The following is a 57374-nucleotide window of genomic DNA, read 5'->3' as shown; positions in this document are numbered from 1 at the left end:
ATCTCGGCCTGTTCCAGGATCAGCTGGGCGTACGGGATCACCGTGAAGAGCTCGCCGAGTCCGAACAGGAAGTCCACGTCGGCCTGCTGCGCGGCGGTCGGGGTGGCCACCGCGAGCAGGGTCTGCAGCGCCTGCGCCTGCTCCAGGAACACCGCGACGTTGGGGATGTGGGCGAAGCGGCGGAAGATCGGCCGCCAGTCCGCGAAGCGGATCCGGCCCAGCCCGCTGCTCGGGCCCTGCCGGAACAGGAACTCGTCGTCCGCGGCGTCGCGGCGGGTCGGCACGGGAGCGTATGCGGCGCTGTCGAATTCGGACTTCAGCTTCGGAACGGCCTTGCTCGCGGGCCCGGTCGCGCGGCGGCTGGTCCAGCTCAGCGCGTCGGATACGCCGCGCACCAGTCCCTTCGGCGCGGCGCCGGCGCCGGGCAGGTAGCGCAGCGCCGCCAGCCCGGCATCGGCGGGGTGGAACATGTAGTTGGGCATGAACTTCAGCGACAGCGCCATGTTCACGTGCACCGTGCCCTCGAGGCGGGGCAGCCCGAACATGGGCGGCAGGGCCATGGAGAAGTAGGTGTCGTTCTCGAACCCGCGCGCGGCGATGACGTCGGCCAGGTCCTCGAAGAGCTGCTGCCCGTTGCGGGTGACCGACATCTTCTCGATGGCGTTGAACAGCAGGTAGCGGCGGTCGCCGGGCCCGGCCGAGCGCATGTAGTCGATGGCCCGCTCGCTGTAGAGCTTCATCCCGATCAGCCGGGCGTAGTTGTCCGCCAGCAGCGCCTTCACCTGCGGGAACTCGGTCACGTTGTGGCCGAACAGCATTCGGTTCTCGGCGTGCGTGACGCCCTCGTACATGGCGTGCTCGCAGGCCCCGACCGCGCCGAAGCCGAGGTTGAACTTGCCGACGTTGACCGTGTTCATCGCGGCGTCGAAGGCCGCGCGGCCGGTGTGCAGGATGTCGGACTCGGCGACCGGGTACTTCTCGAGATCGAAAGCGGCCACGTACATCTGGGAGTCGACGACGTTCTTGCGGAGCTTGTAGTTCTTGTGCCGGGAGTCCGCGGCGAAGAACAGGTAGCCCGAGTACTCCTCGTCGGTCATCTTCCGCAGGAAGTCCGAGCTGTCGATGATGGGCTTATCGGCGCGGCGGCCGAAGACCGAGACCATGCTCGCCTGGTTGCCGTTGCCGATGTAGTACTTGCCGCCGGTGGCGGTGTAGCCGCCGCGGGCCTTGGGCTCGAGCACCATGTCCGTGGAGTACACGTCCGCGCCGTGGTCCTGTTCGGACAGCCCGAACGCGAAGATCTCACCGGAATCCAGATCGGCGGCGGCGCGCGCCTTGGCCTGCGCGTTCGAGCTCTGCCAGATCGGCCCGAGGCCGAGGATCGTGACCTGCCAGACGTACCAGTACTGCATGCCGTAGAAGCCGAGGATCTTGCTCATCATGGCGATGCGCGCGGTGTCCCAGCGCTTGTTCGGGTCGCCGTTCGCCTCGGCCGCCGGGGTCAGGAACGTGGCGAAAACGCGCTCGCGCTTGATGAAGTCGAGGAACTCCGCGTACCAGACGCGGTCGCGCGCGTCCGCGAGCAGACGAGCCTTGCCCCGGTCCTCGAACCACGCGATGGTGGCGCGCAGCAGCCGCCGGGTCTCGGCGTCGAATTCCGCGAACTCGTAGGTCGTGGGATCGAACAAGGTCTGCGTCATATTCCGTCTTTCCTCGGGCCCGGTCGTCCGGTGCGCCACCTCTTTCCTTCGTGAATGTAGCATTTTTATTCGTCACTGTAGGAAATGATCTCGCAACGCGGCGGGCACACGAAGGCCACATACCGGGCGGCCTGCTCGGGACCGCCCCCGACCTGCCGATCCGTCCTCCGGATTCGCTGCTATGGTCGGTGCTCATGGGCACCGAATCGGCTGTACGACCCCGCCAGCGTGCACGGCATCTGGGGCCCGAACGCCGTCGTCCGCAGGTGCTCGACACCGCGCTCGAGATCGCGGCCGGGGACGGCATCGCGGCGGTCACCATCGCCGCCGTCGCCGATCGGATGAAGGTCACCCGGCCGGTCGTGTACGCGTGCTTCGCCGATCGGGTCGAGCTCATCGAGGCGCTCATCCAGCGCGAGGAATCGCTCATGCTCGCCGGGGTGCTCGAAGCGCTGCCGCGCCGCCGGGTCGAAGCCGACGAGGCGGTGTTCGTGGAGGGTTTCCGGGCGCTGCTGCACGTGGCCACCGCGCGCCCCGACGGCTGGCGGCTGCTCTACGGCAATCCCGATCCCGCGGTGGTCAAATCCTTCGGCCGCGGGCGCGATCTGGCGGTGGAACGCTGCACCCGGCGACTGCGCCCGACCCTGCGCGCCTGGGGCACCGCCGACGCCGAGCAGAAGCTGCCCGCCCTGGTGGAGCTGTGGGTCTCGGCCGGTGAGGGCGCGGTGCGCACCATGCTCGGCGATCCCGGCGAGTGGACGCCGGACACCCTGGGCGAGTTCGTGGGCGCGGCGGTGTACCGGGCCCTGCGGCACGCCTGAAACCCGGCCCGCCCGGCAATCCGGTGGCTACGATGGGGACCGACGACCATCGGTGCGCGGGAGACGGTGATGACGTTCTATCGGCAGGTGGGGGTGGTGCCGCCCAAGCGGCATACCCAGCATCGTGATGAGCAGGGCAGGCTCTATTACGAGGAGCTGATGGGCGAGGAGGGTTTCTCCGGCGACTCCTCGCTGCTCTATCACCGCGGATTGCCGCCCGCCATCGTCGATTCCACCGTCTGGGACCTGCCCGATCAGCGCACCTTTCCCAATCATCCACTGCGGCACCGGCATCTGAAGCTGCACGAGCTGTTCCCGGAGTCCGTGCTCGCCGCGACCGACGTGGTCACCGGCCGGCGCCTGATTCTCGGCAACGCCGACGTGCGGATCTCCTACGTGGCCGCGCTCGCCGAATCACCGCTGTACCGCAATGCCATCGGCGACGAACTGGTCTACATCGAGTCCGGGACCGGCGTGGTGGAGACGGTCTTCGGCGCGCTCCGGGTGCATCCCGGACATCAGGTGCTGCTCCCGCGCGCCACCACCCATCGCTGGCTGCCCGACGGCCCGGAACCCTTGCGCGCCTACCTGATCGAGGGCTCCGGCCACATCACCCCGCCGCAGCGCTATCTCTCGAAGTACGGGCAGCTGCTCGAGCACGCGCCCTACTGCGAACGGGATCTGCACGGCCCGGCCGAACCGCTGCTGCGCACCGGCGCCGACGTCGAGGTCCTCGTCAAACACCGCCCGGCGGGCGAGATCGCCGGTACCCGAATGGTGTACGCCGAGCACCCCTTCGATGTCACGGGCTGGGACGGCTGTCTGTATCCGTTCGCCTTCGACATCGCCGACTTCGAGCCGATCACCGGCCGCGTGCATCAGCCGCCGCCCGCGCACCAGGCGTTCGCCGGCCAGAACTTCGTGGTCTGCGACTTCGTGCCGCGCAAGGTGGACTACCACCCGCTCTCGATACCGGTGCCGTACTACCACTCCAACGTGGACTCCGACGAGATCATGTTCTACTGCGGCGGAAACTACGAGGCGCGCAAGGGATCCGGGATCGGCCAGGGCTCGGTGTCGGTGCATCCCGGCGGCTACGCGCACGGCCCGCAGCCCGGCGCCTACGAACGCAGCATCGGCCTGGAGTTCTTCGACGAGCTGGCGGTCATGGTGGACACCTTTCATCCGCTGCAGTTGGGTGCGGCGGCCCTGGCCTGCGAGGACCCGGGATACGCGTGGACCTGGTCGGGGCGCGGCCCCGACCGGGAGTGGATCTGACAGCGACACAATCGGTGGATCGACAGCGGCGAGTGGGTGGGAAGGTGCAGGGGTCATGAGCAGTCGCGTACGTATCGAGGTGCCCGAGGACTCGGGTTTCGGCCTCGCCCATCTGCCCTACTGCGTCTTCCGGCCGCTGGGCGGCGAGCCGCGGGTGGGTGCGCGGCTCAGCGATTCGGTCATCGATCTGGCGGTGGCGCTGGACGATCCGATGTTCGCGCGGTCCAGCTTGAACGCCTTCATGACCCAGGGGCCGCAGTGCTGGACCGAGGTGCGCGAACGGGTGCGCACGGCCGCGGAGGGCGAATTGCCCGCGGCAGCCGTGCATTCGGTGGCCGCGGTGCGCCTGGAGCTACCCGTGGAGATCGGCGACTACGTCGACTTCTACGCCAGCCTCGACCACGCCACCACCATGGGAGAACTGCTGCGCCCCAACGGTGAAGCGCTGCTGCCGAATTGGCGGCACCTGCCGGTGGGGTACCACGGCCGGGCGGGGACCGTGGTGGTGTCCGGCACCGAGATCCGGCGCCCGCACGGGCAGTACCGGACCGACTCCGGCGCACCGGATTTCGGGCCGAGCCGACGCCTGGACATCGAGGCGGAGCTGGGTTTCCTGGTGGGAGCGGGCTCGCCGCTGGGCAGCCCGGTGCGCACGGCCGATTTCGACGCCCACGTCTTCGGGGTCGCGCTGGTCAACGACTGGTCGGCGCGCGACATCCAGGGCTGGGAGGGTCAGCCGCTCGGCCCGTTCCTGGGCAAGTCGTTCGCAACCACGCTCTCGGCCTGGGTGACCCCGCTGGACGCGCTGGACGCGGCGCGGATTCCGCTGCCCGCGCAGGAACCGCGCCCGCTGCCCTATCTCGGCGACAGCGCACCCTGGGGGCTGGATATCGAGGTGCGCGTGGACTGGAACGGGCAGCGCGTGTCCGCTCCCCCGTTCGACCGCATGTACTGGTCCCCCGCGCAACTGCTCGCGCACATGACGGTGAACGGGGCCTCCACCCGCACCGGCGATCTGTTCGCCTCCGGCACCATCTCCGGGCCCGCGCGCGATCAGCGCGGCTCGCTGATGGAGATGAGCCGGAACGGCCGCGAGCCCATCGATCTGAACGGGGTGCGGCGCACGTTCCTGGAGGACGGCGACGAGGTGAGCATCACCGCCGTCGCGCCCGCGGTGGGTGGCGGCACGCTCGGGCTCGGCGAGGTGCGCGGCCGTATCGCCGGCTGATAGCGGCCGGGCATGGGCATGACCATGGTCACTGGGCATCGCTAGAGCCAGAAGTTGAACGCTACCGTTCCGAAGTCAGAAGACCTCGGAGGGTGCGCGTCAATGTTGACCAGTCTTGCCCGGACCGCCACGGCTCGGCCGCGCGCCGTCCTGGTGGCCGCGTTGTTGCTGATGATTATGTGCGGCGGCTTCGGTGCCACCGCGAAGTCACACATGGTCGGCGGCGGCTATCTCACCGGTGAACTGGAGTCGGTGCAGGCCAACCAGTTCATGGCCGACAGCTTCCCCGACGGCAATCCCAACATCATCGTCATGATCACCTCCGAGGGCGGGGTGAACAGCCCGGAATCGCGCGCCGAGGCCCAGCGCATCACCGATCTGCTCACCGCGGACCCCGAAGTGACCGGCGTGCAGTCCTATTGGACGAGCACCACCGCGCGGCCCGATCTGGCCACCGGCCTGCGCAGCAAGGACAGCAAGCGCGGCCTGATCATGGCCACTCTGCAGGGCACCGACAACGAGGTGCAGATCGCCGCGAACGCGCTGAGCGCCGAACTCAACGGCGACCGCGACGGCGTGCAGGTCCGGACCGGCGGCATGGCGGGCACCTTCGCCGACATCAACCGGCAGGTCGAGAAGGATCTGCTGGTGTCCGAGGCGATCGCCATCCCGATCACGGCCGTGCTGCTGGTGCTGGTGTTCGGCAGCGTGGTCGCGGCCATGCTGCCGCTGGCGGTGGGCCTGTTCGCGATCGCGGCCACGCTCGGCATCCTGCGCCTGCTCACCATGGTCATGGACGTCTCGCTCTTCGCACTGAACATGACCAGCGCGCTGGGCTTCGCGCTCGCCATCGACTACAGCCTGTTCATCGTGAGCCGGTACCGCGAGGAGGTCGCCGCGGGCCGAGATCCCAAGGCTGCCATCGCGCGCGCCGTGCAGACCGCCGGGCGCACCGTCGTCTTCTCCGGGCTCACCGTGGCCCTGGCGCTGGCCGCGCTGGCGGTCTTCCCGCAGCCGTTCTTCAAGTCCTTCGCCTACGCCGGCGTGGCCGTCGTGCTCGCGGCGGTCGCGGCCTCGGTGGTGCTGCTGCCCGCCGCGCTCGTGCTGCTCGGCGATCGGATCAACGCCTGGGATCTGCGAAAGCCGGTGCGCCGCCTGCTCGGTCGCGGTGAGAGCGCGCCGAAGCCGCCCGCGGAGAGCTTCTGGTACCGCCTGGTGACCGGGGTCATGCGGCGCGCGCTGCCGGTCTCGCTGGTCACCGGCGCCCTGCTGCTGTTCGTCGGATCCCCGTTCCTGTCGGTGCATTTCGGCACGCCCGACGACCGGATGATCGGCACCTTCGCCTCCAGCCGCCAGGTCGGCGACGCCCTGCGCTCGGACTTCAACGCCGACATGGCCTCCAGCGCGGTCGTGGTGCTGCCGGAGTTCCGCGGTTCGGCCGAGCAGATCGGCGCGTACGCCAAGGCGCTGTCGGCGGTGCCGGGCGTGCCGGCCGTGCTCTCCAGCGATGGCGTGTACATGAATTCGGCCAAGATGGCCCCCGGCATCGCGACCATGTCCGGACCGCACGGGGCCTACCTCTCGGTGGGCACCACGGTCGCGCCGTATTCGCAGGAGGGCGAGGATCAGCTCGCGGCGCTGCGCGCGGTGCAGGCCCCGGGCCCGGTGCTGTTCGGCGGCGCGGCCGCGCTGAACGAGGACACCATGGATTCGGTGATCGACCGGCTGCCGCTGGCGGGCGCGATCATCGCGATCATCACCCTGATCCTGCTGTTCCTGTTCACCGGCAGCGTGGTGCTCCCGTTCAAGGCGCTGATCCTGAACGCGCTCTCGCTCACGGCCACGTTCGGCGCCATGATCTGGATCTTCGAGGACGGGCACCTGTCCGGGGTCCTCGGCTTCACCCCGACCGGCAGCACGGATCTGTTCATGCCGGTGCTCATGTTCTGCATCGCCTTCGGCATGTCCATGGACTACGAGGTCTTCCTGCTCTCCCGCATTCGCGAGGAGTGGCTGGCCTCGGACCGGACCAGCGCCGCCAACACCCATTCGGTGGCGATGGGCGTGGCCCGCACCGGCCGGATCTTCACCGCCGCGGCCGGTTTGATGGCGGTGGTCCTGCTCGCGGTGGCCACCTCCGAGGTGACCGCGATGAAGCTCTTCGGCATCGGCCTGGCCCTGGCGGTCATCGCGGACGCCACGGTGATTCGCGGCCTGCTGGTCCCGGCCCTGATGCGCCTGATGAGCACCGGCAACTGGTGGGCGCCCAAACCCCTTGCCGCGCTGCACAAGCGGATCGGCCTGGAAGAGGAAGTGCCGGAAGCCGCTGCCGCGCAGCCTGTTCCGGAGCCCGCGCTCGCCAAATAGGCTTCCGGTCAGCACATGTACCGACCTCAGCCGGATCGCGGGCCGCGGCGGTGCACCCCGATGACCCGATAAGCGGGGGCAGCGCGGCGAGGGTTCGAAACGATAACTTCATCTCGGCTCCCTTGAACCGAATACACCGAGGTATCGAATGAACAAGCGCATTGCCGGCATCGCCCTCGCGGGCGCCCTGCTCGTTCCCGCCCAGCTGGCCGCGTCCGCGATGGCCACCGCCGCCGCGCCGCAGGCCGCGAGCCCGATCGGCTCGTCGGATTACGGCTGCACCTCGTCGCAGCCGCCCACGTGCAACCCGGCGTTCCTGCAGTTCCTGCTGCCCCTGCTGACCGGATCCGCGTCCGGATCCGCCAACGGCGGGAAGTAGCGCCACGCGCATCCCGGCCGCCGGGAACCGATATGCGGGCCGATCCGAAAGGATCGGCCCGCGTTGCGTTTCCAGCGCTAGCGCGCGGCCTGCCGGCCGACGTCCACCACGATGACGAAGCGGTTCAGATCCTCGGCGAGGGTCTCCACGCTGTCCGGATCGCCGCCGTCGTCGTGATGATTCAGCCAATCGGTGACGAGTTCGAACATGCCGCCGACGGTGGCCAGGCTCAGGGCCAGATCCTGGCGCTCGTCGAGCGCGGCCCGATCCGGCCACTGTTGCGCCAGGAAGGCCGCGGCCCAGCGGCGGTTGGTGCGGCGCTGGGCCTCGACCGCGGGCGAAATGCCGCCCGCCTCACCGAAGGTGACCTTGGCCAGCCGGGAGTCGTCGGCGATGGCGTGCACGAACGCGCCGATCACCAGCGGTAGCCGGTCGTGCCAGTCCAGCGTGGCCGCCTCGGCCGCCACCTGCGCCACGCGCTCCTGAATATCGTGCGTGATCTGCAGCAGCAGCGCGGTGTAGCACGATTCCTTGCTGTCGAAGTGATCGTAGAAGCCCTTGGTGCCGACGAAGGCCGCCTGGCAGATCTGTTCGATCGAGGTACCCGAATAGCCCTGCCTCGCAAAGAGTTCGGTGGCGGCGGTGAGCAGTTGACGACGGCGCTGCGCACTGCGCTCATCGGCGTCGAGGCCGCGAATACGGCGCCGCACGGGGGTCCGATCCGGTGCCGCGGCTGGGTTGCTGCGGGTCATGCCCACAGATTAGCGGCCGCCTTTTCAGAAAGACATCTTGTTGGCAACCGGTCACCGTGCTGTAATCGCTGTCACGTCGAGGAGAGGGAACAGACGTGGCAATCATCGGGGATCGCCGGCGTCGGGGGCGGCGCCGGCTGACCGCGCTCGCGCTGGTCGCGGCGGTATCGGCATCGGCGGCGGTACTGCTCGGGGGAACGGCGACCGCGCCGCGGGCCGCCGCGCAACCGCTGCCGCCGAACGTGGATCCGTTCTACAGCGCACCGGAGGGCTTCGAATCCCTTGCGCCGGGCGCGATTCTGCGCTCGCGCGAGGTGCAGCTCGCGGTGCTGACCGTCCTGCCGGTGCGGGTGCGCGCCTGGCAGCTGCTGTTTCGCACCACCGACCTGTTCGATCGGCCGACGGTGGCGGCGACCACGGTCGCGATTCCACAGGGGGCGAACACTTCTCGCGGCCGACCACTGGTCTCGCACCAGTTCTTCTACGACAGCACCGCGCCGCACTGCGCGCCCTCGTACGTCCTGCGGCAGGGCGGCGGGCTGCCCGCGCTGGAGGGCATCCACTCCACCGTCGAGTATCTGGAGCTGGCGGCCTCGATCAGTCAGGGTTACGCCGTCAACGTGCCCGATTACGAGGGCCTGAACGGAAATCTGGCCGTGGCCAAGGAGCCCGGCTACATGATCCTGGACAGCATCCGCGCGGCCGAGGCGTTCGAACCGCTCGGGCTGGACGGCGCGAATACCCCGGTGGCCCTGTGGGGTTACTCCGGCGGTGGGATGGGCAGCGGCTGGGCCGCGGAGATGCAACCCACCTACGCGCCGGAGCTGAACATCGCGGGCATCGCGCTGGGCGCGCCGGTGTCGGACGTGGAATCGCTGCTGCACGTGAACGGTTCGATGTTCGCGAGCCTGATCGGCGTCGGGATCGCCGCGCTGCGCAACGCCTACCCGACGTTCGCCGAGACCACCGACCGGCACCTGACCGCCGAGGGCCGGGCGATCATGGACCGCACCGCGAACCAGTGCCTGGTGCGCAACGTGCTCAACCTGATGTTCACCGATTATCAACGGCTGCTGGACATTCCGATCGCGGACTTCCTGGCGCTGCCCGAGATCGCCGAGGTCTTCGATCAAACGGTGCTCGGCGGTACCGCACCGACCGCGCCGATGTTCGTGTACCAGGGCGTCTTCGACGAGGCGGTGCCGTGGTTCACCAACGACCGCATGGTCGGCCGCTGGTGCGCGGCGGGATCGTCGGTGCTCTACAAGCGCGATCACCTCAGCGAGCACCTGACCCTGACCACCCTCGGCATGGCCGACGCCTTCAACTGGATCAAGGCCCGGCTCGCTCCGGGCGCGGCCGATCCGGTGGGATGCCGGACCGAGAACGTGGTCACGATGCTGGCGAACGTGGACGCCCTCGTCACCCAGACCGAGATCGGCCTGAACGCCACCTTCGGCGCGCTGGGCTGGCCGATCGGCCCGCGCGAGAACTGACCCCGCCGCCCCGCGGGGGATGATGGGAGCCGATGAATCCGGCGCGGTCGCGCCGTCTGTACGGGTAACGGCTACAACCCCGCTCAGGAGGACCGTCATGCAGAAGATCGTCACCAACCTGTGGTTCGACACCGAGGCCGAGCAGGCCGCGGAGTTCTACTGTTCGCTCTTCGCGGACTCCAAGATCATCGACGTGCAGCCCTACGGCGAGGCGGGCATGCGCGAGAGCGACCTGACCATGCTGGTGGAGTTCGAGCTGAACGGCCAGCACTTCACCGCCATCAACGGCGGCGGCGAGTTCGCCTACACGCACGCGATGTCCCTGCTGATCAACTGCGACGATCAGGCCGAGGTCGATCGGCTTTGGGCGGCCCTGCTCGCCGACGGCGGCAAGGAGATCGAATGCGGCTGGCTCAACGACAAATACGGCGTCCCGTGGCAGGTCTGGCCGGCCGAGGCGAACGAGCTGGTCGGCGGTCCGGACCCCGAGGGCCGCAACCGTGCCATGCGGGCGATGTACGGCATGAAGAAGATCGATCTCGCCGCCCTGCGCGCGGCCTACGAGGGCACGGCCTAGCGCGGAATCCGCGAAACCCCACGTCGACGGCCGTGCCCGGCTGCTTCCCGGGCACGGCCGTCCGGTTTGCGCGGGTATCGGCCGGTCCGCGCGGGTAGGTCTCGCGGGTTCCGGACGCCCGGTAAGGTCGGCTGCGGTAATCACTGCCAACGGGGGCTCGCACCAGCGGGCTGAGAGGACGGCTAGCCGCAAGGCGTCAGGGCCGTCGACCGTATGAACCTGACCGGGTAATGCCGGCGTAGGGAGGATTCTTTTCCATGTCGAATCGTGCCACCGGGACGTCCGCGCCCGTAGACACCGTGACCACCGGCCCCATCGAGGGCAGCGTCAAGCACTACGAACTCGTCGAATCCGACGGGGTCACGCTGCGCATTCCGGTGCGCCGGGTCAATCTCACCAACGGCGAGCATTTCGACCTGTACGACACCTCGGGCCCGTACACCGACGACACCGCGGTGATCGATCTCGAGGCCGGGCTGCCGCGCACCCGCGACTCCTGGGCCAAGCCCGATGTTCCGGGTCCGCGCACCCAGCTGGCCTGGGCGCGCGCGGGAATCATCACCGCGGAGATGCGCTTCATCGCCGCGCGCGAGGGCGTCGAACCCGAGGTGGTGCGCGAAGAGGTCGCGGCCGGGCGCGCGGTGATTCCCGCGAACCACAATCACCCCGAGTGCGAGCCGATGATCATCGGCAAGAAGTTCCTGGTGAAGATCAACGCCAATATCGGCAACTCGGCCGTGAGCTCCTCGATCTCCGAGGAGGTCGAGAAGATGGTGTGGGCCACCCGCTGGGGCGCGGACAACATCATGGATCTGTCCACCGGCAAGAACATTCACGAGACCCGCGAGTGGATCCTGCGCAACTCCCCCGTCCCGGTCGGCACCGTGCCGATCTACCAGGCGCTGGAGAAGGTGAACGGCGATCCCACCAGGCTCACCTGGGAGATCTACCGCGACACCGTGATCGAGCAGGCCGAGCAGGGCGTGGACTACATGACCGTGCACGCGGGCGTGCTGCTGCGCTACGTGCCGCTGACCGCCAAGCGCGTCACCGGCATCGTCTCGCGCGGCGGGTCGATCATGGCCGCGTGGTGCCTGGCGCATCATCAGGAATCGTTCCTGTACACCAACTTCCGCGAGCTCTGCGAGATCCTGGCGAAGTACGACATCACCTTCTCCCTCGGTGACGGCCTGCGGCCCGGTTCGATCGCGGACGCCAACGACGAGGCCCAGTTCGCCGAGCTGCGCACCCTGGGCGAGCTCACGAAGATCGCGAAATCCTATGGCGTGCAGGTGATGATCGAGGGCCCGGGCCACGTGCCCATGCACAAGATCGTGGAGAACGTGCGGCTCGAGGAGGAGCTGTGCGAGGAGGCCCCGTTCTACACCCTCGGCCCGCTCGCCACCGACATCGCGCCCGCGTACGACCACATCACCTCGGCCATCGGCGCCGCGATCATCGCGCAGGCCGGCACCGCCATGCTCTGCTACGTCACGCCGAAGGAGCACCTGGGCCTGCCCAACCGCGATGACGTGAAGGTCGGCGTCATCACCTACAAGATCGCCGCGCACTCCGCGGACCTGGCCAAGGGGCACCCGCACGCCCAGGACCGCGACGACGCGCTGTCCAAGGCGCGCTTCGAGTTCCGCTGGCACGACCAGTTCAACCTGTCGCTGGACCCCGACACCGCGCGGGAGTACCACGACGAGACCATGCCCGCCGAGCCCGCCAAGACCGCGCACTTCTGTTCCATGTGCGGTCCGAAGTTCTGCTCGATGCGCATCTCCGCCGACGTGCGCGAGTACGCAGAGAAGCAGGGCCTGACCGATGTGGCCGCCATCGAGGCGGGCATGGCCGAGAAGTCGGCCGAGTTCGCCTCGACCGGCGGCAAGGTGTACCTGCCCGTCGTTTCCTGACGGTCGTTTCCTGACGGTCGTCTCCCGATCGGCGACGCCGCACCGGCGTGCAGAGATTCGACCAGGTGACACGGTTTTGCGTTGCGGCCCATCGGTTTTCACCGATGGGCCGCTCCCGTGCCGGCCACCGCCACCCCGTGCCGGCCCGGTTCAGCGCCGCTGCCAGCGGTGCGCGAACTCGTCCGGCGCGGGCGGCGGGCCGGGCAGCTCGCCGACGGTGGCGAGCCCGTCCACCAGCAGGGCCAGGACGCGGCGGCGCAGCTGGGCGGTGCGCTCGGCGTCCGGCAGCGTGATGGCGGCGCAGGATTCGAGGATCAGGCCGACGTCGGCGACGGTGGCGGCGGGTCGCAGACGGCCCGATTCGTGTGCGCGGCGCAGGATTTCGGTGTTGAGGGCGCCGGCTCGCTGGATGTCCGGCAGGATCGAGTCGTCCGGGGTGAAGGTCCCCGCGAGGTGCGTGGTCAGCGAGTGCACGTCCGCGTCCACGACCCGCTCGAGGAAGCCCACGAACCCGCGCCAGCCGTCGGAATCCTCCAGCGCCGCTTCGGCTTCGACGTTGTAGCGGCGTAATCCGTCGTAGCAGAGGGTGCGCAGCAGATCCTCCTTGCCCGGGTAGCGCCGGTACAGTGCGCTGATGCCCACCCCGGCCCGCTCCGCGACCGCGGAGATGGGCGCCTTGGGATCGGCCAGGAACACCTCGCGCGCGGCCGCCAGGATGAGTTCGTCGTTGCGGGCGGCCTGCGCCTTGCGGCCGGGCAGTCCGCGCTGAGCTGGGGTTTCGGAAATCTTCGGCATGAATCGAGAATAGCACTTGAACGGAATGATCTGTTCCGCTATCGTTGGAAACAGAACGAAACATTCCGTTCCAAACGAGGAGAACGACATGAGCACCACCGCCGCCGCCATCAAGCCCTTCCGCATCGACGTCCCCCAGGCCCGGCTGGACGATCTGGCCGATCGGCTGCGCCGGACGCTGTGGCCGCACGAACTCCCGAACGTCGCCGACACCTACGGCGTGCCGAACCGGCGGGTGCGCGAGCTCGCCGAGTACTGGCTGGAGTCCTTCGATTGGCGGGCGCTCGAGGCGAAGCTGAACTCGTACCCGCAGTTCACCACCGAGATCGAGGGCGAGGACATCCACTTCCTGCACATCCGCTCCGAGCGCGCCGACGCGACGCCGGTGATCCTGACCCACGGCTGGCCGGGCTCGATCCTCGAGTACCTCGACGTCATCGAACCGCTCACCGCGCCGGCCTCGGACACCGATCCCGCCTTCCACCTGGTCATTCCGTCGGTGCCCGGCTTCGGGTTCTCCGGCCCGACCCGCAGCACCGGCTGGAGCCGCTACCGCACCGCCCGCGCCTGGGTCGAGCTCATGGACCGCCTCGGCTACCAGCGGTACGGCGCGATCGGCAACGACGGCGGCTCGATGATCTCCCCCGAGATGGGCCGCATCGCCCCCGACAAGGTGATCGGAGTCCATGTGACGCAGCTGTTCTCGTTCCCGTCCGGCGATCCGGCGGAGATGGCGGACCTGTCCGAGGAGGACCTGGCCGGGCTGGCGATCCTGCAGTGGTTCCACGAGAACAAGATGGCGTTCAACATGCTGCACAGCCAGCAGCCGCAGACCCTGGCTTTCGCGCTCGCCGATTCCCCGGTGGGCCTGCTGGGCTGGAACTCCCAGCTCTTCGGCGAATCCCTGGACGCCGATTTCATCATCGGCAACATCGCGATCTACTGGCTGACCGGCACCGCGGGCTCCTCGATCCGCTTCTACTACGAGGACGCCCACACCACCGATCACCCGCAGGGCCCGACCACCGTGCCGACCGCGCTGGCCATGTTCAAGGGTGACTTCCAGTCGATCCGCCGCTTCGCCGAGCGCGATCACAAGAACATCGTGCGCTGGAACTCCTACGACGCGACCTCCGTGCACGGCGGCGGCGCGAACGACGCGGCCGGGCACTACGCCGCCCACGAGGCGCCGGAGGTGCTGATCGCCGACATCCGCGAGTTCTTCGCCCAGCTCGGCTGAGCTGTCCGCACGTCACGAGACCCGCAACCCTCCGGGGGCGCGGGTCTCGCGCGTTCTCCCCCTCGTTCGGCGCGCGAGCGTCTCCCGCATGTCCGCGAGACGCACGGCGATGGTTCCGCGCGGTCTCGGTTGGTGTACTGGATTCAGCGAGTTACCAACGGATTTCACCAGGAGAACACAATGCGTATCGCACTTTTCGGAGCTACCGGCACCCTCGGCCGCGTCGTCCTGACCAAGGCGCTCGAGGCCGGTCACGAGGTCACCGCGCTCACCCGTAACGCGGACAACATCACCGTCTCCCACGAGCGGCTGCGTGTGGTGGTCGGCGACGTGCTGGACCCGGCGGCGGTGGAGCGGACGGTGCTCGGCCAGGAGGCCGTGCTGGTCTGCCTCGGCGCCGGGCGCAAGGGCGTGGTCCGCGCCGAGGGCACGCGAATCATCATGGCGGCCATGGAGCGCGCGGGCGTGAAGCGGCTCGTCTGCCAGTCCACCCTGGGCGCGGGCGACAGCCACGGCAACCTGAACTTCCTGTGGAAGTACATCCTGTTCGGCCTGCTGCTGCGGCCGGCGATGGCCGACCACAACGTGCAGGAGGGGTACGTGCGGGCGTCGAACCTGGACTGGACCATCGTGCGCCCCAGCGCTTTCACCGATGGACCGGCCGAGGGCGCCTACCGCCGGAATTTCGGGCCGGACGAGAAGGGGCTGACGCTGAAGATCTCACGCGCCGACATCGCGGATTTCCTCGTCGAGCAGCTCACCGACACCACCTACGTGCGCCGCACGCCCGCCATCTCGAATTGAGTTCGAGATCGGCGATGTGGCCGAGCCGGGGTATCGACGCCCGGCATCGGCGATGGGCAGTGCCGGTCGCCGCTCGCACGTCGGGCGGCGACCGGCGCGCCCCGCCCCGGGTCAGGCGTGGTCGTGCGCCGCGCCCCAGGACGGGAACGGGTCGGCGTATCCGGCCCAAACCACCGGCCCCGCAGCCATTTCCGCGTCGGTGAGCAGGGCCGAGTTCAGCAGGTCGCGCACGTGCGGACGGTCCAGCTTCACCCCGATGAAGACGATCTCCTGGCCCGGCGGCATATCCAGCGCCGACCAGTACGCGCCCGCCTCGAAGGTCAGATTCGGCCCGGCCTGCGACCAGATGGCGGCCAGGTCGGCGCGGGTCGCGAGCCAGAAGAAGCCCTTGCTGCGCAGCAGGCGCTGCATCTGCGCGAGGGCCGCCTCCAGGCGTTCGGGATGGAAGGGCCGGTCGGCGGTGAAGGTGATGCTGCTGATGCCGTATTCCTCGGTTTCCGGGGTGTGGCCGCCGGCCAGTTCCTCGTCCCAGCCCTCGTACTGCGCGGCGATGTCGGGGTTGTAGCGGCCGGTGCCGAGCACCTCGGACAGCTCCACCACCCCGTGGGCGGCGTGCACGATGTGCGCCTGCGGATTGAGCCGGCGCAGCATGGCCTCGACGGTGCCCACCGCGTTGCGGCTCACCAGGTCGGTCTTGTTGAGCACCAGCACGTTCGCGAATTCGACCTGATCGACGAGCAGGTCGGCGATGGTGCGCGCGTCTCCCTCCCCCGCCTGCATGTCCCGGTCCGCGAGGGCCTGCCCCTTCACCACTTCGGCCAGGAACGTCGAGGCGTCGACCACGGTGACCATGGTGTCCAGCCGCGCAAGCTCCCCGAGGGTGAACCCGTCCTCGAACTCCCACTCGAAGGTCGCCGCCACCGGCATGGGTTCGGAGATCCCGGTCGATTCGATGACGAGCTGGTCGAACCGCCCCTCCCGCGCGAGCTTGCCGACCGATTCGAGCAGATCCTCCCGCAGCGTGCAGCAGATGCACCCGTTGGTCAGCTCGACCAGCTTCTCCTCGGTCCGGTCCAGATGCCCCTGCCCCTCGATGAGCGCGGCGTCGATGTTGACCTCGCTCATGTCGTTGACGATGACGGCGACCCGCCGCCCCTCCCGGTTGGCGAGGATGTGGTTGAGCAGGGTGGTCTTGCCCGCCCCGAGGAAGCCGGAGAGCACGGTCACGGGCAGCGGGGCGGGTGCGGGGGCTGAAGTCATCCCTACATGATAATGATTTTCATTAGCAGTAGAGCGCCGGGGGTGGTTGTCGCCCCCGGACGTTGCACGGCGCGGATACGGTGATCGAGCGAAGTAGAAGTAGGGGTTCGTCATCGCCGATCACACTCCCCGCGCGATTCCGGCCCGATGCTGTCCCCGATGCCACCGTCCCCCGCCACCGGCCGCGGGGACGTAGAGGTGTCCCCCGCCCCCGATGCTGTCGAGTCGGAGGAATCTGACCTCGCCGCCGGCCCGGATCCCCAGAAACCCCCAGACGGTCACGGCGGTGCACAACATAACGAGCGCTACGAGCACGCAAGTCTCCCAAGACATATCGAATCACCCCATCGAATTCCGTTGCCGAGATATCGGGACGAAGTCGGCGGTTCAGATGCGATTCCATCGCCCGCCGCCTACTCCAGTAGACACCCGAGCGAGCTTTTCTGAACCGTTCACAGCGTGATGCAGAACGAATATGATGGGCGCACAGTTTGAACATGCACGCGCTGTGCATGCACGAAATGTGCACGCACACACCGCACCTGAACAGTTCGAAGCACACGCAGATAGCGAGGCTAACGAAATGACAGGATCGACAGTCTCTCGCAGAGCCTTCGGAAACCTCATTCGCGAATTGCGAGACCGCGCCGGAAAGACTTTGCTGGCGGCAGGTTTGGAGGCCGAGGTGTCACGCATGACCATCCAGCGCATGGAGGACGGCTGGGCAACCAAGATCAGCACCATGCAGCTCAAAAGTCTGCTCGATTTCTACGGCGCCGACGCCGGGAGTCGCAGCGAAGCCTTGGCCCTATGGGACGAAGTCAAGGAGCAGGCGAAAGCGGAAAGGCTCCAGGGAAATTCCAAAGGATTCTGGAAGTCCTACACCGATCAGATCGCTCCGAACTTCCCAAAGTTTCTTCGCCTGGAGTCCGCCGCCGAATCCGTCATCACCTACCAGCCGACCATGATCCCCGGATTGCTGCAAACACCCGCGTATCGCCGTGCCATCATCTCCATCAACGAACCCGGACTGTCCGCAGTCGACATGGAACGCCGCCTGGAGTTGACCGCGAAGCGAAAACTGGTCCTCGACAATGCATTTCAGCTGGAAGCGTTCATTTCCGAGGCGGTTCTGTGCCATCTGCCTGGCGACCCAGCAGTGATGGCTGACCAGTTCCGAAGTCTGGGGGAGGTGGGAGAAACGGTGCGGCTCAGAGTGGTTCCATTCCGAGCCGGGCCTCATCGCGGGCTGACGATGCAGGGCTTCTCCCTACTGCAGTTCCCCGACAGCACACACGGCATGCCGCTGCCCCCGGTCGTATTCGCCGAGGGAGCGCTCGGCAGCACTTTCCATGAACATGAGGAAGAGCTCTCCGAATATCGCGAGGCGATCGAGAACCTCCGGACGGTAGCGTTGTCCGAGGAGGGTTCCAGAGACCTCATGCTTCGAGTTGCGAAGGAGTACGCGGCGTGAACAAGCCGAATACAGGCGACTGGTACAAGTCCAGCCGGTCCGAGGGCGGCAAGCAGTGCGTGGAGGTCTGCCACGCCGAAGGCCGCACCGGAGTCCGCGACAGCAAGAACCCCGGCGGCCCTGAGCTGTGGTTCACGCCCGGCGAGTGGGATGCCTTCGTGGCCGGAACCGCGAACAGCGAGTTCGACTGCCGCTGAACCGGTTCGGCGGGACCAGCCGCATCATCTCCGCTCGATGCCGAACACTCCGCTACCGCCGGTTCGGCCGCGTGCGCTCGAGTTTGGTCCAGCCGGTCCAGCCGCGACCGGCCAGCAGGTCGGCCAGCCGCCGGGCCGACGGGGCGGCGTCGAACGCCAGTGTGTCGAGAAGCCTTGCCAGGGACGGCTCTATCTCACCGCCGACGTAGTCCTCGCCCTGTTCGTCGGCGAGCACGGTGAGGTAGGCGGCCATCCTGTCGACCAGGGCGACCAGTGCCCGGTCGTCGTCGGGGCGGTCGAGGGCGTCGCTCAGGGTCAGGTAGAAGTCGGCGAGCGGCGTCCCGGCGAGCTGCTCGCGCTTGCGGGCGATCAGTACCGGGACACGCTCGGGAGCCGACGCGGCCAACGGAATCCAGCCGTCGCGTTCGACCCGGATGATCCGCTCGTCGACGCCCAGCGCCCGTAATCGGTAGAGGAACTCGACCACGTCCGTCGGCAGCACCAGGCTGTCGCCGACCGCCAGGCGGGCGATCTGCTCGCGATGCCGCTGCCGTTGCCGGATCTCGGCCCGCAACCGCTCGTCGATCTCCGCGATGGCCGCGGTGAACTCCTCCGGGTCTGCCCGGAGCAACTCTCGCACGCGCGCGAGCGGTACCCCGGCCACGGCGAGGGTCCGGATCTTGATCAGTTCGACCACGGCGTCCGCACCGTACCGGCGATAGCCCGAGTGGTCCCGTTCCGGCTCCGGCAGTAGCCCTTTGGCGTGGTAGTGCCGCACCGCGCGCACCGTCACCCCGACGTAGGACGCGAGCTCGCCGATCGTCAGCATCGGGCCAGTCTCCCCGAGACGGGAACAGCTCGGGGGTATCACGCGGTTGACCGAGTGCACCCGGTCCGGATCATCCGGGCGACGTCCGAGACATGGGTGACGACCAGCGCGTGCGTGGCATCGAGCCAGGACGTGGAAATGTGTGGCCGCTCGTGCACGAGCCGCTCGATGCCCGCCCGCCACAGCCGATTGTGCCGCGGGGCCCGTCCAGCATCACTGTCGCCGGCCATCGAGGTCGACATGATCATGTGGATCGGGCAGTCGATCCTGCGGTACCGGTCGATGATTCCGGGCCCGGCCACATCGATGTCCAGGGTGATCCCGGAGCGGAGCACGTCCAGCTCGAGATTGAGGTCGAGGATTTCCCGCGCGGTGAGCGACACCTGATACGTTGTGCCGCCGCTACTTTCGTGTGCCGCCAGGTTTTCCCACAGTGCGCGCAACTCCGGCAGATCGGTCGCGGTGATGAACGGTGCGGGTATGGGATTGGCCCCGTCGATGAGAACGAGCTCGCCGACGGCGTCGGGATGCTCGGCGGCATAGTGCACGATCAGGTCCGCGCCGTACGAGTGACCCGCGAGCACGGGCTGCGCGGGCAGACCGAGACCTCCCACCTCCGCCAGCACGGCGGCGAAATCACCGAGGAACGTATCGAAGGAAGGACGGTCGACCGCCGGGGACAGGCCGTGGCCCCGCAGGTCGAAGGTCATGACATCGAAGTCACGCCGCAGCAGCGTGATGAGTTCGCCCAGCTCGGCCTGTGTCGAGGTCAGACCGGGACAGAAGACGAGGGGTCGCCCCTCGCCCCCGCGAGACACCGGGATCGCGACCCCGTCGCGCCGGACCATGAATCGATCGGTTGTCGTAGTCATGCCGCCGATGCTGAAGCGTTGACCCAGCGTCAGGGTCAACCATCGGGTCCACCCACCTCGGCGGCCCGTCGGTCAGTAGGCCGCGACCGCCGCGTCGAGGGCGGCCTGCAGCTCCTCGCGGACCAGGTTCGTGATCTCGGCGGGTTCGGCGGGCAATTCGCCGACCGGCCGCCGGAAGTAGAAGCTGGCCGAACGGACATCGGCCGTGCTCAGTTTGACGGCGGGATCCGCCCGGGGCCCGTAGCTGAGCCCGATATTGACCAGCACCGGGTTCGCGCCGAGTTCGCGGGCCCGGCTGACGACATGGCCGATGCCGCCGCCCAGTTCCTGCACCCGCGTGTGGTCGACGTAGTTGCAGGTCCCCTCGGGGAACAGGGCGATGCTGTCGCCGCGCGCCAGGATCTCCGCGCAGGTGTCGATCAACCGCGCCGACGCGGCGTTGACCGGGGAGTTCTCGTGGTCCCGGCTGCGAAAGACCGGCATCCCGCCCATGGTGTCGAGCATGCCCCGCATCTTGGGGTCGGCGAAGACCTCGTGCTTGGCCAGCACCCTGGTGTGCCCGATGACGGGCCGCAGCGGGCTGCGCCAGGCCGCCGCGCTCACCGTGTAGGGGTCCTTCTCCGACAGGTGGTTGATCGAGATGACCACCGGACGCCCCCCGGAGATGAAGTCCCGCAGCTCTTTCCGAGCCCCCTCCGCGAAACCGACCCGGGGCCGGAAGCGATGCCCGAGCAACCAGTACGCCGCCTTCGCCTTCACCAGGTTCTGCCGATGATCGCGGTAGTAGTCGTACACGGCGTCATAGTTGTCCAGCGCGATCTCGGGCGGTTCCATACCGACAGCGTATCCGCGGAATACCCCGCCCGATGACGGCGCGGCCACCGCGCCCACGCCTGCCACCAGCACAAAAGCCGGCGGCCTACAGCCCCAGGGCCTCTTTGCACGCGGCGATGAACGGATCGATTCCGAGCGGCGCTTCCTCCGCCCGGCCCGGCTTGGCGCCGATGAAGGCCGCGCACCCACCGGCCTGCTGCACCTCGGGCCGGAACTCGGCCGCGTTCTCGGCCAGCCAGTCCACATACGCCCCGTAGGTCATGGTGATGGCCCCGTCCCCGGAGTCCGCGATCACCGTGTCCCGGTCATAAGCCCGCGCCTGCGCGCCCCCGGCTCCGGCGACAACCGCGACGGCTGCGAGCGCTCCCGCGACAACCAGCTTCATGAGAAACCTCCCCCTTCGATGTCGAACTCCGGTCGAGAGCGACCGGGTCCGTGGCAAACGGCGAATCCGCTTGCGGTACAGAAGCTAACAGCACACTCCGACACCCTGGCTCCCACCGGGAGGATTCCGGCACGACTGGAACCCGCGGCCGCCGCTGTTCTGCTCGCCGCCCCCGCTTCGGCATCGCAGTCGGCAGAGCTCGCACCCATCGCGGGGCCCACAATTACGGCCCGCTACAGGACGCGCATTTCGGGTTCCTGATCATCCAGCACGATGGCATTCAGGTACTTCCCGACCTCATCTCGGATTTCGCGGGCATCGCCGAGGGTCGCCATGCCGTTTGCGAACTACTCACGGACGGTGTGAGAGCAGCCCGGGCATCGGAGTTCGCTGGTAGTTCGCAACCTCTCGACAGGTAGTGCGGAACCGGCACCGATCTCAACCGGGGCTACATGCCAGCCAACACCCCTTCCGGCGGACCGAAATCATTTAGTGGACAGCGACTTCCGGCCGCCTCATACTCAGCGATATGGGGCGGAAAAATAGGCGGGCACCAATTCTGGGTGCGCTGTTGATAATCGGGGTGTTCGTTACCGGGTGTTCGGTGGCACCGAACCCGGACGAGGCGGGGCTGGAATACGACGCGGGGCCCTTCAGCGCGACCACGTTCTCCAATTGCGTCTCTCCCGGCAACCGGGAATATCACGGTCCCGGCGATCAGGTCTATCTCTACCCGGCTGGGCAGCGCACCTTCGAGTTCGCCGGCACCGAGGACGCGGAGATAACCCAGGCGACCGTGGTGTCCAAGGACGATCTCGAGCTCCAGGTCACCGGCCTGGTGACCTTCAGCCTCAACACCGACTGCGACACACTGCAGCAGTTCCACGAACGCATCGGCATCAAGTACGAGGCGTACGAGTCCGACGGCTGGGTCAGCATGCTGCGCGATTACATCGGCCATCCGCTCGAACGGGCACTCGACGACGCCACCAAGGCGTTCGCCTGGCGTGATCTGTACACCAGCGCCGAGACCAAGGGCAATTGGGAGCGCGCGGTCGGCGAGTTGCTCGCGAAGTACATTGCCGAGCAGGGCGGCGAGGCGTTCTTCTGCAGCCCGGTCTACACCCCCGGCGCCGGCGACTGCGGCGATCCGCAGCTGACCATTCAGCAGCCGATCCCGCCCGAGCCGGTCCGCGCGGCACTGACCGATACCCAGCGCGCGATCGAGGCGACGCGGGCCCAGGGCGAGGAGAACGTGCGGGTGACCACCGAACTGGAGGCGATCCGGAGCCTGGTCGCGGTGCTCGGACCCGAGGGCTACGTCCTGTACCAGGCGATAAAGGACGGCAAGGTACAGGTGGTTCCGGTGCCCAACGGTGTCGGTGTGAACATCACTCCGGGAGGCTGACCCGAGCTCGCCAGGGCCCGAAAGCCCGCCGCACAGGTGGGATATGTTGACGCGATGCCGTATTTGCAGCGTGAGGGACAGGTTTTCGTTCTCCGGTTGGGCAACCGCGGAGAACGCGATACCGAGAACCGGTTTCATCCGGAGTGGGTCGGCGAAATGGGCGCCCTGCTGGATGAGGTCGCCGCGACCTCCGGTCCCTGCGGACTGGTCACGATCGGTGACGGGAAGTTCTATTCCACCGGTTTCGATGTGGAGTGGGCCGCGCGAAACCCGGAGCGGATCAACGAGAATGTCGCCGGCCTGCTGCGGTTGTTCGCCAGAATTCTCACGCTGCCGATTCCGACCGTTGCCGCAATCAATGGTCACGCCTATGGCGCCGGCGCCTTTCTCGCTGTCGCACACGATCACCGGATAATGCGCCGCGATCGTGGCTATGTGTGTTTTCCCGGCGTGACGCTCGGCGTCAACTACGCCCCCGGAATGGTGGAGCTGGCACAGTCGCAGCTCCCGCTACCCGTGGCCCGTCGTGCCCTGGTCACGGGCCAGCGCTACGGCGGGCCGGAAGCGCTGACGACGGGCTTGGTCGATTCGCTCGCCGACGAGCACGACCTCCTGAAATCCGCCGTGGAGTACGCGCAGCACCTGGCCCCGACCAGCGGACCCGCCCTCGGCCACGTCAAGTCGTCGCTCTATCGCACTGCGGCCGCGGCCCTGCTCGGGTCCGTCGCGGAATACAACCACGATTCCGCCGCGAGCCGGCCGGGAGATGCCCGATAACTCCTGTTTCGCCTGCGCGTAGGGTCGCAGGCGTGAACCTCTTGCCACTCACGCCGGACGGGCAGACGCCGGTCCGCGCGCTCACCATCGCCGGCACCGACTCCGGGGGCGGGGCCGGTATCCAGGCCGACTCGCGGACCATGGCGCTGTGCGGGGTGCACGCGTGCGTGGCGGTGGCCGCGGTCACCGTGCAGAACACGGTGGGGGTCAGCGGATTTCACGAGATCCCGCCGGAGGTCGTGGCCGCGCAGGTCCGGACCGTGGTGAGCGACATCGGGATCGGGGCGGCCAAGACCGGCATGCTCGCCTCCACCGGGATCATCGAGGCCGTGGCGGCGGTGTGCCGGGAGGTGGGGATCGGGCAGGACGGCGCGATTCCGCTGGTCGTCGATCCGGTCGCGGCGTCCATGCACGGCGACCCGCTGCTGCACGCGTCCGCGCTGGATGCCTTGCGCGACACCCTGATTCCGCTCGCCACCGTCATCACCCCGAACCTCGACGAGGTGCGGCTGCTCACCGGCATCGAGGTCGTCGACGACGCGACCGCGCGCAAGGCCGCGGTGGCCCTGCATGCCCTCGGCCCGCGGTGGGCCATCGTCAAGGGCGGCCACCTGCGCACCTCGGCGGTCAGCACCGACCTGCTGTTCGACGGCGACACCTTCCACGAGCTGACCGCGCCGCGCATCGCCACCGGCAACGACCACGGCGGCGGCGACACCCTGGCCGCGGCCATGGCCTGTGCCCTCGCGCACGGCTACACGGTCCCCGACGCCTTCGCCTTCGCCAAGGAGTGGACCCGCCGCAGCCTGGCCGCCGCCTACGACCTGGGCGCGGGCCACGGCCCGGTCTCCCCGCTGTGGCGGCTGCACACCGACCCGCACGGCAACGCGATCTGACAGACCCACCCCGGCTCCCAGGAACCTCCCAGCTGTGACGCAGGGTCGGCCCAGCGTGGTCCACCAACTTGGTGATCATGACCGACACAGCGACCGCCGTCCGGGCGGCGGAACCAGCAGGGGCAGTGACCGCGCCCGTCGTGGACGTGGTCGTGCCGGTGTACAACGAGGAGCGCGATCTCGGGCCGTGCGTGCTGCGGCTGCGGGAGTTCCTGGACCGTAGTTTCCCGTTCTCGACGCGAATCACCATCGCCGACAACGCATCCACCGACTCCACACTCCGGGTGGCCGCCCATCTCGCGCGGGAACTGCCGGGGGTGCGCGTGGTGCACCTGGACCGCAAGGGGCGCGGCCGGGCGCTGCGCCAGGTGTGGCTCGACTCGGACGCGCAGGTCGTCGCGTACATGGACGTCGATCTCTCCACCGATCTGAACGCGCTGCTCCCGCTGGTCGCGCCACTGGTCTCCGGACATTCGGACGTGGCCATCGGCACCCGGCTGGCGTCCTCCTCGCGGGTGGTGCGCGGGCGCAAGCGCGAGATCATCTCGCGCTGCTACAACCTGATCCTGCGCACCTCGCTGCGGGCCGGATTCTCCGACGCGCAGTGCGGGTTCAAGGCCATGCGCACCCCGGTGGCGCGGGTGGTGCTGCCGCTGGTCGAGGACGGCGAGTGGTTCTTCGACACCGAACTGCTGGTGCTGGCCGAACGCATCGGGCTGCGCATCCACGAGGTCCCGGTGGACTGGATCGACGATCCGGACAGCCGCGTCGACATCATCGACACCGCGCGCAAGGACCTGCTCGGCATCTGGCGGGTGGGCCGCGCCCTGGCCGCCGGCCGCCTGCCCATCAACGAACTGCGCGCGGCGGTCGGGCGCGAACCGCTGGTCCCGGGCGTGCCACTCGGCATGGTCGGCCAGCTGGTGCGCTTCGGCATCGTCGGCGTCGCCTCGACCCTGGCCTACCTGCTGATCTACCTTGCGCTGCAGTCGTTCACGGGCGCCCAGGCCGCCAACTTCCTGGCCCTGCTCATCACCGCCGTCGGCAATACCGCAGCCAACCGCGCCTTCACCTTCGGCGTCCGCGGCTCCACCCGCGCGGTCTCCCATCAGCTCCAGGGCCTGGCCATCTTCGGCATCGGCCTACTGCTGACCAGCGGATCCCTTTTCGCCCTGCATCATTGGGCGCCCGACGCCTCGGTCCACGTCGAACTAGTGGTCCTGGTGGCCGCCAACCTGCTCGCGACCCTCACCCGCTTCGTCGGCCTGCGCTGGGTCTTCCGCCAGGCGGGCGCACACGAGCCGGAGGGCGGCCGATGACCCGGCCGCGCCTGCGCGACGAGTTCGGGCGATACCGCACGCACGCAGCCGCCGCGCGCCGCGGTCGAGCCGAGTTCGGGTCCGCCACGACCTCTCGCGGACGAGTCGAGGCCGATTCCCCAGGCCCGCGCCGTCCGGAGTCGCCGCACCGCGAGCGTCCACCGCTGATGTACGCGCGGCGATCGGGCACGGGCACGGTGAGACCCGCCGAGCAATCCGCTCCGTGCGATGCACCCATCGAATCTCGCACCCGCCGCGCCGATTTCACCGCCGGGCCGCCGCATCCCCGACACGGCGCCCTGCCCGCCTGGGCGACGACCCCACCGACCACCGGCATCGATACGCCCGAGGAGGCGAACAATGACGACGTTGCAAGCTGAGCCCGCCCACGCCCCCGTGGCGGCAGCGCCACGGCGGGTTTCGCGCCTGGAGTATCCGGCGCTGGCCGTGCTGCTGATCGGCACCGGGCTGGCGTACCTGTGGAATCTGTCCGCGAACGGCTGGGGCAACTCGTTCTATGCCGCGGCGGTGCAGGCGGGTTCGGTGTCCTGGAAGGCGTTCTTCTTCGGATCCTCGGACGCGGCGAACTCCATCACCGTGGACAAGACCCCGCTGTCGCTGTGGCCCATGGAACTGTCGGTCCGGGTGTTCGGGCTCTCCAGCTGGAGCATGCTGCTCCCGCAGGTGCTCATCGGCGTCGCCTCGGTGGCACTGCTCTGGGCGACCGTACGACGGAACTTCGGGGCGAGCGCGGGACTGCTGGCCGGGCTGGTGCTGGCGCTGACTCCCGTTGCGGCGCTGATGTTCCGGTTCAACAATCCCGACGCGCTGCTGGTGCTGTTCATGGTGGCCGCGGCCTGGGCCATGACCCGCGCGGTCGCGGACGGCCGCTGGCGGTGGCTGCTGCTGACCGGCCTGTTCATCGGACTGGGCTTTTTGACCAAGCAGCTCCAGGTGCTGCTGGTGGTGCCCGCGCTGGCACTGACCTACCTGATCGCGGGCCCGCCGAAGCTGGGCAAACGCGTCGCGCAGTTGTTCGCCGCGGGCGGCGCGATGCTCGTCGGCGCGGGCTGGTGGGTGCTCATCGCCGAACTCTGGCCCGCCGACGACCGGCCGTATTTCGGCGGCTCGCAGAACAATTCGATCATCGAACTGACCCTCGGCTACAACGGCCTCGGACGGCTCAACGGCGAGGAGTCCGGCAGCGTCGGCCCCGGCGGGGAACTGCCCGCGGGCGGGAACGGCATGTGGGGCAGCACCGGCATCGGGCGGCTCTTCGAGCCCGCGCAGGGCGGTCAGATCGCCTGGCTCATCCCGGCGGCCCTGATCCTGCTCGTCGCGGGACTGGTCCTGCGCGGCCGGTCCGTCCGGACCGATCCGCAGCGCGCGGCCCTGATCCTGTGGGGCGGTTGGCTGCTGGTGACCGGACTGGTCTTCAGCTTCATGAAGGGCATCTTCCACCAGTACTACACGGTGGCCCTGGCCCCGGCGGTGGCGATGCTGGCCGGCGCGGGTGCGGTCCTGCTCTGGCGCGAACGCGACCGGCTGTGGGTCCGCGCGACCCTGGCGCTGGCGGTCGGCGCGACCGTCGCGACGGCGTGGATGCTGTTGTCCCGCAGCAGCTCCTTCCAGCCCTGGCTGCGCTGGACGCTCCTCGCGGCCGGGATCGTCACGGCCCTGGCGCTGCTGGTCCGCCTGCCCCGCAGGCTCGAACTGGTCGCGGCCACGGCGGCGGTGCTGATCGGCCTGGCCGGCCCCCTGGCCTATACGGTCGACACCCTCGCCACCGGTCACGCCGGCCCGATCCCGTCGGCGGGCCCGAATGCCAAGGGCGGCTTCGGCTTCGGCCCGGGCGGCGGCCATCAGGACGGCGGCGGTCCGGGTGGCGCCGGCAACCGGGGCGACGGCGGCAACGGCCCGGGCATGCCGCCCGGCAACGCCCGCGGTACGACGCCGGGCGGCCCGATGGACGGCGGCGGAAACGCCACGCCCAACGGCACGACGAACGACGCGCCGACCGGCGCGAACCGTTCGGAGAACCGGATGGGCGGCGCGGCAGGCGGTCTGATGTCCGCCAGCACCCCCGGCGCAACCCTGACCGCCCTGCTCAGCGCCGAAGGCGACGAGTACACCTGGGTCGCCGCGACCGTCGGCTCGAACAGCGCCGCGGGCTACCAGCTCGCCACCGAACTCCCGGTCATGCCGATCGGCGGCTTCAACGGCAGCGACCCCTCCCCCACCCTGGCGCAGTTCCAGCAGTACGTCGCCGACGGCGAGATCCACTACTTCCTCGGCAGCGGCGAGAACGGGATGCGCGGCGGTCACTCCGGCACGAGCGCGGAGATAACCGCCTGGGTCACCGAACATTTCACCGCCCAGGAGGTGGACGGCGTCACCGTCTACGACCTCACCGCCCCGAAGAACTGACCCACGCGAAAGCGCCCGCCTCCGAGGGGAGGCGGGCGCGGTGGAGCATGGACGTCAGCGGTACACGCTGCCGGTGCCGGGGCTCTCCCACGAGGGGCCGATGCTCCCCGAATCGACGCTGCCGACGTTCACACTGCCGGTGTCGAGGCCACAGCCGTCCTGTTTCGGCTGCTCGACGGGGGTGACACCGTCCGGCGTCGGGGCGACCGTCACCGTGATCGACACCGCGTCCGCGCCGCGGCGCGCCAGCAGCGTGTGGGTTCCCGCGGTGGACGGGACCCAGACGATGCTCGCCCGTCCCGGCACCGGAACCGAGTCACCGTACGAGCGAATGAGACTGCTCCCGATACAGCGGCCGTTGTCGTAGAAGCTCACGTGCCGGCTCGCACTGTTGCCGGGATTGGGTGACACCCCGATTCCGTACTTGCCACCGACGTAGAGGGCCTGCCCGGGGTCGGTGACGGATCCGACGCTGAGCTGTTCCAGCCCGGCCGAGGCAGGGGCGGCCACCACGGCGACGGCGAGCGATGACATGGCGAAAACAGCTGTCCCCCAGCCAATTCGACGACTCGAACCAGTATCCACGCGCATCCGTTCACTCCTGTCAGAACTACGTCGGGTCGCCGTGGACGATAGTTCTCGAACCCTCTGAAAATCCCGCAGTTCAAACTTGCTGGGGGCCATCACTTTTCGGGGCACTCGAATCGGGGGCAGACACGAAAACGGGCCCGCCTCCGATTCGGAGGCGGGCCCGGCGGCGGCTCTCACCGGATCAGGCGAGTCCCCACGCCTGCAGCAGGTAGGTGATGTTCGCGGCCAGGGCGGTGACCGAGTTCGCGAGGTTCAGTGCGGCGGAGCCGAGGTCGATAATGGGCACGCTGGATCCTTCGTTCGGATACGGACTGGGATTCGTTACCCAAACTAGGTTTCTGGGCAAGCGACCAGCAATGTGACAGATCACGTATAACGGCCGGTCAGGCGCGATTATCGCCACTTCGAAACGGCGCTATGACGTAGGTCACTGCCCTACCCTGAAAGACGGCAATGCCGGACGATCCGATCCAGGGACTTGTCGTGATGAACGAACCTCTGCTGCCCCTCACCGATGAACGCCGCGAAGCCTTCTGGCGTCGCGTGGGCTGGAGCCCGGACCTCCCCGAACGAGAACGCAGGAGCATCGAGCTGCGCTGGGACGACGAATACATAGAAATGGCAGAGGTTTACGGCTGGTAGGAACCCTCGAACACGGCGCGCCGTATCAGCGCTGCGCCTCCAGCGCGGTGTGCAGGGTGGCCGCCCACTGCTGCACGATCTCCTTGCGGCGCAGGGAGTCGTCGGTGAGCACATCGGCGAGCCCGAGCCCGCGCGCCAGGTCCATCGTCGCCTGAACCAGATGGTGCGCAACGGGATTCGCGTCATCGACACCCAGCGCCTCGACCGCCATGCGGTGCGAGACGCGGCCGAATCGCGCTTCCATCGGCAGAATCCGCTCGCGCAGGGCCGGATCGGCGGCGGCGTGCGTCCAGACCTGCAGCGCGGCCTTGAAGAACGGGGTCGTGTAACCCTCGACCAGGGCGGTGACCACCGCCTCGGTCCGGCCCACACCCTCGGCCACCTCGCCCAGGGCGAGGGCATCGGCCTTGGACTGGTCCATACGGGTGTCGAACATGTAGTCCAGGGCCGCGGTGATCAGATCCTCGCGGGTCGGGAAGTGATGCTGCGCCGCACCCCGGGATACCCCGGCCCGTTCGGCCACCACGGCGACCGTCGCCGCCGCCCAGCCCATCTCGGCCAGGCAGTCGATGGTCGCCTCCAGCAGCCGCTGCCGGGTGGCCCGGCTGCGGTCCTGCTTGGGTTCGTGGGGTGTGGCCATGGTGGCTATTCTGCCCAGCTCGGTGGACGCTTCTGAAAGAAGGCCGTCATGCCCTCGATCACATCGGCGGTGCCGAAGAAGCTGCCCGAGCGCTTGGCGAGGGTGTCGGCCTGCCGATCGAACTCAGCGAGGATGGGCGCGGAGGTGAGGCGCTTGCTCTCGGCGAGCCCCTGCGGCGAACCTTTGCGCAGGTCGGCGCGAAATCCCCGCACCGTAGCGGCCGGATCGTCGGCGGCCAGGGTGATGAGTCCGGTGCGCTCGGCCTCGGCGGCGTCGAAGGTCTCCCCGGTCTGGAAGTAGCGCGCCGCCGAGCGCGGGGTCATGCGCGGCAGCAGGGTCAGCGAGATCACGAACGGGGCCAGGCCCAGCCGCGCCTCGGTGAGCGCGAAGCTGCTGCTCCGCCCGGCCACGACGATGTCGCAGCCGGCGACCAGACCCATGCCACCCGCGCGCACGTTGCCGTCGATCTGCGCGACGACCGGCTTGGGCAACTCCAGGACGCGGCGCAGCACCGACACCATCCACCCGGTGCGGATGTCGGCCGCCGCTGCCGGATCGGCGTCGATGGCCTCGCGCAGATCCGCACCGGCGCAGAAGGTGTTGCCGGTGTGGGTGAGCACCACCCCGCGCACCGCGGTATCGGCGGCGGCTTGTTCCAGGCCCGCCAGCAACTCCGTCACCAGCCGGGACGAGAGCGCGTTGCGATTGTGCGGGGAGTCCAGGGTCAGCACGGCGAAGCCGTCGTCCTGGAACTCGTAGCGCACGAACGGCGCGTCGGGGGTGGTCTCACTCATTCAGCTCTCCTGAATCTCGTTGTCGCGCAGAACTATCGCCCGGGTCAGTACGACCGGGGCAGGCCGAGCGAGTGCTGCGCCACGAAGTTGAGCACCATCTCGCGGCTGACCGGGGCCACCCGGCCGATGCGCGCGGCGGCCAGCATGCCCGCCAGACCCACATCGGAGGTCAGGCCCGCGCCGCCGTGCGTCTGGATGGCCTGGTCCAGCGCCTTGATACTCGCTTCGGCCGCCGCGTATTTCGCCATGTTGGCCGCCTCGGCCGCGCCGAAGTCGTCACCCGAGTCGTACAGGTGCGCGGCCTTCTGCATCATCAGCTTCGCCAGCTCCAGCTCGATCTTGACCTGGGCCAGCGGATGCGAAATGCCCTGGTGCGCTCCGATCGGCGTCTTCCACACCGTGCGCTCCTTGGCGTAGGCCACGGCCTGATCGATGGCGTAACGGCCCATGCCGACCGCCATGGCCGCACCCATGATGCGCTCGGGGTTCAGGCCCGCGAACAGCTGCCCGAGCGCGGCGTCGGCCTCGCCGACCAGCGCGGTCGCGGGCAGGCGCACATCGTCCAGGAAGAGCGTGAACTGGTTGTCCGGCTCGATGATGTCCATCTCCTGCTTCGTCTTCACGAAGCCGGGGGCGTCCACCGGGACGATGAACAGCGCGGGCTGGAGCTTGCCGGTCTTGGCGTTCTCGGTCCGCGCGACGATGAGCACCGCGTCGGCCTGATCCACACCGGAGATGTAGATCTTGCGGCCGGTGAGCAGCCAGTCCTCGCCGTCCCGGCGCGCGGTGGTGGTGATCTGGTGCGAGTTCGAGCCCGCGTCCGGCTCGGTGATGCCGAAGACCATCTTGGCCGAGCCGTCGGCCAGCTTGGTCAGCCAGTGCTGCTTCTGCGCGTCGGTGCCGAACTTGCTGATGATGGTGCCGCAGATCGCGGGCGAGACCACCATGAGCAGCAGGCCGCAGCCGCGGGCGGACAGCTCCTCCTGCACCAGCGCGAGCTCGTAGATGCCCGCGCCACCACCGCCGTACTCCTCGGGCAGGTTCACGCCCAGGAAGCCGAGCTTGCCCGCCTCGTCCCACAGCTCGTCGAAGGGCTCGTTCTTGCGGGCCTTGGGTCCGGCGTAATCGCGGAAGTTGTACTTGGCGGCCAGTTTGGACACCGCGTCGCGCAGCGCCTTCTGTTCCTCGGTTTCGACGAAACTCATTGCCTACTCCTGGTTTTCGCTGTCTTCGGATTCCGCCTGGACCACGGCGAGTACCGCGCCCACTTCGACCTGCTGCCCCGCGCTCACAGTGAGTTCGGTGAGAACGCCCGCGCTGGGCGCGGCGATGGTGTGCTCCATCTTCATCGCCTCCAGCCACAGGATGGGCTGGCCCTTCTCCACCCGGCTGCCGACCTCGGCCGCGACGCGAATGACCGCGCCCGGCATCGGGGCCAGCAGCGAGCCCTCGGCCACCTGATCGGCCGGATCCTCGAACCGCGGCAGCCGGCGCACCGACACCGGGCCGAGCGGGGAGTCCACCGCCACCAGATCGCCGTAGCGGGCCACGGCGAAGCGGCGGCGCACCGGCCCGCGCTCGCCCGGCACCAGCAGCGTCACCGAATCCGGTGTGGCCTCGATCAATTCGAGCCCGGCGAAGCCGTCGACCTCGAGCCCGGATCGGGTGATGCGGTACCGGACCTCGTGCTTACCGCTGACCCGGCTCTCGTACGACTTGGACTGCGGCTGCGACGCCAGATTGCGCCAGCCGCTGGGGACGCCGGAACCGACCTTGGCGGCCTTGCGATTCGCGGCGGCCTCGGCCAGCGCGGCCGCCACGATCGAGAGCGCCTCGTCCGACTCCGAGGCCAGCGGCGCGGCGAGCGCGTCGAGCCCGTGGGTGGCGAAGAACGCGGTGTCGGTGTCCCCGGCCAGGAACGCCGGATGCCGCAGCACCCGCACCAGCAGATCGCGGTTGGTGACCAGACCGTGAATCTCGGCCCGCTGCAACGCCGATGCCAGCAGATGCGCGGCCTCGTCGCGGGTCTCGGCGAAGGAGATGACCTTGGACAGCATGGGGTCGTAGTGCACGCCCACCAGCGAACCGTCCACGACGCCGGTGTCCAGGCGCACGCCCGGCTCGGTCAGCACGGTGAACTCACCGATGGTGCCCGGGATCGCGAGCCTGTGCACCGGGCCGCTCTGCGGCTGCCAATCGTGCGCGGGATCCTCCGCGTACAGGCGCACCTCGATGGAATGCCCGCGCATGGCTGGCTGGGTGGCCGGCAGCGGCCGCCCGGCGGCGACCTGCAGCTGCAGGCGCACCAGATCCAGGCCGGTGACCTGCTCGGTGACCGGATGCTCCACCTGCAGACGGGTATTCATCTCCAGGAAGAAGAAATCGCCCTTCTCGTCGGCCAGGAATTCGACGGTGCCCGCACCCTCGTAGCCGATGGCTTCGGACGCCAGCCGCGCCGCCTCGAACAGCCGCACCCGCATCCCGTCGATCTTCTCGACCAGCGGGGACGGGGCCTCCTCGACGACCTTCTGGTGGCGGCGCTGGATCGAGCACTCGCGCTCGCCGACCGACCACACGGTGCCGTGCTGATCGGCCATGACCTGGACCTCGATGTGGCGGCCGGTCTCGAGGTAGCGCTCGCAGAACACCGTCGGATCGCCGAACGCGGAGGCGGCCTCGCGGGCCGCGCCCTCGATCTGCTCGGTGAGCTCGGACAGTTCGCGCACCACGCGCATACCGCGCCCGCCGCCGCCCGAGGACGCCTTGATCAGCACCGGCAGCATGTCGGCGGTGACCTCGGCGGGATCGAGCTGCTTGAGCACCGGGACGCCGGCGGCGTCCATCATCTTCTTGGACTCGACCTTGGAGCCCATCTGCTCGATGGCCTGGACCGGCGGGCCGATCCACACGAGCCCCGCCGCGATGACGGCTTTCGCGAATTCGGCGTTCTCGGAGAGGAATCCGTAGCCGGGGTGGATGGCGTCGGCGCCGGCGGCCAGCGCCGCCTCGATGATCAGCTCACCGCGCAGGTAGGTCTCGGCCGGGGTGTTGCCGGGCAGCCGGATGGCGGCGTCGGCCTCGGCCACGTGCGGGGCCGCGGCATCGGCGTCGGAGTAGACCGCCGTCGTGCCGATACCCATCCGGCGACAGGTCGCGAACACCCGCCGCGCGATCTCGCCACGGTTGGCGACCAGAACGTTCGTAATCTCCATACCGGCACTCACATTCGGAAGACGCCGAAGCCCTCGGCGCCCTTGATCGGGGCATTGTGGATGGCGGACAACGCCATTCCCAATACCGTGCGGGTGTCGCGCGGGTCGATGACGCCGTCGTCGTACAGGCGGCCCGACATGAACATGGGCAGCGACTCGGCCTCGATCTGCGCCTCGATCATGGCGCGGATACCGGCGTCGGCCTCGGCGTCGAACGGGATACCCCGGGCCTCGTTGGCCGCGCGGCCCACGATGGAGATGACACCGGCCAGCTGCGCGCCACCCATGACGGCGGATTTCGCACTGGGCCAGGCGAACACGAAGCGCGGGTCGTACGCGCGACCACACATGCCATAGTGGCCCGCGCCGTAGGACGCGCCCATGAGCAGGGAGATGTGCGGCACCTTGGAGTTGGAGACCGCGTTGATCATCATCGCGCCGTGCTTGATGATGCCGTTCTCCTCGTATTCCTTGCCCACCATGTAGCCGGTGGTGTTGTGCAGGAACAGCAGCGGGGTGTTCTTCTGATTGGCCAGCTGGATGAACTGGGCCGCCTTCTGCGCCTCTTCGCTGAAGAGCACGCCGCGCGCGTTGGCCAGAATGCCGACCGGATAGCCGTGCAACTCCGCCCAGCCCGTGACGAGGCTGGAGCCGTACAGCGGCTTGAACTCGTCGAAATCGGAGCCGTCGACCACGCGCGCGATGACCTCGCGCGGATCGAAGGGGATCTTGAGATCGGCCGGGACGATGCCGGACAGCTCGTCCTGGTCGTACAGCGGTTCGATGATCTCCGCGGCCGGGCGCGCGGCCGGGCCCTGCTTCTTCCAGTTCAGCCGGCGAATGATGGAGCGGCCGAGGCGAATAGCGTCCTGCTCGTCGACGGCCAGGTAGTCGGCCAGACCCGAGACCCGGGCGTGCATCTCGGCGCCGCCGAGGGATTCGTCGTCGGTCTCCTCACCGGTCGCCATCTTCACCAGCGGCGGGCCGGCCAGGAAGACCTTGGAGCGCTCCTTGATCATGACCGTGTAGTCGGACATGCCGGGGATGTACGCGCCACCGGCGGTCGAGTTGCCGAAAACCAGCGCCACCGTGGGGATTCCGGCCGCGGACAGGCGGGTCAGGTCCCGGAACATCCGCCCGCCCGGGACGAAGACCTCCTTCTGCGTCGGCAGATCGGCGCCGCCTGATTCGACCAGGCTAATGCAGGGCAGCCGGTTCTCCAGGGCGATGTCGTTCATGCGCAGCGTCTTGCGCAGCGTCCACGGATTCGACGTGCCACCGCGCACGGTCGGATCCGGGGCCACGATCATGCACTCGACGCCCTCGACGACGCCGATGCCCGCGACCACGCTCGCGCCGACGTGGAAGTCGCTGCCCCAGGCCGCCAGCGGGGCCAGCTCCAGGAACGGGGAATCCTCGTCGATGAGCAGCTCGATCCGCTCGCGCGCGGTCAGCTTGCCGCGCTTGCGATGCCGGGCCACCTTCTCCGGACCGCCACCGCCGATGTTCTTGGCGTACTCGGCCTCGACCTCGCCGAGCTTGGCCGCCATCGCGTCGGCGGCGCCCTGAAAGTCCGCCGAGGCCGGGTCTACGTTCGTGCGCAGAATACTCAAGACTGGAACCCCAATCGCTTTGCCGCCAGGGCGGTCAGGATCTCGTTGGTGCCGCCGCCGATACCGAGGATGCGCACATCCCGGTACTGCCGCTCCACCTCGGACTCGCGCATGTAGCCGAGGCCGCCGAACAGCTGCACGGCCTGGTGCGCCACCCACTCGGCCGTCTCCACCGCGGTGTTCTTGGCGAAGCACACCTCGGCGATGAGATCGGTCTCCCCGCCGGCCGCGCGCTCGGCGATATGGCGGGTGTAGACGCGGGCGACGTCGATGCGGCGCGCCATCTCCGACAGCGTGTTCTGCACGGACTGACGGCTGATGAGCGGACGGCCGAAGGTCTCGCGATCGCGGGTCCAGGCCAGGGTCAGGTCCAGGCAGCGCTGGGCCTGCGCGTACGCCTGCACGGCCAAGCCGACCCGCTCGCTCACGAAAGCGCTGGCGATCTGGGCGAATCCGGAGTTCTCCGGGCCGACCAGGTTCGAGACCGGCACGCGCACATCGACATAGGACAGCTCGGCGGTGTCCGAGGCCAGCCAGCCCATCTTGTCCAGCTTGCGGCTGACGGTGAAGCCGGGCGTGCCCTTCTCCACCACGAGCAGCGAAACCCCGCCCGCGCCATCGCCTCCGGTGCGCACCGCGGTGACCACGTAGTCCGCGCGCACGCCGGAGGTGATGTAGGTCTTCGCGCCGTTGACGATGTACTCGTCGCCGTCGCGGACGGCCCTGGTGGTGAGGTGCCCGACATCGGAGCCGCCGCCGGGCTCGGTGATGGCGAGCGAGCCGATCTTCTCCCCGGCCAGGGTCGGCTTGACCCAGCGCTCGATGTGCTCGGCGTTGCCGGTGGCGGCGATGTGCGGAACCGCGATGCCGCAGGTGAACAGCGAGGCGAAGAGCCCGCCCGAACCGCCCGCGTAGTGCAGCTCCTCACACACGATGGCGGCGTCGATGGCGTCGCCGTCCGAACCGCCGACGGCCTCGGGGAACTGCACTCCGAGCAGGCCCAGCGCACCGGCCTTCTTGTGCAGCTCGCGCGGGATCTCCCCGTCGCGCTCCCAGTCGGCGAGGTACGGCAGCACCTCGCGCTCGGCGAATCCGCGCACGGTGGCGCGCAATTCGCGACGCTCGGGGCTTTCCCACATATTGACGTAGCTCACAACAGCTCCACGGGGATATCGATGTGCCGGGCCCGGAGCCATTCCCCGAGCCCCTTGGCCTGCGGATCGAAGCGGGCCTGATAGGCCACACCCGCCCCGAGCAGACCCTCGACGATGAAGTTCACGGCCCGCAGGTTCGGCAGCACGTGCCGGGTGATCGGCAGTTTCGCCGTCTCGGGCAGCAGCAGGCGCAGCTCGTCCACGGTCAGGGCGTTGACCAGCCATCGCCACTGTTCGTCGGTGCGCACCCAGACGCCGATGTTGGCGTTGCCGCCCTTGTCACCGCTGCGCGCCAGCGCGATGGTCCCGAGCGGGACACGCTCGGTCTTACCGGCCGGAAGCGGCTGCGGCAGTGCGGGTTCGGGCACGTCGGCCAGTTCCAGGGTGTCGCTCGCGGGGGCGATGTCGACCGTGCTGCCGTCGGGCAGCACCGCGATGTGCGGCACCTGCTTCGCGTCCACGTAGCCGGGAACGAAGACCCCGTAGGGCGATCCGTTGCCGGGCAGCGTGCTCAGCGAGAAGCCCGCGTAGCTCGCCAGCGCCAATTCCACGGCGACGCTGGAGAATCCGCGACCGACCTTGTTGGGGTCCGGATCGCGCACCACGCAGCGCAGCAGGGCGCTGGCCTGCTCCTCGGTCTCGGCGTCCGGGCGATCCAGGCGCGCGAGCGTCCAGTCCAGCTCGGCCGGGCGCACCGGCAGCCACGATTCCAGCTGGCGCTGTACGAGTTCGGCCTTGGCCTCGATGTCGAGACCGGTGAGGATGAACTCCATCTCGTTGCGGAAACCGCCGATGGTGTTGAGCGAGACCTTGGTTCGCGGCGGCGGAGCTTCGCCGGTCACGCCGCTGATGAGCACGCGGTCCGGGCCGTCCTGGCTCAGTTCGATGGTGTCCAGGCGGGTGGTGACATCGGGTCCGGCGTAGCGCGCGCTCTGGATCTCGTACATGAGCTGCGCTTCGACGGTGTCCACGGTGACCGCGCCGCCGGTGCCGGCGTGCTTGGTGATGATCGTGCTGCCGTCGCGGCGGACCTCGGCGATCGGGAAGCCGGGGCGGTTCAGATCCGCGATCTCGGTGAAGAAGGCGAAATTGCCGCCGGTGGCCTGGGTGCCGCACTCGATGACGTGCCCGGCCACCACCGCGCCCGCGAGCGCGTCGTAATCGGTTCGGCCCCAGCCGAAGTGCGCCGCCGCCGGTCCGACGACCAGCGCCGCGTCGGTCACCCGGCCGGTGACCACGATGTCCGCCCCGGCGTTCAGCGATTCGGCGATGCCCCACGCGCCCAGGTAGGCGTTGGCGGTGAGCGGCGAGCCGAGCCCCAGTTCGCTTGCGCGCGAGAGCAGATCGTCACCGCTCACGTACGCGATCTTCGGGGCCAGCCCCAGCTTGTCCGCGAGTTCGCCGACCTTCCCGGCCAGCCCGGCGGGATTCAGGCCGCCCGCGTTGACGACGATGCGCACGCCCTTGTCCAAAGCCGTGCCGAGGGTGCCTTCCAGCTGGCGCACGAAGGTCTTCGCGTACCCGAGGTTCGCGTCCTTCATCCGGTCCCGGCCCAGGATCAGCATGGTGAGTTCGGCGAGATAGTCGCCGGTCAGCACGTCGAGTTCGCCGCCGTCGAGCATCTCGCGCATCGCGCTCGCCCGATCGCCGTAGAAGCCGGAACAATTGCCGATCCGAATGAGCTCGGGATCGTCGGCGAGCTGACTCATTACTGGGCCTCCCTGTGCACCCGCGCGCGGCACGGCGTCCTCGCCGTGTTCGCAACCAGGGTCACACCGCGCCGGAAAAAAATCAAGCCTGCGTGCTTGTTAATTGCCGGCGATTCCGGTCCCCCGCGGAATTCACCCCGGTCGAGCCGCTACCGGAGATTTCGGACACTCCACACGCGGCCCGCGGCGGGCGGGCGCGCACCGACCGGGCAGACTCGACCCGTGACGATTCTGATGCTGGCCCTGGCCGGATTCCTGCTCGGCGGCGCCTACTCGCTGTGGAAGACCTCGCGGCCGCTGGCCTTCGGGCTGGTGAGCCTCGCGGTGCTCGCGGCCCTGGGCGCGTTCCTCTGGCGCTGAAAAAGGCGGCCCGGGAACTCCGAGCCGCCCGTCAACCCCCCGGAAATCGCTATTCGGCTTCCAGGCGGAAGATCCGCAGATCCTCCGGCACACCACTGAGCGGCGCCGCGAAGAAGCTGCGCCGATAGGGCTTGACCCCGAAGCCCAGCTGTTCGAGGGTCTCCGGCGAGAGCGCCTCCAGGGTGACCGCGGACAGCATGGTGTTGCCGTTGCCGCCCGCCGCCATGACCCGGGCCGCGATCGTGACGTCCACGCCCAGCCAATCCCCGCCGATCTCGCGCGGCGAACCGGTGTGCAGGCCCATGCGCATCTGCGGGCGGTAGCCGTCGATGGAGACGGCTGCGAGGTTCTCCTTCGCCGCGACCGCCGCCTGTAGCGCGCGATCGGCCGAGGGGAACACGGCCATCAGGCCGTCGCCCATGCGCTTGATGACCTGACCGCCGCGCTCGGCGACCGGCGGTTCGATGGCCCGGGCGACCCGGCGCAGCAGTTCCAGCGTCGCCTCGTCACCCGCGGCGAGCGACCAGCTCGAGAACGCCACCAGGTCGGTGAACATGATCGTGACGTCCTGCGGGCCCCGGCCCTTGCCGACCCGTTCCAGCATGGCCTGCCACACCTGCAGCGCACCCAGGCCCAATTCCTTGGCCGCGCTGGGCGAATCGCCGAGCGCCTTGTCCGCCGCACGGGCCACCGCTCGCGCGCCGCCCGGCCCGGAGACCGAGAGCGGATCGCCGAACGCGGGATCGCCGGGCAGATTCTCGCGGGCCTTGCGAATGACGCCGATCAGATCCCCGCGCTGATTCGCGGCGTTGACCAGGGCCGAGAGCTGGCCCGGGAAACGCGCGCCGGAACGCCGGCGGCCCGATTCGGCATCGTCGTCGGCCAGTTCGGCCGGGGTGAGGGGAATGACCACGTCACGATTGATCTTGCGAGGCTCGCGCCCGCGCGCACCGTTGACACCGCGCGACCGGCTGCGATCGGTCCCCAGTCCCTCCGTGCGGGACGCGTCGGACGCGTCTTCGCCGCCTTCGGAGGGTCGTTCGCTCACGCGGAGAGCGTATCTCAGCCCTTGATCGCCGGATGGATGAATGACCGCCACCTGACACCTCCCGATCGGTTCGAGCGGCCACACCTTTGGACCCGCCGATTGTTTGAGTGCTTTGGTTGCTGTTGCGATGCTACCCATGCCCAATTACCGGGGCCAGAAACTACGCGCCCCCTGCGACAGTATTCACATCCCGTTCATCCGGTGGGCCGCGCGACCCGGTGCGGCATCGGCCCGACGCGGGATCCGCGTCGGGCCGATGTGCCGCCGCGCCGGGCAGTGGCCGACGGCTCCCTGGGCAGGGTCTCTACGCGTCGCGCTTGTTCACCACCACCAGCGCGGCGCCGAAAACGATCGCCACGAAAGCGGCGAAGTACACCAGGCTCCCCCACGGGCCCCAGTGCCAGTTGATGACCTGCAGCTCATCCGCCGTACCCACCGTGTAGAACCGGCCGGCATTCTGAAAAGGCAAGAAAGCGCCGACATTTCGGCCGAAGCTGCCGAAGGCGCCCAGCAGGAGTTCGATGACCGTCGGGAGCAGCAGCACGATGGAGATGGCGGCCGCGCTCTGGCGGACCAGCACGCCGACGCCGATCGCGAAGACCACCGCGAGGAAGGCGTAGATCGGAACGCCGTAGAGACCGCGCGCGGTGTCGGCGTTGAGCACCAGCCCCTGCGCGGCATCACCGCCGATCGCCTTGGCCAGCGCGTATCCGAGCAGGGACACCACGCCGATGACCACCGCGCCGAAGACGCCGAGCAGGCCCGCCTTGGTCAGCAGCACCTTGTCCCGCGCAGGGGTTGCTAGAAATGTGCTGCGAATGGTTCCGAATCGATACTCACTGGTGACCGCCAGCGTGGCCATGATCATCAGCACCAGTACGCCGAAACCGCTCGTACCGCCGACCGCGCCGCTGAGGGTGATCCCCTCCTTGTCGACCGCCGCGAGCAGGGCCGCGAAGCCGAGGCCCAGCGCCACGATGATGGCCGCGCACCACCAGGGCGAACGGGTCGAGGTGAGCTTGATACGTTCCGCTGCGAGCACGCCCATCAGAGCGCACCTCCCATCACCTGGTCGAAGCCTGCACCGTGGTACTCCACCGCACCACCGGTCATACGCATGAACGCCTCCTCGAGCGAAGCCCGCTGCGGGGACAGCTCGAACAGCGTGATGTCGTGCGCGCCTGCGAGTTTGCCGACCACGTCACTGGTCACCCCCGCCACCACCAGCGCCGCGCCCTCGGTGTCCGCGGCGTCCTCGCGCACGGTCATCCCGTTCGAGGTGAGCAGGCTGCGCAGCTGATCCAGCTGCGGACTGCGCACGCGCACGGACTGTTCCGAGGAGCGCTCGATGAATTCCTTCGTGCTCACATCGGCCATGAGCTGACCCCGGCCGATGACGATGAGATGTTCCGCGGTCTGCGCCATCTCCGAGAGCAGGTGGCTCGACACCAGCACGGTGCGGCCCTCGGCGGCCAGGCGCTGCATGAAGCGGCGGATCCACAGGATGCCCTCGGGGTCGAGGCCGTTCACCGGCTCGTCGAACAGCAGCACCTTGGGATCGCCGAGCAGCGCGCCCGCCAGGCCCAGACGCTGGGACATGCCGAGCGAGAAGCCGCCCGCGTTGCGGTTGGCGACCTCGCTGAGGCCGACCAGGCGGAGCACTTCCTCCACGCGCGCCACCGGAATGTCGTTCGACGCGGCCAGCCAGCGCAGATGCGACCGGGCCGACCGGTTCGGATGCACCCACTTGGCATCCAGCAGGGCGCCCACCGATTCGAGCGGCCGTTGCAGCTCGCGGTACGGCTTACCGTTGATGAGCGCGGTACCGGAGGTCGGCGCGTCCAGGCCCAGGATCATGCGCATCGTGGTCGACTTGCCCGCCCCGTTCGGGCCGAGAAAGCCGGTCACCTGCCCCGGGCGGACAGTGAACGACAGATCCGACACAGCGACGGTTTGCCCGTAGTGTTTGGTCAGGCCCCTCAGTTCGATCATGGGGACCAGTCTTCCCCAACTGTCGTGCTCGCACTATCGACCCGAGGTCGCGCTTCGGATACACCTCGAGGATGACCCGGGGCCGCGGGGCCGGGGGTCGAGCCCCGAGCCCACACCCCGAAACCCGGACCGACGCCGCACCGCATTCCAGCCTGCTGGCAGCCGCGTGGTGATCACGGTGTGCGACATCCACCGGACGGAGGCGTACCGGCGTGGTCGAGCAGCCCGCTGTTCACGGTGTGCCGTCGACTCGGAAACCTCGCTCGCCCAAGTGGACCCGACCTGGGCCGGATCGTGGCAGCGGTCGAGATGGCACCCGTGACAACTCTGCCGGAGTCGCGCACTCGCCAGGACGCCGCGCGAGCCGCCCGGACCGAGATCAGAGCTCGGGCGAGGAGGCCTGGGCCCAGAAGCGTTTGGGGATGCGGCCCGCCGCGCGGGCGAGGCGGCCCGCTTCCACGGCGTGCGCCATGGCCTTTGCCATCAGGGCGGGTTGGCGGGCTCGGGTCACGGCGGTGGCGAGCAGGACCGCGGAGCAGCCCAGTTCCATGGCCAGGGCCGCGTCGCTGGCGGTGCCGATGCCGGCGTCCAGGATGACCGGGACGTTCGCGGCGGCCACGATCATCTCGATGTTGTGCGGATTGCCGATGCCGAGGCCGGTGCCGATGGGCGAACCCAGCGGCATGACGGCCGCGCAGCCGATGTCCTCCAGGCGGCGCGCCAGTACCGGATCGTCGTTCGTGTACGGCAGCACGACGAAGCCGTCGTCCACCAGTTGCTCTGCGGCGGCGACCAATTCGATGGCGTCGGGCAGCAGGGTGCGCTCGTCGGCGATGACCTCGAGTTTGACCCACTCGGTAGCCAGGGCCTCGCGCGCGAGCTGGGCGGTGAGCACGGCCTCGGCGGCGGTGCGACAGCCCGCGGTGTTGGGCAGCGGGGCGATCTCGAGCTTCTTCAGCAGGTCGAGCACGCCGGTGCCGCCGGCCGCGTCCACCCGGCGCATGGCGACGGTGGTCAGCTCGGTGCCCGAGGCGATCAGGGCCTCCTCCAGCACCGAAAGGCTCTCCGCGCCACCGGTTCCCATGATCAGCCGGGAACCGAACTCGCGGCCCGCGATGACCAGCGGATCGGCGCCGCTAGCCACCCTGCACCGCCGTCAGCACCTCGAGTTCCCAGCCGCGCTCGACCGGCTCGTCCCAGCGCGACTTGGGGAACAGCGCGCCGTCCACCGCCACCGCCACGCCCTGGCAGGGCAGGTTCAGCGCCTCCAGCACCGCACGCACCGACGGCGCTTGCGCGAATTCGTGCTCCTCACCGTTGACGGTGATGGCGACCGGGATAGCGGTCATCGGATTCCTCCTGGGTGGATCGGGATGGAAGGGGCAGACCGTGGGGGTTGCGCGGCATGCGGCGGCTCCGGCTCGCGCGCAGCGGAATCCGCGACGATGCCTGCGCCGGAACCCCGGGCACCGCTCGGCCCGGAATGCGGGGCAGCGCTCGCCCCGGGGTATGAGACAGCGCTGGCCTCGGAAGATGGCACACCGCCGGAACCGGCCGGGGCGTGACCGCGAGGACTGTCCGCACCCGTATCGGGTCGGGTGAAGCGCCCCGGATCCGCGGCACGCGCGGCGGGGAGGACGGATCCGGCGAGCAGCTCGACGACCGCGTCGGCGGTGACCGGGACACCGAGAATGCCGTTGCGGCCGTGCCCGGTCGCGGCGATCACGCGCTCGTGGAGATAGCCGATGAGCGGCAGGTTGTCCGGCGAGCCGGGCCGCGAACCCGCCGTGGCCTCGGCGAATTCGTACTCGCCGATGCCGGGGAAGACCGCTTCCGCGTCGGTGATGAGGTCGCGCACGCCGGCGACCGTGACGGCGGTGTCGAATCCGGCCTCGTATTGCGTTGCGCCCAGCACGATTCCGTCACCGCGCGGCACCAGGTAGATGGGCCTGCCGTGCACCCGGGCACGAATCACGTGACGCGGCTGGGCCGGTGCGCTGGGGCGGCGGCGCAGGCGGAGTATCTCCCCCTTGACCGGTCGTACGGGCAGTCCGGGCCACAGCTCGGCCGAGGCGGCGCCGGCGGCCAGCACGATGCGATCGTGCGGCAACTCGCGCAGCACGCGCACTCCCGCAACCTCGCCGCCGGCGGCAAGCTCCGGGTCGCCGGCGCGGGGCTCGGCCACCACGCGTTCGGTCCGGAACTCCACCCCGGCCCGCGCGCACGCGTCGCGCAGGGCGGCGACCAGGGCCCGGTTGTCCACCGCGGGCTCATCGGCGGCCAGCAGCCCGGCGCGCACCGTCCGGCCCAGACCCGGTTCCGCCGCGCGGACTCCGGCACGATCGAGCAGGCGCAGGCGCTCGGTTCCCGCCGGGACAGGCGCCACGTCACCGCCGGACGGCGAAACCGCTTCCGGCACAGCCGAATCGGGCGCGGCGGTGGCGGCCTGGAAGCCGGGCAGCTCGTGCGCGTTCACCCAGTCGGCGACGGTGCGCAGGTCGGTGACGTCGGCGCTGTCCAGGGCCACGGTCAGGGTTTCGCGGGCGGTGAAGAGCTCGATTCCGGTGGCCGCGGTCAGGCGGGCGGCGAAGTCGGGCCAGCGGGCCAGGGACGCCGCGCCGAACTCCAGGGCCGCGTCCTCGCCGGGCCAGCCCTCGGACAGGGGTGCGAGCATGCCGCCCGCGACCCAGGACGCGCCGGCGCCGATCGCGGGGTCGAACAGTGTGACCGTCCAGCCCGATTCGGCGGCCCGCCATGCGATCGAGAGACCGATCACACCGCCGCCGACGACGGCCAGAGTCCGCATCCGGTTCCACCTCACCACTGCCCGGGTTACAGCCCCGGGGCCTGCACTGACAGCGATAACGAGCGCGAAGATCGCGTTCTTCGAACGACCGCATCACGCATGAGACGCGGCTGCGTTTCGTTTCGCCCCACCAAGGTATCGCGACTAGCGTCGAGCCCGTGCAACCCTCCCACCCGAACAGACCCGCATCGCCGCGGGAACGCCTGGCCGCGGCCCGGCTGTACCTGTGCACCGACGCGCGCCGGGAGCACGGTGACCTGGCCGCCTTCGCCGAAGCCGCGCTCGCCGGGGGCGTCGACATCATTCAACTACGGGACAAGGGTTCGCCGGGCGAGCAGCAGTTCGGCTCGCTCGAGGCCAAGGCCGAACTCGGCGCGCTGGCCGAACTGAAAGCCGCCGCCCGCAGACATGGCGCGCTGGTCGCGGTGAACGACCGCGCCGACATCGCGCTCGCCGCCGGCGCCGACGTCCTGCATCTGGGTCAGGGCGATCTACCGCCCTGGTACGCCCGCCGCATCCTGGGCCCCGACGTGGTCATCGGCCGCTCGACCCACAATCGCGCACAGGCCGGCCTCGCCGCGATCGACGAACACATCGACTACTTCTGCACCGGCCCGGTCTTCGCCACCCCCACCAAACCGGGCCGCCAGGCGTCGGGCATCGACCTGGTCCGCTCGACCGCCGACTCCCACACCAGCCGCCCCTGGTTCGCGATCGGCGGCATAGACGACCAGCGCCTCCCCGAGGTCCTCGCCGCCGGTGCGACCCGAATAGTCGTGGTACGCGCGATCACTCACGCTCGCGACCCCGAGGCCGCCGCCCGCGCCCTCAAACAACGGGTCCTGGACAACAGCGGCTACTGAACGACCCGCCCCGCGGGTTCCAGGCGGATCGGGACGCCGTTCAGGTGTGCCATGCCCGCCAGACGTTCCACGTCGGTGAGGGCGCTGGACATCAGGTCGTTCACGTTCGCGCCGCCCGCCGCGTTGGCGCGCTGCCAGCCGCCGCTGTGGCCCCAGCCGTGCGGAATCGCCACCGTGCCCTCGGTCATGTCCTCGGTGCAGCGGGCCACGACCTCGATCGAGCCGTGCGGTGAGGTGACCCGGCAGCGGTCGCCATCGGAGATGCCCGCGACCGCGGCGTCCTTGGGATTCACCCGGGCCGCGTGTTCGCGATGGCCGCGCATGAGCGGTTCCACGTTGTGCATCCAGGAGTTGTGCGACTTGAGCTCGCGCAGGCCGATCACGCGCAGGGGGTACGCGGGGTCCACCGGATCGGGGGTCAGATCGCGCAGTTCGGCGCGAATCTCCGGGGGCGCCAGGTGCACTCGGCGATCCCGGTGCTTCACCACGTCGGCGAGCACGCCGGTCTCGACGTCCTCCGCCAGGACCACCCCGTGCGGGTGGCGGCGCAGCATCGCCAGGCTCAAACCGTTGCGGCGCAGGCCGAATCGATCGCCGTAGGGCCCGACGCGCAGGGCCAGATCCACCAGCAGCCGCGGGGTCGGGCGCACCGCGCCGCCACCGGGCAACCGGCGGCGCAGCGCGCTCAGCAGCCTGCCCGGCGCGTCGGGCCCGATCACGAAGGGCTGCACCCCGATTCGGGTGGCGATGTCGTCGATGATGCGCCATTCCTCACGGGCCTCACCGGCGGGCTCCAGCACCCGCTCGGTGTACTGCGTGTACGGGGTCGGCGCGAGCGCGGTGAAGGGCAGCGGAATGTCGTCGCGCTCCAGGAAAGTCGTCGCGGGCAGGATGTAGTCCGCGGTGCGATTGGTCTCGGTGACATACAGGTCGATGGACACGAACAGGTCCAGATGCCCCAGGGCGTCGGCCAATTCGCGGCCGTTGGGCAGCGACGACACCGGATTGCCCGCCGAGGTGAACAGCGCCCGCAACCGCCCCGGACCCGGCGTGGTGATCTCCTTGGCCATGATCGCGGCCGGGAAGGTGCCGAGCACGTCGGGGAAGTCGCCGATCCGCGACCGCGATTTGCCGTAGCGGATCAGGCCGAGCCGGGCGTTGAGCTCGGAGACCGCCACCAGTTCCCGGCCGAACACCGAACCGCCGGGCGCGTCGAGGTTGCCGGTGACCAGGGCAAGCGCGTCGATGAGGAAGGCCACCAGGGTCGCGTGCCGCCCCAGGCAGGTGCCGGTGCGCCCGTAGATCGCGGCCGAGACGGCGCCGGCCAGGTCGCGGGCGAGCGTGCGCACCCGGTCCGGGTCCAGACCGGTGACCGCGGCGGTCGATTCGGGGGTGAACCGGGCGACCGCCGCCCGCAGCTCCGCCACCTGCGCGGCCTGACGCCGCAGCGCGCGCTCGTCCGCCAGGCCCTCGTCGAAGATCACCTGCAGCAGCGCGGCCAGCAGCCAGGCGTCGCTGTCCGGGCGCACCCCGATGTGTTCGAACAGCCGGGCGGTCTCGGTCCGGCGCGGGTCGACCACCACCACGCGCCCGCCGCGCGCGGTGATCGCGGTGAGCTTGTCCCGCACGCGCGGCGCGCTCATGGCACTGCCGTGCGAGACGAGCGGATTCGCGCCGAGCATGAGCAGGAAGTCGGTGCGGTTGAGATCCGGCACCGGCACCGTGGTGAGCGAGCCGTACAGCAGATGACTGGCCACGAACCGGTTGTTGATGTCCTGCGAGCCCGCCGAATACACGTGCTTCAAACCGGCCGCCAGCTGAAAACCCACCAGCCACAGGGTGTGCGAGTAGGAGAACGAGGACGGATTGCCGAAATACCAACCGAGACTGTCGCGCCCGTGTTCGCGCGTGATGGCGCGCAGCCGCCGGCCGATGTCGTCCATCGCCTCGTCCCAGCTGACTCGTTCGAAGCCGTTCTCGGTGCGGCGCAAGGGGTATCGCACCCGATCCGGGTCGTTCTGCACCTCGGTGAACGCGATGCCCTTGGGACAGGCGTTGCCGCGCGAGAGCGGATGTTCCTTGTCCGCGCGCAGGCGCACCAGCTTGCCGTCCTCGACGGTGGCGATCAGTCCGCAGAGCGGCTCACAGATCCGGCAGTAGGTGGGAACTTCGCGCGTGCTCACGCCATCAAGACAACACCTGCGCGAGAGTGAGGAACAACACATTTCCGGCCAGATCGGCGGCTGCCGCCGGGCCGGACGCGGGCTCGGCCGCACCGATCCGGGCGGTGCGGGCCGTGTCGTCGGCGGCATGCCCGTTGCCGCCGGGCAGCAACCACAGGAACCCGCCGTCGGCCAGGTCCAGGGTCCGGGGCAGCGCCGCGGCCACGGCCGCGGGATCGTCGACCCCGTCCAGGCTGACCCGGGTCGGGATCGCCCGCAGCGCCGGCCACGCGGCCGCGAAACCGGGGTGCAGCAGGCGCGCCTCGACCTGGTCCTCCGGAATCCACGCCAGTTCGCGGCTCTCGATGTTGCCGCGCAGCTTCAACTGCTGGGCGCTGTCGGCGATGACCGTGGTGTACGTCCAGCCGCTGGGCGCGGTCGAGGTCACCCGGGAACCGCGCACCCGAATCGCGCCCGAGGTGATGCCCGCCTCCTCCTCGGCCTCGCGGACCGCGGCGTGCACACTGGTCTCGTGACTGTCCCGCGCTCCGCCGGGCAGCGCCCAGGTGCCGCCCTGATGACTCCACGCCGCGCGATGCTGCAGCAGCACCGCCGATCCGCCGTCGGCGAGCGGGGCGCGCAGCAACAGTCCAGCGGCGCCGAAACGACCCCAGTGGCGGGTGCCATCGGGGCTCTTCGACCAACCGTCGCCGTCACCACGCATACGTCAAATCCCATCGTCGGTCCCCGTCGCGCACGGCGCCGGGTCTTCCCGCGTCACGGCACGGGTACATCCACAATAAGCTCAACCGACAGCAAGTAGCCGTTCGTACGAATTCGGTCAGTGGGAGGTGAGCATGGCTCGCACCGAGCAGCTGCGGCTCGACGAGTTGTCGCCGCGCGCCACGCTCGCCGCCGTCCGGGAACGGCTGGCGGCCACCGAGTTGCGCTCCTTCGCGCAGTCCTCGCCCGCCAAACTGCTCGCCGTCGGGCTGGTGCTGCTGGGTTTGTGCGTGGCCGCGGGCACGGTCACCGCCGGCGCGGTGACCGACCGGCAACACGCCCTGGACGTCCTGCTCGACGAGTCCGAACCGGACGCCAATTCGGCCCAGCGGCTCTACACCTCGCTGTCGGTGGCCGACGCCTCGGCCGGTACCGCGTTCATCTCCGGCGGGCTCGAACCCAAGCCCGTGCGCGACCGCTACAACCAGGCGCTCGGCGAGGCCGCCGCGGAATTGGTGACGCAGTCCAATCGCAGTGGGGACGACGAGGATTCGTACCTGCGCACCGGCATCGCGACCGGGCTGCCGGTGTACAGCGGGGTGGTGGAGACCGCGCGCGCCAACAATCGCAGCGAGCTGCCGGTGGGCGCGGCGTACCTGAGCGAGGCGTCCAACCTCATGCAGTCGACGCTGCTGCCGATGGCCGCCGAGCTGCAGGCGCATCGCGCCGCCGCCATCACCGCGACCCAGCGCAGCCACGTGCGCCCGCCCTGGCCCGCCATCGTGCTGCCACTGCTGGTGGTGGCCACGCTGATCGCCGCGCAGTGGTTCCTGTTCCGGCGCTGGCGCCGGGTATTCAACCCGGGTCTGCTGCTGGCCACGACCACCATGGTGGTGCTGCTGTCCTGGACGGTCATCGCGGGCGTGTTCTCCGCGGTGGCCACCACGCAGTCGCGCGACGACGGCAGCGTGCCGACCGCGGCGCTGACCCGCAGCCGCATCCTGGCCCAGCAGGCGCGCACCGCCGAGACCCTCAAACTCGTACGGCGCGACGCCGGAACCGAATACGACCGCACCTACGACGCGGCCATCGCCGAGTTGAGCTCGATCCTGTCCGGCTACGCCGGTGATCAGCCGGGCGCGGCGCAGGTGCGGACCGCGAACGACGCACTGGGCCGCTGGCGCGCGGCCCACCAGCGCATGAACGAGGCGCTGTCCAAGGGTGATTTCGTCGGCGCGGGCGCGGTGGCGACCGGCCCGGGCACGAACGAGGCCGCGGCCCAGGTCGACGCCCTGGACACGGCCCTCGCGGACGGCATCGGCGATGCCCGGAACACGCTGCGGGACAAAACCTCCCGGGCAGCGCGCGCCCTGGATCTGCTCGGTCCCGGCGCGCTGGTGCTGAGCGCCGCCGCCGCCGTCTTCGTGGCGGCGGGCCTGTGGCCGCGACTACGGGAGTACCGATGAGCCGAAGACGACTATCCCGGGGCGCCGGCCGGCCGGCGCGATGTAGTGCGCGAAACCTGGTGCGGCCCACCGCCGTCGCGTTCGCGGCGCTGGCGATCACCGTGACCGCGGGCTGCGGGTCCGATTCCGCTCCCCCGCCGCAGTCCACCCGCGTCCCCAGTTACGTGGAACCGCCGCTGCCCTCGGGCGCCATTGCGGCCCAGACGCATTCGGCGCTGCCCCCGGTGAACGAGACCTGCGCCGACCCGACCGCGAGCCTGCGCCCGTCCTTCGCCAAGGACGGCGCGAACGTCAGCGCCATCCGGGCGCGCGGCAGGCTGCTGGTCGGGCTCGATCCGGGCAGCAATCTGTTCAGCTTCCGCGACCCGACCACCGGCGCGCTCGACGGGTTCGACGTCGACATCGCCCGGGAACTGGCCAGGGACCTGCTCGGGGACCCCGAGCTCATCGAGTACCGCATCCTCGGCTCGGCCGATCGCGAACGCGCGCTGCAGGAACGCACCGTCGACGTGGTGGTCAAGACGATGACCATCACCTGCGAACGGCGCGAGCACGTGGCGTTCTCCACCTCGTATCTGCAGGCGCACCAGCGGGTGCTGACCGCCAAGACCTCGGGTATATCCGGGCTCGGCGATCTGGCCGGCAAGCGGGTGTGCGTGGTGCGCGGCACCACCTCCCTGGACCGCATCCGGCGCGAACAACCCGCCGCGTCCATCCTGACCGTGCCCAGCTGGGCGGACTGCCTGGTCGTACTGCAGCAGCGCCAGGTGGACGCCATCAGCACCGATGACACGCTGCTGGCCGGCCTCGCCGTCCAGGATCCGATCACCCACGTGGTCGGCCCCGACCTGAGCACCGAGCAGTACGGGATCGGCATGCCCAAGGACGCGGACGATCTGGTCCGGCACGTCAACGCGACCCTGGAGCGCATCCGCGCCGACGGCACCTGGAACCGCGTCTACCAGCACTGGCTGGCGGGCCCGCTCGGCGACGCCGCCGTCCCCCCGCCGCCCCGCTACCGGGATGCCCCATGAGCGGGGACGAGACCACCGCACCCGAAACCGGCGGGAACGAGCAGGACGGGCGCCGCGAGGCCGGCGAACACGGACCTGGCCCGGCCACCAGGGCTACGCCTCGCCCCGAGACATCCGGCCCCGCAACCCAGTTCACCACGCGCGAGGCCGACGAGCCGGGCACCCCGAGCACCTCGGATCCGGGTCCGGCAACGCAGGCGACCCTGCGATTCGTGAACACCGCGGCCGGCACTGCCGAGCCGGCCACGAGGTCTGGGGATAACGCGAAGGCCAGCAGCACCACGGAATCCAGCGGCACCGCAAAGTCCGAAGGCACAACAGAATCCGGCAACGGCACAGAATCCGACGGCAACGCGAAGTCTGGCGGCACCGCGGAATCCAGCGGCGCTGCGGAATCCGGCGGCACCGCGACGCGGGCCACCCCGCGCGAGGACAACTCCGGCCCGGCGGCGACCGCGGCGGCCGAGCGCGTCCCGCCAGGCGGGGACCTGCCGGGATTCCGGTGGCCCACCGAGGGCGAGGCCGCGAACTCCGGGGGCGGGCAGGGCACCGCGCCCGAGACCGCGAGCCGGTCCGAGGGGGAGGCGCGGACCCCGACCCGGCCGTCCCAGCGCACCGCGCGCTTGGCGCGGCCGCGACCGCTGGTGCGGCGGCTGGGAGCCGGGCTGGTGCCCATCCCCGCGGTGGAGCCGGTGGAGCCCGAGCGCGCTGTGCTGGCCGATCCGGTGGTGGCCCAGGGCCGCCGATTCTGCTGGCGCTGTGGGAAACCCGTGGGCCGGGCCACCGCCGGGCGGGCCGCGACGGCCGCGGGCACCTGCGACACTTGCGGGGCCGCCTTCGACTTCCGGCCGTCGCTGTATCCGGGCGACCGGGTCGCGGGCCAGTACGAGATCCAGGGCTGTATCGCGCACGGCGGGCTGGGCTGGATCTACCTGGCCATCGACCGGAACGTGAGCGACCGCTGGGTGGTGCTCAAGGGCCTGCTGCACTCCGGCGACGCCGAGGCGCAGGCGGTCGCGCTGGCCGAACGGCAGTTCCTGGCCGAGGTGGTGCACCCCAGCATCGTCAAGATCCACAACTTCGTGGAGCACCCCGGCCCGGACGGGTCGCCGGTCGGCTACATCGTCATGGAGTACGTGGGCGGGCACTCGCTGCGCGATCTGCTCGATCAGTATCGGCGCCCGCAGCGTATGCCGATCGCCGAGGCCATCGCGTACGTGCTCGAAATCCTTCCGGCCCTGGACTATCTGCATTCGGTCGGCCTGGCCTACAACGACCTCAAGCCCGACAACATCATGGTCACCAGCGACCGGGTGGAACTCATCGACCTGGGTGCGGTCGCCCAGTTCGAGGCCTACGGAAACCTCTACGGCACCAGGGGTTTCCAGGCCCCGGAGATCGCCAGGACCGGGCCGACGGTGGCCTCGGACATCTACACGGTCGGCCGTACGCTCGCGGTGCTCACCCTGGATCTGCCCATGGAGAAGGGCGCCTACGTCGAAGGCATCCCGGAACCCGAATCCCAGCCGGTGCTGGCCCAGCACGAGTTCTTCCACCGGCTGCTGTTGCGCGCCACCGATCCCGACCCCGATCGGCGATTCGGCACCGCGCGGGTGCTGAGCAGCCAGCTGATGGGCGTGCTGCGCGAGATCCTGGCACTGGAGACCGGCAACGAACATCCGCAGCTGTCCACGCTTTTCAGCCCGCCGCGCACCAGTTTCGGCACCGCGGAGGTCGTCGCGCAGACCGACGGCATCATCGACGGCGTCCACCGCGACATCCTGCTGAGCCCGCACGAGGTCATGGCCGCGCTGCCCGTCCCCATCATCGATCCCGCGGACCCGTCGGCGCCGCTGCTGGCGGGCGCGGCACACCCCGAGCCGCGGCACGCCCTCGACGAACTACGCCACGCTCGCCAGCGCGCGGCGGCCGAACCCGGCGGCGCCCCCGACACTTTCGACCTGGAGGTCACTCTCGCCGAGGCCCGGGCCCACCTGGATCTGGGCGAACCCGCCGCCGCCCGCCTACTGGTGGACCGCCTCGGCGCCGATCCCGAGGAGCCGGACGACTGGCGGGTGGACTGGTACCTGGGCATGACCGAACTGCTGGAACAGGAGTACGAGCGCGCCTTCGAGCACTTCGACGCCGTCCTGCAGGCTCTGCCCGGCGAGATCGCGCCCAAGCTCGCGCTCGCGGCCACCGCCGAACTCATTCTCCAGCACTGGGATTCCCCCGATCCCGAGGAATGGCGAGCGTACGCGGAGAAGTACTACGCCACCGTCTGGCGCACGGATCGCGGCGTGGTCAGCGCGGCGTTCGGGCTGGCCCGGCAGCTGGCCGCCGCCGGCGAGGTCGCCGACGCGGTGCGCGCGCTGGACGAGGTGCCGCCCGCGTCCAGGCACTACTTCGAGGCCCGGATGACGGCGGTGCTCGTGCTGCTGCGCAGCGCGCCGGTCGGCGAACTCACCGAGGCGACCCTGCACGTGGCCGCCGCCCGGATCAAGGCGCTGCCGTCCGGGGAGAGCCGCACCGCGCAGCTGCGGGTCATCGTGCTCGGCACCGCGCTGGGCTGGTTGCAGGCGGGCCGGACACCGCGCACCGCGGAGGCCACGCTGCTGGGCGCGCCGTTCGGCGAACGAGAACTGCGGCGCGGCATAGAGTCCGGGCTGCGCGGGCTGGCGCGGTCGGCGCCCGGCCGCACCCACCGCTACGCGCTGGTGGATCTGGCCAACACCGTGCGCGCGAAATCCTGGTTCTGACGAACAGGTAATGGCGCGGGCACTGTTCTCCTGCCCGCGCCATTACCGGCTCGTTGACCGGATATCCGTACGGCGCGCCGCGGTGGGCCCCGGGGGCAGCCGGGGACCGGCGGGACCGACGAGGGCGGGTCCCTGCCGCGGGGGTGCTACACGGAATCCGGGGGACCGATGAACAGCCGGCCCGGGAACTACTGTGCCAGAGCGATTGCGAGCCGGGGGTGAAGGGGGTTCACCACACTCATCCGACCAGGTCGGCGGCCGCCCGGGCGATGGCGAGTTCCTCGTTTGTCGGCACCACCAGCACGGCCACCTCCGCGCCCGCGGGCGAGATGTACCGGGCCGAACGGTCTTTGGCCGCGTTGCGCTCGGGATCCACGGCGATGCCGAACCGCTCCAGCCCCGCCAGCGCGGCGGCGCGCACCGCGGCGGCGTTCTCCCCCACCCCGGCGGTGAACGTGATGGCGTCCACCCGGCCCAGCTCCACCAGGTAGGCGCCGATGTAGCGGCGCAGGCGGTGGATGTAGACGTCGAACGCGAGTCGCGCTGCGGCGTCCCCGGTTTCGATGAGCCTGCCCAGTTCCCGGAAGTCGTTGACCCCGGACAGGCCCTTGAGCCCGGACTGCCGATTCAGCAGCGCGTCCACGTCGTCGACGTCCATACCGGCCGTGCGGATCAGATGAAAGATGATGCCGGGGTCCAGGTCACCCGAGCGGGTGCCCATGACCAGACCTTCCAGCGGGGTCAGGCCCATGGTGGTGTCCACCGCCCGCCCGCCCCGGATCGCCGAGGCCGAGGCGCCGTTACCCAGGTGCAGCACAATCTGATTCAGTTCACCGGGCTCCCGGCCAAGGAACTCCGCGACCCGGCCGGCGACGTACTCGTGCGAGGTGCCGTGGAAACCGTAGCGGCGCACCCCGTGCGCGGCGGCGACCTTCGCGTCGATGGCGTACGTCTTGGCGGCCGGGGGCAGCCCGTGGAAGAAGGCCGTGTCGAACACCGCCACCTGCGGTACCTCGGGCAGCAGGGCCCGGGCGCTCTCGATGCCGACCACGTTGGCCGGATTGTGCAGCGGGGCAAGGGCGGACAGCTCGGTGATGGCCCGCACCACGTCGTCGGTGACCAGCGTCGGCTCGTAGAAGACCTCGCCGCCGTGCACCACGCGGTGCCCGACCGCGCCCAGTCCCTCGTCGGCCAGATCGTGCCCGCTCGCGGCGAACAGGTCGAAGACCAGCCGCAGCCCGGCGGCGTGGTCCGGCACCTCACCGTCGTGCTCGAAAGTCCGGCCGTCACTCTGATGTTCGATGGTCGGCGACCCCTCGGCCACCGGCTCACCGATGCGCTGCACCATGCCGGAGGCGATCACCTCGGCCGACTCCGCGTCCAGCAGTTGGTATTTGATGGACGAGGACCCGGAATTGATCACCAGAACCTTCACAGCGACTCCCTCTCGACCCGTCTCCCGGACACCTGTTCCCCTGTCTCCCGCACAACCGCCCGCGCCGCGGCTTTCTTCCGCCGGTGTCAGGACACGGGCTCCTGCTGGGCCTGAATGGCGGTGATGGCCACGGTGTTGACGATGTCGGCGACCAGCGCGCCGCGCGAGAGGTCGTTGACCGGTTTGCGCAGGCCCTGCAGCACCGGGCCGATCGCGACCGCGCCCGCGCTGCGCTGCACGGCCTTGTATGTGTTGTTGCCGGTGTTGAGGTCCGGGAAGATGAACACCGTGGCCTGCCCGGCCACCGCGGAGTCGGGCAGCTTGGTGCGCGCGACCGTGGGCTCGATGGCGGCGTCGTACTGAATCGGGCCTTCCACCAGCAGTTCCGGGGCCCGCTGCTGCACGAGCTTGGTGCCCTCGCGCACCTTCTCCACGTCCGCGCCCGAGCCGGATTCGCCGGTCGAGTAGGACAGCATGGCGATCCGCGGCTCGATGCCGAACTGGGCGGCGGTGCGCGCGGAGGAGATGGCGATGTCGGCCAGCTGATCGGCGGTCGGGTCCGGCACGACGGCACAGTCGCCGTAGGCCAGCACGCGGTCGGCCAGGCACATCAGGAACACGCTGGACACCGTCGAGACGCCCGGGGTGGTCTTGATGATCTCGAAGGACGGGCGGATGGTGTGCGCGGTGGTGTGCGCGGCGCCGGACACCATGCCGTCGGCCACCCCCATGTGCACCATCATCGTGCCGAAATACGAGATGTCGCCCATGGTTTCGCGGGCGCGATCCACCGTCATGCCCTTGTGGGCGCGCAGGCGCGCGTACTCCTCGGCGAACTCGTCACGCAGCGGGCAGGTGCGCGGATCCAGCACCTCGGCGGCCTCGATGTCCACGCCGAGTTCCGCGGCCCGACCGCGCACGGCCGCCTCGTCGCCCAGGATGGTGAGGTCGGCGATCTTGCGCTGCAGTACCCGCCCGGCGGCGCGCAGGATGCGATCGTCGTCGCCCTCGGGCAGCACGATGCGCTTGCGATCGTTGCGGGCCCGCTCGATCAGCTGGTACTCGAACATCTGCGGGGTGACGATGTTGGGGATCGGAATCTCGATCTGCCGCAGCAGTTCCCGCCCGTCGACCCGCTCCTCCATGAGCGCGAGCGCGGTGTCGACCTTGCGGATGCTGGACAGCGAGACCCGCCCGCGGGTGTGCACCGCGGCCTTGGCGGTCTCGAAGGTGCCCAGATCGGTGGCCAGGATCGGCAGTCGGGGCTTGAGGCCGCGCATGAGCCGGGCCACCGACTCCGGCGGCTTCATCCCGCCGTTCATGATGATGCCCGCCAGCGACGGAAAGCCCTCCGCCTCATGGGCGTTCACCATCGCCAGCAGCACGTCCGACCGGTCGCCGGGGGTGATGACCGCGACGCCCTCGCTGAGCCGCTCGAGGATGTGCTCGATGGTCATGCCGCCGATGATCACGTCGAGGGCTTCGCGATGCAGCAGTTCCGGGTCGCCGCTGTAGATTTCGCCGCCGATCGCCGCGCACAGCTCCTCCATGGTGGGCGCCTGCAGCAGCGGGACCTCGGGCAGGGTCCAGGAGGGCACCGCGCACGCCTTGCGCAGCGCCTCGGTGTCGGCCTCGAGTTGTTCGGGCGCACAGCGATTGGCGACGACCGCCACCAATTTGGCGTGCTCGGAGACGAGTTCGGTGCGGCACAGCTCCACCAGCTGGGACAGCTCGGCGGGCGTGCGGCCCAGACCCCGCACCACCAGCAGCACGGGGGCGCCGAGGTTCACCGCGATGCGGGCGTTGAAGCGCAGTTCGCTGGGACTCGCGACATCGGTGTAGTCGCTGCCCAGGATGAGCACGGCGTCGCACTGCTTGGTCATGGCGTGATAGCGCATGACGATCTCGCTGATCGCCGCGTCGGGGTCGGCGTGCACCTGCTCGTAGGTGACCCCGATGGACTGCTCGTAGTCGTCATCGGCGGTGGAGTGCTCGAGCAGCAGTTCGAGGATGTAGTCGCGCTCGGTGGCCGAGCGGGTGATGGGCCGGAACACCCCGACCCGCGGCGTCGTGGCGGCCATCGCCTGCAGCACGCCGAGTGCCACGGTCGATTTGCCGGTGTCGCCCTCGGGGGACGCGATGTACACACTGGAGACCGGTGCTGCAGCCATGATCCAGAGCCTACCGACCGTTAAGTCCCGATTCGGGCGACTATGGCGCGCAGGTGTCGCGTGCCACAGCGGCCCGGGCCGGCCGCACCCGGAAACGACGGTGGCGGGGGGCGGGGGGGGGGCCGGCGGCCCCCCCGGGGAGACGGTGGGGGGGGGGCGGTGTGGGGCG

At 69.6% G+C, this 57374-nt stretch carries 48 protein-coding genes, 1 pseudogene and 1 riboswitch (1 of these 50 running past the window's edge); of the genes and pseudogenes, 23 read left to right on the top strand and 26 right to left on the bottom strand.

Translation table 11 applies throughout. The annotated features are described in order from the left end of the window. A protein-coding gene (locus tag ACWIGI_RS23440; RefSeq protein WP_454204576.1) for an acyl-CoA dehydrogenase family protein crosses the window boundary here: on the bottom strand, positions 1–1700 show its 5' portion. 220 nt of this gene lie to the left of the window's left edge; the window shows 1700 of its 1920 coding nt (coding positions 1–1700); it begins with the start codon at positions 1698–1700; its stop codon lies beyond the left edge, outside the window. 194 nt (positions 1701–1894) lie between these two features. Between ACWIGI_RS23440 and ACWIGI_RS23435 the strand changes: the two genes are divergently transcribed. The 5 genes from ACWIGI_RS23435 (at position 1895) to ACWIGI_RS23415 (ending at position 7773) form a co-directional block, all read left to right on the top strand. After that, positions 1895–2521, top strand: coding sequence for a TetR/AcrR family transcriptional regulator (locus ACWIGI_RS23435; protein WP_454204575.1), 627 nt, complete (start codon positions 1895–1897; stop codon positions 2519–2521). A gap of 69 nt (positions 2522–2590) precedes the next feature. Beyond that, positions 2591–3799: a homogentisate 1,2-dioxygenase domain-containing protein gene (locus ACWIGI_RS23430; protein ID WP_454204574.1), complete on the top strand. Its 1209-nt coding sequence runs from the start codon at positions 2591–2593 to the stop codon at positions 3797–3799. A gap of 55 nt (positions 3800–3854) precedes the next feature. Continuing rightward, positions 3855–5027, top strand: coding sequence for a fumarylacetoacetase (gene fahA / locus ACWIGI_RS23425; RefSeq protein ID WP_454204573.1), 1173 nt, complete (start codon positions 3855–3857; stop codon positions 5025–5027). Positions 5028–5129: 102 nt separating this feature from the next. Next, positions 5130–7394 carry an MMPL family transporter gene (locus tag ACWIGI_RS23420; RefSeq protein WP_454204572.1) on the top strand — a complete coding sequence of 755 codons (2265 nt, stop codon included), beginning with the start codon at positions 5130–5132 and terminating at the stop codon, positions 7392–7394. Between the two features lie 148 nt (positions 7395–7542). Next, complete coding sequence (locus ACWIGI_RS23415; RefSeq protein WP_454204571.1) at positions 7543–7773, top strand: hypothetical protein; 231 nt, start codon at positions 7543–7545, stop codon at positions 7771–7773. Between the two features lie 77 nt (positions 7774–7850). Here ACWIGI_RS23415 and ACWIGI_RS23410 read toward each other — a convergent pair whose 3' ends face one another. Continuing rightward, on the bottom strand, positions 7851–8525 hold the full coding sequence (locus ACWIGI_RS23410; RefSeq protein WP_454204570.1) for a TetR/AcrR family transcriptional regulator: 675 nt from the start codon (positions 8523–8525) through the stop codon (positions 7851–7853). A gap of 95 nt (positions 8526–8620) precedes the next feature. Here ACWIGI_RS23410 and ACWIGI_RS23405 point away from each other — a divergent pair, with 95 nt between their 5' ends. The 3 genes from ACWIGI_RS23405 to thiC all read left to right on the top strand — a co-directional run bounded on the left by ACWIGI_RS23405 (position 8621) and on the right by thiC (position 12514). After that, a complete protein-coding gene (locus ACWIGI_RS23405; protein ID WP_454204569.1) occupies positions 8621–10021 on the top strand; it encodes a lipase family protein in 1401 nt (466 codons plus the stop codon). A gap of 97 nt (positions 10022–10118) precedes the next feature. After that, positions 10119–10598, top strand: coding sequence for a VOC family protein (locus ACWIGI_RS23400; RefSeq protein WP_454204568.1), 480 nt, complete (start codon positions 10119–10121; stop codon positions 10596–10598). A gap of 139 nt (positions 10599–10737) precedes the next feature. Continuing rightward, positions 10738–10860: riboswitch (TPP riboswitch) on the top strand. After that, positions 10856–12514: a phosphomethylpyrimidine synthase ThiC gene (gene thiC, locus ACWIGI_RS23395; protein ID WP_454204567.1), complete on the top strand. Its 1659-nt coding sequence runs from the start codon at positions 10856–10858 to the stop codon at positions 12512–12514. It overlaps the preceding riboswitch by 5 nt. Before the next feature lie 150 nt (positions 12515–12664). Here the strand turns inward: thiC and ACWIGI_RS23390 are convergent, their stop codons facing one another. Beyond that, complete coding sequence (locus ACWIGI_RS23390) at positions 12665–13309, bottom strand: TetR/AcrR family transcriptional regulator (protein WP_454204566.1); 645 nt, start codon at positions 13307–13309, stop codon at positions 12665–12667. 88 nt (positions 13310–13397) lie between these two features. On the opposite strand from ACWIGI_RS23390, the gene ACWIGI_RS23385 reads away from it, so the two are divergent. Both ACWIGI_RS23385 and ACWIGI_RS23380 read left to right on the top strand, forming a co-directional pair. Further along, positions 13398–14549 (top strand): epoxide hydrolase family protein, encoded by a 1152-nt coding sequence (locus ACWIGI_RS23385; RefSeq protein ID WP_454204565.1) that lies wholly within the window; start codon positions 13398–13400, stop codon positions 14547–14549. A gap of 180 nt (positions 14550–14729) precedes the next feature. Then, a complete protein-coding gene (locus tag ACWIGI_RS23380; RefSeq protein ID WP_454204564.1) occupies positions 14730–15353 on the top strand; it encodes an NAD(P)-dependent oxidoreductase in 624 nt (207 codons plus the stop codon). A 111-nt stretch (positions 15354–15464) separates the two neighbouring features. Here the strand turns inward: ACWIGI_RS23380 and ACWIGI_RS23375 are convergent, their stop codons facing one another. Continuing rightward, positions 15465–16613, bottom strand: a complete 1149-nt coding sequence (locus ACWIGI_RS23375) for a GTP-binding protein (protein WP_454204563.1) — start codon at positions 16611–16613, stop codon at positions 15465–15467. A 475-nt stretch (positions 16614–17088) separates the two neighbouring features. Between ACWIGI_RS23375 and ACWIGI_RS23370 the strand changes: the two genes are divergently transcribed. Further along, positions 17089–18087: a helix-turn-helix domain-containing protein gene (locus tag ACWIGI_RS23370; RefSeq protein ID WP_454204562.1), complete on the top strand. Its 999-nt coding sequence runs from the start codon at positions 17089–17091 to the stop codon at positions 18085–18087. After that, positions 18084–18284 (top strand): DUF397 domain-containing protein, encoded by a 201-nt coding sequence (locus tag ACWIGI_RS23365; RefSeq protein WP_454204561.1) that lies wholly within the window; start codon positions 18084–18086, stop codon positions 18282–18284. Before ACWIGI_RS23370 ends, ACWIGI_RS23365 begins: the two co-directional genes overlap by 4 nt. 52 nt (positions 18285–18336) lie before the next feature. On the opposite strand, the gene ACWIGI_RS23360 is transcribed toward ACWIGI_RS23365, so the two are convergent. From ACWIGI_RS23360 to ACWIGI_RS23345, 4 genes are all read right to left on the bottom strand, one after another. Then, positions 18337–19113, bottom strand: coding sequence for a MerR family transcriptional regulator (locus ACWIGI_RS23360; RefSeq protein WP_454204560.1), 777 nt, complete (start codon positions 19111–19113; stop codon positions 18337–18339). A 38-nt stretch (positions 19114–19151) separates the two neighbouring features. Further along, entirely contained in the window at positions 19152–19985 is an 834-nt protein-coding gene (locus ACWIGI_RS23355; protein ID WP_454204559.1) for an alpha/beta fold hydrolase, read from the bottom strand. Positions 19986–20057: 72 nt separating this feature from the next. After that, complete coding sequence (locus ACWIGI_RS23350) at positions 20058–20819, bottom strand: lysophospholipid acyltransferase family protein (RefSeq protein ID WP_454204558.1); 762 nt, start codon at positions 20817–20819, stop codon at positions 20058–20060. 85 nt (positions 20820–20904) lie between these two features. Next, positions 20905–21204 (bottom strand): hypothetical protein, encoded by a 300-nt coding sequence (locus ACWIGI_RS23345; RefSeq protein WP_454204557.1) that lies wholly within the window; start codon positions 21202–21204, stop codon positions 20905–20907. Between the two features lie 604 nt (positions 21205–21808). Here ACWIGI_RS23345 and ACWIGI_RS23340 point away from each other — a divergent pair. The 5 genes from ACWIGI_RS23340 to ACWIGI_RS23320 all read left to right on the top strand — a co-directional run bounded on the left by ACWIGI_RS23340 (position 21809) and on the right by ACWIGI_RS23320 (position 28031). Continuing rightward, entirely contained in the window at positions 21809–22612 is an 804-nt protein-coding gene (locus tag ACWIGI_RS23340; protein WP_454204556.1) for an SPFH domain-containing protein, read from the top strand. 54 nt (positions 22613–22666) lie between these two features. After that, entirely contained in the window at positions 22667–23389 is a 723-nt protein-coding gene (locus tag ACWIGI_RS23335; RefSeq protein ID WP_454204555.1) for an enoyl-CoA hydratase/isomerase family protein, read from the top strand. Between the two features lie 32 nt (positions 23390–23421). Next, positions 23422–24285 (top strand): bifunctional hydroxymethylpyrimidine kinase/phosphomethylpyrimidine kinase, encoded by an 864-nt coding sequence (thiD, locus tag ACWIGI_RS23330; RefSeq protein WP_454204554.1) that lies wholly within the window; start codon positions 23422–23424, stop codon positions 24283–24285. A gap of 77 nt (positions 24286–24362) precedes the next feature. After that, positions 24363–25604 carry a glycosyltransferase gene (locus tag ACWIGI_RS23325; RefSeq protein ID WP_454204553.1) on the top strand — a complete coding sequence of 414 codons (1242 nt, stop codon included), beginning with the start codon at positions 24363–24365 and terminating at the stop codon, positions 25602–25604. A gap of 360 nt (positions 25605–25964) precedes the next feature. Beyond that, positions 25965–28031: a glycosyltransferase family 39 protein gene (locus ACWIGI_RS23320; RefSeq protein WP_454204552.1), complete on the top strand. Its 2067-nt coding sequence runs from the start codon at positions 25965–25967 to the stop codon at positions 28029–28031. 54 nt (positions 28032–28085) lie between these two features. Here the strand turns inward: ACWIGI_RS23320 and ACWIGI_RS23315 are convergent, their stop codons facing one another. Beyond that, positions 28086–28565, bottom strand: coding sequence for a hypothetical protein (locus ACWIGI_RS23315; RefSeq protein ID WP_454204551.1), 480 nt, complete (start codon positions 28563–28565; stop codon positions 28086–28088). A gap of 543 nt (positions 28566–29108) precedes the next feature. Here ACWIGI_RS23315 and ACWIGI_RS23310 point away from each other — a divergent pair. Further along, complete coding sequence (locus ACWIGI_RS23310; RefSeq protein ID WP_454204550.1) at positions 29109–29264, top strand: hypothetical protein; 156 nt, start codon at positions 29109–29111, stop codon at positions 29262–29264. A 25-nt stretch (positions 29265–29289) separates the two neighbouring features. Here the strand turns inward: ACWIGI_RS23310 and ACWIGI_RS23305 are convergent, their stop codons facing one another. Genes ACWIGI_RS23305 through ACWIGI_RS23275 form a run of 7 tightly spaced genes read right to left on the bottom strand, consistent with a single transcriptional unit; the run spans position 29290 to position 38386 of the window. Beyond that, positions 29290–29904, bottom strand: coding sequence for a TetR/AcrR family transcriptional regulator (locus ACWIGI_RS23305; RefSeq protein ID WP_454204549.1), 615 nt, complete (start codon positions 29902–29904; stop codon positions 29290–29292). A 5-nt stretch (positions 29905–29909) separates the two neighbouring features. Next, a complete protein-coding gene (locus tag ACWIGI_RS23300; RefSeq protein ID WP_454204548.1) occupies positions 29910–30698 on the bottom strand; it encodes an enoyl-CoA hydratase family protein in 789 nt (262 codons plus the stop codon). Positions 30699–30742: 44 nt separating this feature from the next. After that, positions 30743–31903: an acyl-CoA dehydrogenase family protein gene (locus ACWIGI_RS23295; protein ID WP_454204547.1), complete on the bottom strand. Its 1161-nt coding sequence runs from the start codon at positions 31901–31903 to the stop codon at positions 30743–30745. Positions 31904–31906: 3 nt separating this feature from the next. Then, a complete protein-coding gene (locus ACWIGI_RS23290; protein ID WP_454204546.1) occupies positions 31907–33910 on the bottom strand; it encodes an acetyl/propionyl/methylcrotonyl-CoA carboxylase subunit alpha in 2004 nt (667 codons plus the stop codon). Between the two features lie 8 nt (positions 33911–33918). After that, complete coding sequence (locus tag ACWIGI_RS23285; RefSeq protein ID WP_454204545.1) at positions 33919–35523, bottom strand: acyl-CoA carboxylase subunit beta; 1605 nt, start codon at positions 35521–35523, stop codon at positions 33919–33921. Then, complete coding sequence (locus tag ACWIGI_RS23280; protein WP_454204615.1) at positions 35520–36662, bottom strand: acyl-CoA dehydrogenase family protein; 1143 nt, start codon at positions 36660–36662, stop codon at positions 35520–35522. The genes ACWIGI_RS23285 and ACWIGI_RS23280 overlap by 4 nt, the downstream gene beginning before the upstream one ends. 11 nt (positions 36663–36673) lie before the next feature. Next, a complete protein-coding gene (locus tag ACWIGI_RS23275; RefSeq protein WP_454204544.1) occupies positions 36674–38386 on the bottom strand; it encodes an acyclic terpene utilization AtuA family protein in 1713 nt (570 codons plus the stop codon). 222 nt (positions 38387–38608) lie between these two features. Between ACWIGI_RS23275 and ACWIGI_RS23270 the strand changes: the two genes are divergently transcribed. Beyond that, the gene (locus ACWIGI_RS23270) at positions 38609–38746 is read left to right on the top strand and encodes a hypothetical protein (RefSeq protein WP_354989566.1); all 138 of its coding nucleotides are present in this window, start codon (positions 38609–38611) and stop codon (positions 38744–38746) included. 49 nt (positions 38747–38795) lie between these two features. On the opposite strand, the gene ACWIGI_RS23265 is transcribed toward ACWIGI_RS23270, so the two are convergent. The 6 genes and pseudogenes from ACWIGI_RS23265 to ACWIGI_RS23240 form a co-directional block, all read right to left on the bottom strand. Then, positions 38796–39563 carry an adenylate/guanylate cyclase domain-containing protein gene (locus ACWIGI_RS23265; protein ID WP_454204614.1) on the bottom strand — a complete coding sequence of 256 codons (768 nt, stop codon included), beginning with the start codon at positions 39561–39563 and terminating at the stop codon, positions 38796–38798. A 535-nt stretch (positions 39564–40098) separates the two neighbouring features. Then, positions 40099–40842, bottom strand: coding sequence for an ABC transporter permease (locus ACWIGI_RS23260; protein WP_454204543.1), 744 nt, complete (start codon positions 40840–40842; stop codon positions 40099–40101). Then, the gene (locus ACWIGI_RS23255; protein WP_454204542.1) at positions 40842–41786 is read right to left on the bottom strand and encodes an ABC transporter ATP-binding protein; all 945 of its coding nucleotides are present in this window, start codon (positions 41784–41786) and stop codon (positions 40842–40844) included. Before ACWIGI_RS23255 ends, ACWIGI_RS23260 begins: the two co-directional genes overlap by 1 nt. A 379-nt stretch (positions 41787–42165) precedes the next feature. Continuing rightward, the gene (gene thiG / locus ACWIGI_RS23250) at positions 42166–42930 is read right to left on the bottom strand and encodes a thiazole synthase (protein WP_454204541.1); all 765 of its coding nucleotides are present in this window, start codon (positions 42928–42930) and stop codon (positions 42166–42168) included. After that, positions 42923–43135 (bottom strand): sulfur carrier protein ThiS, encoded by a 213-nt coding sequence (gene thiS / locus ACWIGI_RS23245; RefSeq protein ID WP_354989562.1) that lies wholly within the window; start codon positions 43133–43135, stop codon positions 42923–42925. Before thiS ends, thiG begins: the two co-directional genes overlap by 8 nt. Positions 43136–43380: 245 nt before the next feature. Beyond that, positions 43381–44592 (bottom strand): annotated as a pseudogene (locus ACWIGI_RS23240) (FAD-dependent oxidoreductase); the annotation flags it as partial. Between the two features lie 158 nt (positions 44593–44750). Between ACWIGI_RS23240 and thiE the strand changes: the two are divergent. Beyond that, a complete protein-coding gene (thiE, locus tag ACWIGI_RS23235; protein WP_454204540.1) occupies positions 44751–45455 on the top strand; it encodes a thiamine phosphate synthase in 705 nt (234 codons plus the stop codon). Here thiE and ACWIGI_RS23230 read toward each other — a convergent pair. Beyond that, the gene (locus tag ACWIGI_RS23230) at positions 45449–47638 is read right to left on the bottom strand and encodes a molybdopterin-dependent oxidoreductase (protein WP_454204539.1); all 2190 of its coding nucleotides are present in this window, start codon (positions 47636–47638) and stop codon (positions 45449–45451) included. The genes thiE and ACWIGI_RS23230 overlap by 7 nt on opposite strands. A 4-nt stretch (positions 47639–47642) precedes the next feature. Beyond that, positions 47643–48341 (bottom strand): NUDIX domain-containing protein, encoded by a 699-nt coding sequence (locus ACWIGI_RS23225; protein ID WP_454204538.1) that lies wholly within the window; start codon positions 48339–48341, stop codon positions 47643–47645. Between the two features lie 133 nt (positions 48342–48474). Between ACWIGI_RS23225 and ACWIGI_RS23220 the strand changes: the two genes are divergently transcribed. Genes ACWIGI_RS23220 through ACWIGI_RS23210 form a run of 3 tightly spaced genes read left to right on the top strand, consistent with a single transcriptional unit; the run spans position 48475 to position 53599 of the window. Continuing rightward, complete coding sequence (locus ACWIGI_RS23220) at positions 48475–49806, top strand: hypothetical protein (RefSeq protein ID WP_454204537.1); 1332 nt, start codon at positions 48475–48477, stop codon at positions 49804–49806. 59 nt (positions 49807–49865) lie between these two features. Then, complete coding sequence (locus ACWIGI_RS23215; RefSeq protein WP_454204536.1) at positions 49866–50840, top strand: glutamate ABC transporter substrate-binding protein; 975 nt, start codon at positions 49866–49868, stop codon at positions 50838–50840. Beyond that, positions 50837–53599: a tetratricopeptide repeat protein gene (locus ACWIGI_RS23210; protein WP_454204535.1), complete on the top strand. Its 2763-nt coding sequence runs from the start codon at positions 50837–50839 to the stop codon at positions 53597–53599. The genes ACWIGI_RS23215 and ACWIGI_RS23210 overlap by 4 nt, the downstream gene beginning before the upstream one ends. 238 nt (positions 53600–53837) lie before the next feature. Here the strand turns inward: ACWIGI_RS23210 and ACWIGI_RS23205 are convergent, their stop codons facing one another. Together ACWIGI_RS23205 and pta are read right to left on the bottom strand one after the other, a co-directional pair. Then, positions 53838–55034: an acetate kinase gene (locus ACWIGI_RS23205; RefSeq protein ID WP_454204534.1), complete on the bottom strand. Its 1197-nt coding sequence runs from the start codon at positions 55032–55034 to the stop codon at positions 53838–53840. Positions 55035–55120: 86 nt separating this feature from the next. Then, positions 55121–57205, bottom strand: coding sequence for a phosphate acetyltransferase (gene pta, locus ACWIGI_RS23200; RefSeq protein WP_454204533.1), 2085 nt, complete (start codon positions 57203–57205; stop codon positions 55121–55123). Positions 57206–57374 lie beyond the last annotated feature (169 nt).

It is taken from the genome of Nocardia sp. NPDC055321 (genome assembly GCF_053645575.1).
The sequence above is the reverse complement of the archived record's forward strand: the minus strand, read 5'-3'. Positions and strand labels throughout refer to the sequence as shown.

Excerpts from the sequence above, each read along its gene's own strand:
- ACWIGI_RS23435 (WP_454204575.1), top strand. The coding sequence starts at position 1,895 with ATGGGCACCGAATCGGCTGTACGACCCCGCCAGCGTGCACGGCATCTG.
- ACWIGI_RS23430 (WP_454204574.1), top strand. The coding sequence starts at position 2,591 with ATGACGTTCTATCGGCAGGTGGGGGTGGTGCCGCCCAAGCGGCATACC.
- fahA (WP_454204573.1), top strand. The coding sequence starts at position 3,855 with ATGAGCAGTCGCGTACGTATCGAGGTGCCCGAGGACTCGGGTTTCGGC.
- ACWIGI_RS23420 (WP_454204572.1), top strand. The coding sequence starts at position 5,130 with ATGTTGACCAGTCTTGCCCGGACCGCCACGGCTCGGCCGCGCGCCGTC.
- ACWIGI_RS23415 (WP_454204571.1), top strand. The coding sequence starts at position 7,543 with ATGAACAAGCGCATTGCCGGCATCGCCCTCGCGGGCGCCCTGCTCGTT.
- ACWIGI_RS23410 (WP_454204570.1), bottom strand. The coding sequence starts at position 8,525 with ATGACCCGCAGCAACCCAGCCGCGGCACCGGATCGGACCCCCGTGCGG.
- ACWIGI_RS23400 (WP_454204568.1), top strand. The coding sequence starts at position 10,119 with ATGCAGAAGATCGTCACCAACCTGTGGTTCGACACCGAGGCCGAGCAG.
- thiC (WP_454204567.1), top strand. The coding sequence starts at position 10,856 with ATGTCGAATCGTGCCACCGGGACGTCCGCGCCCGTAGACACCGTGACC.
- ACWIGI_RS23390 (WP_454204566.1), bottom strand. The coding sequence starts at position 13,309 with ATGCCGAAGATTTCCGAAACCCCAGCTCAGCGCGGACTGCCCGGCCGC.
- ACWIGI_RS23385 (WP_454204565.1), top strand. The coding sequence starts at position 13,398 with ATGAGCACCACCGCCGCCGCCATCAAGCCCTTCCGCATCGACGTCCCC.
- ACWIGI_RS23380 (WP_454204564.1), top strand. The coding sequence starts at position 14,730 with ATGCGTATCGCACTTTTCGGAGCTACCGGCACCCTCGGCCGCGTCGTC.
- ACWIGI_RS23375 (WP_454204563.1), bottom strand. The coding sequence starts at position 16,613 with ATGACTTCAGCCCCCGCACCCGCCCCGCTGCCCGTGACCGTGCTCTCC.
- ACWIGI_RS23370 (WP_454204562.1), top strand. The coding sequence starts at position 17,089 with ATGATGGGCGCACAGTTTGAACATGCACGCGCTGTGCATGCACGAAAT.
- ACWIGI_RS23360 (WP_454204560.1), bottom strand. The coding sequence starts at position 19,113 with ATGCTGACGATCGGCGAGCTCGCGTCCTACGTCGGGGTGACGGTGCGC.
- ACWIGI_RS23355 (WP_454204559.1), bottom strand. The coding sequence starts at position 19,985 with ATGACTACGACAACCGATCGATTCATGGTCCGGCGCGACGGGGTCGCG.
- ACWIGI_RS23350 (WP_454204558.1), bottom strand. The coding sequence starts at position 20,819 with ATGGAACCGCCCGAGATCGCGCTGGACAACTATGACGCCGTGTACGAC.
- ACWIGI_RS23345 (WP_454204557.1), bottom strand. The coding sequence starts at position 21,204 with ATGAAGCTGGTTGTCGCGGGAGCGCTCGCAGCCGTCGCGGTTGTCGCC.
- ACWIGI_RS23335 (WP_454204555.1), top strand. The coding sequence starts at position 22,667 with ATGCCGTATTTGCAGCGTGAGGGACAGGTTTTCGTTCTCCGGTTGGGC.
- ACWIGI_RS23325 (WP_454204553.1), top strand. The coding sequence starts at position 24,363 with ATGACCGACACAGCGACCGCCGTCCGGGCGGCGGAACCAGCAGGGGCA.
- ACWIGI_RS23320 (WP_454204552.1), top strand. The coding sequence starts at position 25,965 with ATGACGACGTTGCAAGCTGAGCCCGCCCACGCCCCCGTGGCGGCAGCG.
- ACWIGI_RS23315 (WP_454204551.1), bottom strand. The coding sequence starts at position 28,565 with ATGTCATCGCTCGCCGTCGCCGTGGTGGCCGCCCCTGCCTCGGCCGGG.
- ACWIGI_RS23310 (WP_454204550.1), top strand. The coding sequence starts at position 29,109 with ATGAACGAACCTCTGCTGCCCCTCACCGATGAACGCCGCGAAGCCTTC.
- ACWIGI_RS23305 (WP_454204549.1), bottom strand. The coding sequence starts at position 29,904 with ATGGCCACACCCCACGAACCCAAGCAGGACCGCAGCCGGGCCACCCGG.
- ACWIGI_RS23300 (WP_454204548.1), bottom strand. The coding sequence starts at position 30,698 with ATGAGTGAGACCACCCCCGACGCGCCGTTCGTGCGCTACGAGTTCCAG.
- ACWIGI_RS23295 (WP_454204547.1), bottom strand. The coding sequence starts at position 31,903 with ATGAGTTTCGTCGAAACCGAGGAACAGAAGGCGCTGCGCGACGCGGTG.
- ACWIGI_RS23290 (WP_454204546.1), bottom strand. The coding sequence starts at position 33,910 with ATGGAGATTACGAACGTTCTGGTCGCCAACCGTGGCGAGATCGCGCGG.
- ACWIGI_RS23280 (WP_454204615.1), bottom strand. The coding sequence starts at position 36,662 with ATGTGGGAAAGCCCCGAGCGTCGCGAATTGCGCGCCACCGTGCGCGGA.
- ACWIGI_RS23275 (WP_454204544.1), bottom strand. The coding sequence starts at position 38,386 with ATGAGTCAGCTCGCCGACGATCCCGAGCTCATTCGGATCGGCAATTGT.
- ACWIGI_RS23260 (WP_454204543.1), bottom strand. The coding sequence starts at position 40,842 with ATGGGCGTGCTCGCAGCGGAACGTATCAAGCTCACCTCGACCCGTTCG.
- ACWIGI_RS23255 (WP_454204542.1), bottom strand. The coding sequence starts at position 41,786 with ATGATCGAACTGAGGGGCCTGACCAAACACTACGGGCAAACCGTCGCT.
- thiS (WP_354989562.1), bottom strand. The coding sequence starts at position 43,135 with ATGACCGCTATCCCGGTCGCCATCACCGTCAACGGTGAGGAGCACGAA.
- ACWIGI_RS23225 (WP_454204538.1), bottom strand. The coding sequence starts at position 48,341 with ATGCGTGGTGACGGCGACGGTTGGTCGAAGAGCCCCGATGGCACCCGC.
- ACWIGI_RS23220 (WP_454204537.1), top strand. The coding sequence starts at position 48,475 with ATGGCTCGCACCGAGCAGCTGCGGCTCGACGAGTTGTCGCCGCGCGCC.
- ACWIGI_RS23210 (WP_454204535.1), top strand. The coding sequence starts at position 50,837 with ATGAGCGGGGACGAGACCACCGCACCCGAAACCGGCGGGAACGAGCAG.
- pta (WP_454204533.1), bottom strand. The coding sequence starts at position 57,205 with ATGGCTGCAGCACCGGTCTCCAGTGTGTACATCGCGTCCCCCGAGGGC.